Raw genomic sequence first — 40841 nt, forward strand, 5'->3', positions numbered from 1 at the left:
ATAAATAAAAAATCCCCCCCCCCCCAACCGTTTTTATATTGCATTTAAAGCTGGCAAAGGGAAAAAATACATGTAAAAAAAATGCCTGTTCATGAAATATTTTTTTGCCGAGAAAGCAAATCGTGATATTTCATGAACAGGCAAGAGGTATTTTGTTGGTTACATCCCATTAGATTTTCCGATGTTCGCATTGGCGATGTACACGCCGGCCAAAATGACGGCGACGCCGATGGTCTGCATCAGGGAAAAGGTCTCGCCCAACAGGGTCACGCCGGCGACGATGGCTACGACGGTGGAAATGCCGATAAACGACGCCGTGCGGTTTACGCCGATGCTGGCGAGGGCTATGTTGGACAAGAAAAAAGCCAGGACGGAGCAGCCCACGCCCTGATACAGAATAGCAGCGAGGAAGGCTGAGTTGGTCAAGGGCAGGCACAGGCTATCAACCAGTGTCTCCGCATGCCATCCTTCGGCGAGAGCCAAGGGAATAAATACGGCCGCGCCGGCCGCCATCATGGCCGCCGTAAGCTCTGCCCCCGTATAAGCTGCGGCCTTTTCGACAGATACGCTGTACAGGGCATAAGACAGGACGGCAATCGTCAGGACAGCGTAGCCGGAAAGAGAAAAGCTCGCCGACGCGCCGGCTGCCAGGACTGCCGTGAGGACGCCGGCCAGGGTCACGGCAATGCCGACGACCTGATGCTTCTGCGGCGATTTATCCAGCAGCAGCGTCGAAGCCAGGAGCGATACGGCAGGGATGCAGGCTAAAAAGGCACCGCTTTCCGAAGCCGTCGTCTGGCTGATGCCTACGGTCTCGGCGACAAAATAGACGACGGGATTGCAGAGAGCCACGGCCAGCAAAGGCTTTCTTGGCTTCCCTTTCCAGCGCACCTGCACCCGTCCCAACGCAACGCACAGGGTCATGAACGCAGAGGCGACGAAAAAACGCCATCCCAGCAATGTCAGGGCGCTGGCGGCCTGCGTCGCCTCCTTGGTACAGATATAGCTCAGGCCGAACAGGGTTTCGCAGCCGACGGCGCAGAGACAGCCCCATAGGATACGGCTGCGGCTTTTCTTCATCATACGACGCACCTCGCTCTGCCGACGCGAATACGCCGGCGGATATCACTAATACAAAAAGCCTGCGCCGCCAAGCAATCGCTTTCGCTGCGCAGGCTGTTGCCATGCTTATAATCCTTTTAGTATGAGAAAGGCCATAATGGCGGCAAGCATCACAATGGATATGACGCGGATACCGGATCCGCCGCGCAATGACACATGGGGAAGCTTTCTCTTTTTTTTAGGTCGGCCGGCAGGGCGCGGCCGCTTGGACATGCCTTCTTCCATCGCTTATACGCCGGGCCAGGCCATTTCCTTGCCGCCTAAGATGTGGGCGTGCATGTGGTGTACCGTCTGGCCGGCTTTTTCGCCGGTGTTGAAAATGACGCGGTAGCCGTCTTTGTCCAGGCCCAGTTCCTGAGCGACCTTCTGTATGGCGAAGAGCATTTTTCCCGCTACGTCGGCGTCGTCTTCCGTCAGAGCCGCGATGCTGGCGACGTGTTTTTTCGGAATGACCAGGACGTGTACCGGCGCAACAGGCGCGATGTCCTTGAAGGCGAAGAAGTTGTCGTCTTCATACACCTTTGTGCTGGGGATTTCTCCCTTGATGATCTTGCAGAATAAGCAGTCTTCCATGTTAAGCATCCTCCTTTAATGTACCGTAAAGTATATGGTTGTCCGCCCGGTCCAGCACGACGGGAACGATTGCGCCTTCGCAAGGTTCCGTCAGGCCTTCCGCGCAGACCCGTTCGTAGTTTTCTGAAAAGCCTTCGCCCGTCGTGCCGTCCTGCCGCTCGATGAGGACATGGACGGTCTTGCCGACCATCTGAGCCAGGAGCTCGTCCTTCTGCCGGGCCGACAAGGCGTTGACGATTTCGACGCGCTCTTTCTTTATTTGCGGGTCGACTTGATGCGGCATGGCTGCCGCCGGCGTGCCGGGCCGCTGCGAATAGGGAAAGGCGTGGATGTGGGAAAATTTCAGTTCTTCCAGCGTTTCCATCGTCTCCTGAAACAGCTCGTCCGTTTCGCCGGGAAAGCCTAAAATCAAGTCCGTCGAGATGGTCAGGCCGTGAATGCGGCTGCGCAGCTCGGCAATCAAGCCTTTGTACTCGGCCTTTGTATACTGGCGGTTCATAGCCTTCAGGATAGCGTCAGAGCCGGACTGCAGGGGCAGGTGCAGGTGCGGGCAAATGCGGTCGGATGAATTCATGACCTCGATGAGGTCGTCGTCTACTTCCAGCGATTCGACGGAACCCATGCGGATGCGCTGCACGTCCGTCTCGTCCAGGAGACGCCGCAGGATGAGAGCCAGCGTCGGCCGTTCCGGCAGGTCCTTGCCGTATGCGCCCAAGTGAATGCCCGTCAGGACGAGCTCCTTAAAGCCGTAGGAAATGAGGCGCTGCGCCTCGGCTATGACGGCGTCGGGCTGACGCGACTTCAAGCCGCCCCGCGTGTAAGGGATGATGCAGTAGGTGCAGAAATTATTGCACCCTTCTTGAATCTTGAGGTCGGCCCGCGTATGCTCTACGGCCGACGGATAGAGGGGAATTTCCTCGAATTCGTCGCCCTTCATGACGTCGTGCACGGCCTGTATCGTCCCGTCGGCTTCACGTCCCAGCAGCTTTCGGACGATGGCTGTGATATTCTTCTTTTCATTGGTGCCTACGACGGCATCGACGCCGTCCATGGCCGCCAACAGCTCCGGATCGAGCTGGGCGTAGCAGCCCGTCACGACGACGACGGCCTTAGGATTGCGCTTTTTCGCCCGTCGGATGAGCTGCCGCGATTTCTTTTCCCCCATCTGGGTTACCGAGCAGGTGTTGATGACATACACATCGGCAGCGTCGTTAAAATCGGCATCGGCAAAGCCTTCGGCCAAAAACAGGCCGCGCATGCTGTCCGTATCGTATTGATTGACGCGGCATCCCAGCGTCGCAAAAGCAATAGTCGCCATTATTTAAATCCTCTTTCGTATTTGACAATCGCCAAGGCGGCTAGCGACGCCGTCTCGGCCCGCAGGATGCGGGGCCCTAAGGAAACGGTACGGCACCAGGCGGCGTGCGCCTCGGCGTATTGTATTTCTTTCGGTGAAAACCCGCCTTCGGGGCCGATGCAGAGCACGACGTTTCCCGTGCGGATCTGGCTGCATACGTCGGCCAGCGGGGCCGTTTCCCGTTCGTAGGGAATGACGAACCGCTCATGGCCGTACTGGTCCACCAGAGCCTGGAACTCGACGACGTCCTCTACAGGCGGCACGTCGCTGCGGCCGCACTGCTTCGCCGCTTCCAGGGCCAGGCGCTGCCACCGTTCCCGCCGGCTTTGACGGCGAGTTTCATTTAATTTTACTACACAATTTTCCATTTGTACAGGAACAATGCGGCTGACGCCCAGCTCCGTCGCCTTTTGGACGACCCAGTCGAACTTGTCGCTCTTCAAAAGCCCCGCCGCCAGGACGACCTCGCCGGCCGTCTCGTCGCCGTCGGACAGCTTTTTCGCCGGCGTCAGCATAGCCGAATGGCCCTGCACGGCGGTGATGACGCATTCGTACGTCGCGCCCGTACTGTCCGTCACGGCCAGCGTGTCCCCCACCGTATGGCGGAGGACGACGAGGACGTGGCGGGCGTCGTCAGCCGACAGCTCAAAGTTCCCGCAAATGGGAAAATCCGTAAATAGTTTCCGCATTATAGTCTCCTCATGCGCACGGCGTACCAGCCGTTCTGCAGGCATTCGTCTTCCCAGGCAAAGCCTGCTTCCCCTGCGGCGCGGCGTACCTCGCCGATGCGCTCGTCAATGATGCCGCTGGCAATCAGGACGCCGCCTGCTTCCATGTACGGCGGCAGAGTCGGCAGCAAGGCCAGGACGGCGTTGGTCACCAAATTGGCCACGACGACGTCGGCCTTTTTGCCCTCAGCCGATACAGCGGCCAAGAGATCGCTGTTGTACACGTCGACGACGTCGCTCACGTTGTTCAGGTTGGCGTTGATGACGGCCTGAGATACGGCCTTTTCGTCGAAATCGACGGCGACGACGTGCTGCGCACCGAGTTTGGCCGCCGCCACGGCTAAGATGCCCGTCCCCGTGCCGATGTCAAATACTTCGTCTCCCGGCTTGACGGCCTGTTCCAAATACTGGACGCACATGCACGTCGTGTCGTGGAAGCCGCTGCCGAAGGCCAGTCCCGGCTCGATGACTACGACATCTTCGCCCTCGCCCGGCTCAGCCGGCTCCCAGGCCGGTGCGGCCCAGAAATGCTCCGATATCTTCTTCGGGTGAAAATAGGCCTGCCAGGAATAGAGCCAGTCCGTGTCGTCGGTCAGGTTCGTCCGGATCTGCCACTTGCCTAATGCCGCGTCGCGGCGGGCCAGCTCCCTCATATGCGTTCGTACCGTTTCCACAGCGTCCTTCTGCTCCGGCGGGAAATACGCCGTTATACGGATGCGGCCCAGCTCGTCGGCTTCGTCGTCGTGGATGATCGAGCCGCTGCCACCGCATTCATATAAAAGAAGGGCCACCAAATCGGTGGCCTCTGGGGAAACAATCAAATCGATTTCATTCCATTTCATCGAATGTTCTCCCTTATCTTCAAAGTTCTTCTTTTAATTTGCTCCAAAAGCCTTTTTTGCTCTTAGATTTTTCTTTGGAACCTTCCGGCGATGCTTGGGCCGGCTTAGGCTCCCCCACCCAGGTTTCGCCGCCTGCGTAGGCAAATTCCTTCAGCAATTCCTTCTGTTTGGCGTTCAGCTTCTTCGGTACGGCTACAGTGACCTGTACGTGATGATCGCCGCGGCGGTCCTTCGCGCCCAAGACGGGCACGCCCTTGCCGCGGATGCGGAATACCGTACCGGTCTGCGTGCCGGCAGGAATTTTCAGCTCGATTTTGCCATCCAGCGTGTCGACGCGGATCGTCGAGCCCAAGGCCGCCTGAGCGAAGGAAATCGTTTCCTGCGACAGGATGTCATTTCCTTCCCGCGTGAACTGCGGGTCCCGGCGGACGAAGATGTATACGTACAAATCGCCGTGGCCGCCGCCGCGTACGCCCGGTTCGCCTTCGCCGGCTACGCGGAGACGGGCTCCGTCGTCGACGCCGGCAGGAATCTTGATTTTCAGTTTCTTGCGGACCTTGACCGTGCCGTCGCCGTGGCACTTCGTGCACTTCTTCTTGATGATCTTGCCCGTGCCGCCGCAGTGCGAGCAGGTGCGGACGTTGACCATCTGGCCGAAGGGCGTGTTCTGGACGACGCGCTGCTGGCCCGTGCCGTGGCAGACAGGACATGTTTCTACGTCGCTGCCCGGTTCGGCGCCGCTGCCGTTGCAGCGGTCACACGTTTCATCCTTCGGGACCTGGATTTCCATTTCCGTACCGAAGGCGGCCTGCTTAAAGGAAATATCCACGTCGAAGCGCAGGTCTGCGCCGCGCTGCGGGCCGTTTGCCGACTGGCGGCGTCCCTGGCCGCCGAAGAAATCGGCGAAGATGTCTTCAAAGCCGCCGAACCCGCCGCCCTGACCGAATCCGCCAAAGCCGCCGAACCCACCGAAGCCGCCTGCGCCCGGACCGCCGGCGCCGCCGTTTTCAAAGGCGGCGTGGCCGAACTGGTCGTACTGGGCGCGCTTGTTCTTATCGGACAAGACCTGGTAAGCTTCGTTGACTTCCTTAAACTTTTCTTCGGCAGTTTTGGGGTCGTCCCGGTTTTTATCCGGATGGTATTTGATGGCTAACTTGCGGAAAGCCTTTTTGATCTCTGCGTCGCTGGCGTCTTTAGGAACGCCGAGAATTTCGTAATAATCTCGTTTCGTACTCATATGGGCAACCCCTCTTATCTACCTTACTTCTGGTCGTCGTCTACGACTTTATAGTCTGCGTCGACTACCTTTTCGCCGCCCTGGGCGCTCTGTTGCGCGCCGCCCTGAGCGCTGCCTGCGCCGGCCGGGCCCTGCTGAGCCTGCTGCTGCGCGCCGGCCTGCTTGTACATTTCGCTCGTCAGGTCGTAAAGCGGTTTCGTGACGGCTTCAGATGCCGATTTGATCTTGTCGAGGTCGTCGCTCTTCATGGCTTCCTTCAAATCGGAAATCTTGCTCTTAATATCGGAAACCTTGGAAGCGTCGGCTTTGTCGCCCAGGTCTTTGATCGTCTTTTCAGCCTGATAAATCAGGGAGTCGGCGTTGTTCTTCGCTTCGATGAGTTCCTTGCGCTTCTTATCTTCTGCTTCGTGAGCCGCAGCTTCCTTGACCATGCGGTCGATTTCGCTCTTGTCGAGGCCCGACGAGGACTGAATGGTAATCTTCTGTTCCTTGCCTGTGCCGAGGTCTTTAGCGGAAACGTTTACGATGCCGTTGGCGTCGATGTTGAAGGTAACTTCGATGCGGGGTACTCCGCGCGGAGCTGCGGGGATATCGGACAGTTCGAAACGGCCCAGTGTCTTGTTGTCGGCAGCCATTTCGCGTTCGCCCTGGAGGACGTGTACATCGACGGAGGGCTGGTTATCGACAGCCGTGGAGAATACCTGGCTATTGGACGTCGGGATCGTCGTGTTCCGTTCGATGATCTTCGTAAATACGCCGCCCAGCGTTTCAATGCCCAGGGACAACGGCGTTACGTCGAGGAGCAGTACGTCTTTGACGTCGCCTACGAGAACGCCGGCCTGGATAGCTGCGCCGATAGCGACGCATTCGTCGGGGTTGACGCCCTTGCTCGGTTCCTTGCCGAGGATGGATTTAATAGCGTCCTGTACAGCGGGAATACGGCTGGAGCCGCCGACGAGGATGATCTTGTCGATTTCGTCGATAGTGAAGCCCGAATCGGCGATGGCTTTCTTCGTCGGTTCCATCGTACGGTGTACGAGGTCTTCCGTCAATTCGTTGAATTTAGCCCGTGTCAGGGTCAGGTCGAGGTGTTTCGGGCCCGTAGCGTCAGCCGTGATGAACGGCAGGTTGATGTTCGTCGAGAGAACCGTAGACAGTTCGATCTTAGCTTTTTCAGCAGCTTCCTTCAAGCGCTGTTCTGCCATCTTATCCGTCGAGAGGTCGATGCCCGTCTGGCCCTTGAATTCGCTGATCATCCAGTTCATAACGGCATTGTCGAAGTCATCGCCGCCGAGGTGGGTATCGCCGTTTGTAGCCTTAACTTCGAAGACGCCGTCGCCCAGTTCGAGGATAGATACGTCGAAGGTGCCGCCGCCGAGGTCGAATACGAGGATCTTGCCTTCGCCGCCCTTATCGAGGCCGTAGGCAAGAGCAGCTGCCGTCGGTTCGTTGACGATACGGAGTACGTCGAGGCCGGCAATCTGACCGGCGTCCTTCGTAGCCTGACGTTGGGAGTCGTTGAAGTAAGCCGGTACCGTGATGACCGCCTGGGTTACTTTTTCGCCCAAATAGCTTTCGGCGTCGGCTTTCAATTTCTGCAGAATCATAGCGGAAATCTGCTGGGGCGTGTATTTTTCGCCGTTGATGTCGACGGTGTAGCTTTCGCCCATGTGACGTTTAATAGAAGAAATCGTGTTTTCCGGGTTGGAAACGGCCTGGCGTTTTGCCAGCTGGCCTACGAGGCGTTCGCCTGTCTTGGAAAAGCCGACGACAGACGGCGTCAGACGAGAACCTTCTGTATTCGTGATGACGGTCGGTTCGCCGCCTTCCATAACAGCTACAACAGAGTTTGTCGTACCTAAGTCAATACCAATTACTTTACTCATGATAAATTCCTCCTCAATATCTTTCTACGATGATTAACCGTTAAATGCAACTTTTACCATAGCCGGACGCAAGGTCTTGTCGCCCAGCAAATAGCCTTCCTGCAGCACTTCGACGACGACGTCGTTGTCGTATTCGTCGCTGGCTACCCGCATGACCGCCTGATGGTAGTTCGGGTCGAAGGGTTTGCCGACGGCGTCGATTTTCACAACGCCTTCCTTTTCCAGGACGGTCATGAGCTGTTTGTAAATCATTTCATAGCCGTCTACGAAGGATTTCAGATCGTCCGTCAGCTTATCCTGCGGCACCTGCAGGGCCCGTTCGAAGTTGTCGACGACGGGAAGGACGTTCTGCAGGACTTCCATTTTTACGACTTCAGAAATCTGAAGCTTTTCGCCGGCCGTCCGCTTTTTGAAATTGGCGAAGTCGGCTTGCAGGCGCATGTAGCGCTGTTTCATATCCGCTACGGCTGCTTCCGCAATTTTGGCATCCGTCGAAGCGGCATCTTCCGCCGCTTTTTCCTCATCTGCCGCCGGAGCGTCTCCTGCATCCTGCGCCGGTTCCGCTTGTTCAGCCGATTCGTTTACCTTCGCGTTTTCAGCCTCTGCCGCTTCGGCAGCAGCCTGCTGTTCGTGCTTTTTTTCTTTATCCTTTTCTTTATCTTTGCTCATCTGTATGAAAGCCTCCTATGTATCGTCGTGATAATGCTCTAAAATATTCGTCACATGCTGCTTCATAAAATCGAGGAGACCGATGATCTTGGCATATTCCATGCGCGTCGGCCCCAGCACGGCAATCTTGCCGAGGACGACGTCGTTTGCCTTGAAAGTCGCCTCAATGATGCTGCAATCATTGATAGGAGATAGGTTTGCTTCTTCCCCAATGCGCACGGTCACGGTCTTCTGCGGCTCCTGGCCGTCGTCGTTGAACAGATTGGCCATGACGTCCTGTTCCTCCAGCATGGTGAACAAGTTTTTTGCCTTCGCTACGTCTTTGAACTCCGGCTTGTTTAAGAGCTCCATGGCCCCGCCCTTGTACAGCTGCTGCTCCCGGCGGAAGGCCTGATGGATAGACCGGAAGGCCAGCCGGTACAGCTCCAGGTCGCCGACGATGGATTCGTGAAACTGCTCCAGCATTTCCATGGTGATGCGGCTCACGGGAAGGCCGGCCAGGTAATGCGTCAGCTTTTCGGCGATGACGTTCAGCTCGTCCACGTCCGTATCTTCGGGCTTCGGGAAAATGCAGTTCTCGATCTGGCCCGAATCGGTGACGACGATCATGATGGCCCGCCGGAAATCCAAGGGCAGGAAGCGGATGTACTTCAGCTTCGAGCTTACCTGCTGCGCTGCCATGACCAAGGTCACGTTGTGGGTAATCTTGGACAAGACCTTGGCTGTCGACTGGAAAATCTGATCGACGTTGTTCATCTTATCGTGAAACCAGGACTGGACAAAGCGCTTTTCTTCCTCGGAAATCTGCGTCGGCTCCAGCAGGCAGTCGACATAAAACCGATAGCCCTTGATGGACGGAATCCGTCCGGCCGACGTATGAGGCTGTTCCAAATAGCCCAGCATTTCCAAATCAAACATTTCATTGCGGATCGTCGCGGCGCTGACGCCTAAATTGTACTTTCGGGCGATAGTCCGCGAGCCGACCGGTTCGGCAGAAGTGATATAGTCCTGAATGATGGCCTGCAATATTCTTTGTTTTCTCTCATCCAAATCCATATGCATCACCTCTGCTTCTGCTCATTTGACTTATTAATTAGCACTCATGCAATTTGAGTGCTAACGACTATATAAAAGATAGCATGATTGCAAGTATTTGTCAATGATTTTAGGCCAAAAAACAGCCAATTAGTCAAAAAGTCAAACAACTTTTTTCAAGCACAGTCGAACAGCCCGGCCGCTGCCAGCCGGACTGCTCCCTAGGCATCATTACGTCGTCGTCTGCTCTTTCTTCTTCCGGGGCGGCGTCATCGCTTTCCGGGCCCACTGGAAAAATTCCTGCCGCGAATCCCACAGGAACAAGTTTTCCTGATAGCAGCTGACTAATTCGCTTTCCGTATACAGCTGATATTCATCTATATATTCGGATTCATCGAGCAGCCGTAGTTCCGCCGCATCCTTGAGGAACGACCGGAACCCGCGGTACGTCGTGCTCAATCGTTTCAATACGCCTTTGGCTTCCTCTGATTTTCCCTCTTGGAAATACAGCAGCGCCAGAGGCAGCTGAAATCCGGCCGAATCGTCGACTTCCTTGAATTGACGCATCAGCTTCAGGGCGTTGTATTCGTCTTCCATATAGACATACAAGTGCATCAGCGTATATCGGACGCCCAGATTATCGCTGCAGTTTAATTTTAAAATTTCCTTGCCTACGGCGATGGCCTTCCGCAGCATCATGCACTGCTGCAGCAGAAACATATACATATGCATAAGCCGGATATAGGGGCGCGTCTCCAAAACCTGATAAAAGTCGCCTACGGACTGCTGGTAAATCTTCCGCTCCCGCAGATCTTCCTTGCCCAGAGCCAGCAGCCGTTCAACGTCGGGCAGATACTCATGATAGGCCCGCTTGTCCAAAAACAGCAGGGCAGACAATACATCCAGATTTTTCGGCTCCAGTTCCTTCGCCTTTTCCAGATACCGTCTCTGCACCTTTTTGCTCCTGGCTCGTCCGGCCAGCTCTAACCAGTCGAATACGTCTTCCGCCGTTTCCTCCGTCAGCGGCTCCTGTGCTTCCAGCATAGTATTCGTCTGATCCATATATTCCTGAATCAGCTGGTTCAGTTCTTCGTCGGACGCCGGTTTCCGACCGCCCAATCGCCGCTCAATGAACTCGTGAATATTTTTAAATTCTTTTTCCGTAGCCAAACTCATAGATATCGCCTCGCAAATGTAGTATATATTGCTTATTATTTACTATTGTATCAATCGTCAAATCCTTTGACTAGTAAAAAGAGAAAAAGAATAGTTTTTTTTGCAAATAGTTTTGACAAGAGCGATTGTGACAGCCGCCTTATTCTGTTAGTATTTCCTTCAGAATATACGAGTACGCTGTGTTACTAGGTTTAGGGGTCTTTTCCATCGCCTGCCGTATCTGCCCCTATGGGCTGCGGCATAGAAGCCATAGGGCGGCATGACGGCGCCGCATATGTTCTTTTATTTTTGCATGATGAAATCTTCTTGCCATGTTTTTATACTTTTTGACCCGTATCCCAAGGCTGCCAGGGCCTGCATATTCTATGATTTTCAAATATTTTGCTAACCCGAATTTACGGCCCGTTCTTTAGCCGTTATGCCTATGGCAGCGCTTCGTATACGGGACAAATGCCTTCACCTAAGCTGACGTCCGGGCTGCCCCAGCTCATGTCGCTGATATGGCGGAGTCCGCCCCGGCCGGAAGGCATAGACCTTTTGGTCTCATATGGACTGGGCGCCGTATCATGGCGGGGACTCCCCTTGCTGTGAACCAATACGGCACGGATATACGGGACGCTGGACTCGCCCTTCTTCAAGGCAATGCAAATGGCCCGGCAAACGGCCTCGTCACCCCAGCGCCGCGCCAACCCCTGCAGGGCTTCTACGGTCTGCCCGTCGGTCTTGCCGAACAAGGCTTCGTAATACAGGAGGGCCTTGCTACCTGGCGGAGACGACGGCTCCTCCCTATCGCCGCAGGTATCCTGCCCCACGTCGAGATAATCTGCGGCAGAGCCTGCACATGGCGCATATGCCATGTCTTCGGCTACATACGATATTCCTTCGTCCGTTTCCTCCCCCTGTATACCGTCTATGTCGTCCTTATCATACGCCGCAATTTCCTGCCTTTCGGAAAGCTGTGGGCAAGTCAGAACAGCTCCGCCAGATGACGCAATATATCCCGTTCGATGCGTCTGTCCATTGACGCGCTGTACTTTCTCATCGTGCCCAGCAGGGTCCTTCTCGCTATTCCAAAGCCATTCCATAGCAGCTCCGCCGCACGATGCAGCAGATTCCGTTTCAAGTATTGGTTTGTTGATGTTCTGTTTTTTCTCGTCAAGCATAGTTCCGGTCTTTCCATTATTTTGGGCATAGCTTATAGCAGTCTCGCCACACGGCGCGGCATATTCTGTTTGCTGGGTCTGTCCATGAACATGCAGTCTTTTCTTATTGGTCACAGTGACGGTCTTCATGCCGTTTCGGGGATAATCCACAGCAGCCCCGCCGTATGACGCAGCACGTTCCGTTTCAGGTACTAGTTCGTTGTCATTCTGTATGCTCTCGTCAAGCACGCGGCCAATCTGTTCACCATGCTGAAGGCAATCCAATTCAGACCTGCCATACGGCGCAACATATCCCGTTTCACAGGCCTGCCCATTGACGCTCTCCAGCCTTTCGGCAGGCATACGACCAGGCATTTCATTATGGGAAGCGCAAGCTGCTGTATTCGCCTGTTCCTCGCGCTGCCGCTGGCGATACCGTCTCATGCGGTTCCGGGCGTCGCTGCGCTTCTTCTCGTCGCGGGAAAAGCTCTGAATTTCATCCCAGGGCACGATGCGGATCAGTCCCGTTTCATCGCGGCTGATGAGGTCGATCTGCTCAAACACGTCCAGCACCCGTTCCACAAAAGCCTTGCGGCGGCGCAGCTGACGAGCCAGCAGCTCCGTCGGCATAGCCTGTCCCTCCGATACGTATATGTAGCCGTCATCGTTGAGCATACCAGCCAAATCCTTGAGATAAAACCAGATGACAAAATACGAATCGCCATGAGGCTGACTCAGCAAATACATCATCCGCGGGTCCTGAAATAACCCCACCTTCGTCTGAAACCATCGCAGCCCTTTCATGTCCGCACCTCTCCCTTCGCAGCTTTCTATAGTAGTAAGGGACACGAAGGACCAATTTTATTTCCCCTCTTGCCAAACTTGCATAAAAGGCAAAGCAAAAACGATTTATCAAAAAGGAGAAAATACACTAAATAAAAAATAAGACAGGGAAACATATAAAAGAAAGAGAAAAAGAAAAGAAGACGTTACGCGTAACGCCGTAAAGCGTAAGAAACCAAAGAAAAGCAAAAAACGGCTTAACAAAGCCATTTGCAGTCATAGGCCCTTGTCAGCTATACGCCGTAATTCATTTTATAATACATGTAAATAGAAAGATATACCCGATATTATACTGCGTTAAACTATTTATAACGCCAAACATTTGCCAATTCATTAGTTATTTCGACAACTAAATTACGATGCATCTCTTCCATTCCATGACTTCTACGCATACTCTATCCAAGACCGCAAACGCCTCCTGCCTATAAAGTTCAATCATATTTTTGTCGGCAACGGCACGTATTCCCGATACTATCAAATGGTTGAAAAAACAATGATATGCCCTTAACCATCCATCAACTAATCATACGCTCCAATACGACAAAAGCAGCCCGGCCCCATCAGCCGAACTGCTTCAAAACGAATCCATATTATATTAACAGCTGCAGCCAAGGCCTCCGCTCACTTCGGGTCACGACGCAGACGCCCTCGTTTCTTCGTCCCCTTCTCAATCAAATCATAACTCATACCGAGCAGCGAAACAATCGTCTCCCTGTCCACTGTACCGTCCAGCAGTACCGTCAGCCAATGACTGCGGTTCATGTGATAGGCCGGCAAAAACCCGTCGCGCTGCCGAAACGCCCCGATTAGATCAGGCTCACACTTCACGTTCAAGACATCAACGCATCCCTTCCCGGACAACCCCAACTTCTCCCGCAGCACATCCATCACAACGCCATACCACTTCCCATTTCGATGCCGCAGCACCGCATACTCAGGACAGGAAGCCCATAAACACTCCGGCTCCGTGCCGTATTGTTCTAAGGCAAAAGCTAATACGTCTTGCCGGTAGGTCAGTACCTTATCATCACTCATATCAATCCCTCCACATAGCCGCAGTCTTTCTATTCGTCGGCACCGTAGCAAACCCACAACCGATCAGCATTATAAATATAACTCCCCTATTGCCAGAGAGGATGAAACAATAGAATTTTTCTGTTTTCCGGCTCTACGGTATCATACTTCCTATATTGAGGAATCACTCGCGGCCTCTATTAACCATTCTCTTTTGTAATATATTGTACACCTTTTGGAATGAAACTTGTACATATCCGGCTGTGTCCCTATTGCATTCTTCTCCAGCGTGTTGGATACTATAGAGAGATTATACGATGAAACGGAAGGTGGTACAGATGATACGAAAGACTATCGTCCTTTGCTGTCTGCTGACATTGGGGCTGTCGGCTATGGCTTTGGCCTATGTGGGCAATTCGCACAGCATGAAGTTCCATTCTGAAGGCTGTCGGGCCGAACAGAAAATCCGGGCTGACCATCGCGTGTATTTGGAAACGCGTGAAGAAGCTATCAATGCCGGCTATACGCCCTGCGGCATCTGCAAACCGTAACATGCCGCCGAACAGAAAACAGAATTGCTCCTAACAGAAGGCACCGGCTCCTGCCTTCTCTTTACAGCTACCGGCTTTCATGCGGTGCTGCGAAACATGTATCGCAACTTCACAAACATACAAGGTTCTCGGAATCTTTGGCAAATATACACCAATTTGCAGTATACCTTGCGATTGCAGCCTATAGCCCTTGGAGAGGAGCCCTAATAATTACTACACTAATACGAGGAGATGCTATATGTTTCAACATAAAGTAGCTGTCGTCACCGGCGGCGTACAGGGCATCGGCAAATGCATTGCCGAAGAATTTCAGAAAAACGGCGCGGCCGTCTGTATTATAGATAAGCAGGACAACGAGTATTTCACCGGCGATATTGCCGACAAAGCCGTACTGCAGCGCTTTGCCGAAAAAGTCATTGCCGACTACGGCAGGGTCGATTACCTCATCAACAACGCCATGCCCCTGATGAAGGGCATTCACGAATGTTCTTATGAAGAATTTACCTATGCCCTGCAAGTCGGCGTTGCCGCGCCATTTTATTTGACGAAGCTCTTTATGCCGTACTTTGCATCGGGAGCCGCCATCGTGAATATTTCATCGTCCCGGGACCGCATGAGCCAGGCCGAAACAGAAAGCTATACAGCTGCAAAAGGAGGAATTGCCGCCCTGACCCACGCCTTAGCCGTCAGCCTAGCCGGAAAAGTACGAGTAAATTCCATCTCTCCCGGCTGGATTGACACAGTTTATACGGTCCATGATGGAGCCGATGCTGCCCAGCACCCGGCCGGCCGCGTAGGAAATCCTATGGATATCGCCAATATGGTATTGTACCTATGTTCAAACAAAGCCGGATTTATTACCGGCGAAAACATCTGCATCGACGGCGGCATGACCCGCCAAATGATTTACCATAACGACTGCGGCTGGACGCTGCAGGAACCATGAGTTATACCACGACAAACAGCCGCTTTTCTGCAAAGGGTATCCTTACAGAAAAGCGGCTGCTTTTTATTGTGATAACCGATTATAAACGCATTACACCGCAGCGCCGGTTTCTTGTCTTGTCAACAGCACGACCGTCTCATCACTACTTTCGTTAGGTAGGGAATTATCGTCATTGTCGATAATCACGTCTTGCGACGAAACACCGTCAAATTCAAGGGGAACCTTGAACCGAACACTTTTGATCCAGAGGCCGTTTGACTGCCTCTCAGGGTAAATCTGTACGCTGTCCAGCAGTGCATGCATGATTTCCTGTTCGTCACGCTCCGGCATAATGTCCATCATGTCCACGATAATCCGCATGGTGGCATACACTTCCTCAGCCGTAGCAGCCTTGCTCCCGGCGTTCTGAATGGCAATATTTACCTGATTGATCTTGCTGTCCAATTCAGCGATACGCTTCATTCGCTGGCGCAGCAGCCCTTGCAGGTCATCGTACATTTCATCGTAGAGATCATCGTCGGCGTCAAGCTCCATAATCTTCGATAGTAGCTTGGACTTCTGGCGTTCTTCCTTTTTCTTTGTGGCAACGAGAGTATCAGATTCCGCCTGCAAGGCATCCAGATTGGCGTCGGTTCCGATGGATTTCATGATATCCTGCGTGAAATCCATATTCCGCAACGCTTCCTGGACCACGCGGCGCACCTGCTCATTCACATCGTCCTGCCGGATATGCTTTGTGTATGTGCAGCGCTGGCCGCTCACGGTTTTGGTATTCTTGCAAATGTAGTACCACATGTCCGAATAGAATTCGCCGGAACCGTCTTTTTCTTTTTCCTATTCACCGCGCCATACATCGGCGCACCGCAGACAGGGCATTTGACGAGACCGGAAAGGATGTGAGCGTGTTGCGGGCTGTATCTTTTTTCCCGCTTATAGGCATTCAACTCGCGTTTTACTTGCGCGGCTTGCCAGAGATCGTACGAAATAATGGCCTCATGCTTGCCGTCAAATGTTTCATATTCCGCCTGTTTGACAATGTGGTATTCGTTTCGTGTTTCTTCGATTTTCTCGTTTTTCCGGCGTCCGTAGGCAATTTTTCCGGCATAGACTGGATTGTCCAATACACCCCTCACGAAAGTGGTTGAAATCCGACTGTATATCCCATTTTGGCGGGTCTGCTTACTATATCCGTTCTCATTCAACCATTTGGCAACGCCATTTATACCCATATCAGACTGCACATATTTTTCGAAAATTAGCCGAACAAGCGCAGCTTCGGAATCTTCGATGACCAGTACACCATCCTCGATCCGATAGCCGTATGGAGCCTGACCACCGTTCCATTTGCCTTCGCGGGCCTTCTGCCAACGCCCGGCCATCGTCTGCGCCTGGATGTTTTCGCGCTCCAACTCGGCGACACCGGCAAGAACAGGAAAGAGGATTTTTCCGGCAGCACTAGCAGAATCAATCCCATCTTCCACGCAGATGAGATTGACACCGAAATCCTGCATGATCTGCAAGTTGTTCAGCACATCAGCGGCATTCCTGCCAAACCGGGACAGCTTGAACACCAGAACATAATCAACATGATCCTCATTGTCGTTCTGTATCCGTTGCATCATGGCTTGAAACTGCGGCCTGCCGGTGGTATTCTTGCCGGATTTGCCTTCGTCCGAAAAGACGGCAACTACCTGCAAACTGCGGTGAGCAGCCTCCTTTTTCAGTCGATCTTGTTGTGCATCCAGACTGTATCCGTCCACCTGCATCTGCGTGGAAACGCGGGTATAGAGATAGCAGTGTTTCTTTGCTTGATTCATATGTTGCCTCCTTTATTTCAGGAATTCATACTCAAACAAAGTCGGCACTATAGTAGCCATTTTTTTCTGCCCCTTCCTGTATCTGATGCTCTTTCAGCCATTCACGCAGAAGGGCAGAAACCGTCATGTCTTTATCCAATGCAATCTGCTTGAGCGCCTTGCGCTCTTCCTTTGTCATCGTAATCGTCAAATTTACCATGTTTCTTTCTGCCATTTTGATTTTCCTCTCAACACAGAATTCTGTGTTCTTGTGTATTTGTGTAATAACATAACACAGAATTCCGCAAAAATCAACATATAATCATAGAAAAAGCGAATATATATCAAACTTCTTAACCTGTATGCACGCGCCCAGAGGGCGCGGCCGGGTGTAGGTATGAAGATCTCACCGGACCGGCTCGCCGACCCCGCATACAGAAAGGAGAAAGACCATGAAGATCCTGAGAGTCGAACCTGAGAAATCCCCTGAGATCGTCGATATGGACGGCACGCTCGAAGCACTGCAGGCAGCAGTCGGCGGCTATATCGAGGCCGTGTATCCGTTTGACGACCCCGTCGCAATCGTCTGCAACGATGACGGCAAATTCAACGGCATGCAGCCGAACAGGGCATTATATGACACAGACGGCGAGATCATGGATATCATCGCCGGCACGTTCCTGATCGTTGGTCTGTCTGATGACAATTTCGCCGAACTGTCCGATGAGTTGGCAGCAAAGTACGCCGCGCTATTTGGGACGCCAGAGGCCTTCTTGCGATCCGGCGACCACATCCTCGTATTTCCCATGGGCCCGGACCCGGACGCGTGTCCGTTCTGACCGTATGCCGCTAAATATAGTCTATATATAAATAAGAAAGGGTGACGCAGATGTCTGATCTGACTCGTAAATATATTGCCGATCTGGACGCCGGTGTGCGTGACTTGTTCGCGTCTGACCGGTGGCGCAGTTACCTTGAATTTCTGTCAAAGTTTCACCGCTACTCGGCTAACAACACAATCGCGATCTATCTGCAGCGTCCAACCGCATCTCTTGTCGCATCTTTCTCCGATTGGCGCCGCAAAGGGCGCCAGGTACGCAAGGGCGAGCACGGGATCAAGATCCTGGCTCCTCACACCATCAAGGACATTGACGACGAAACAGGCGAGATCAAGCAGCGTATGGGTTTTCACCTTGCATACTGTTTTGACGTATCGCAGACCGATGGAAAGGACCTTCCCGAAGGCCCGGCGCATCAACTGACCGGCACTGTCGATGGCTTTGCCCGCATCTGGGATACGCTCCTGGCTGTATCTCCTGTGCCTGTGTCGGTCGAGCCGATCACAGACTGCGAAGCCAACGGATACTACAGCCATGCTGACCAGCGCATTGTCATCCGCGACGGCCTGGCAGAGCTGCAGCGCGTCAAGACAGCAATCCATGAAATCGCTCACGCCATGCTGCATGCCAAAGGTGCGGAAGAAGCCGATGCAGACCGCAGCACGCGGGAAGTACAAGCCGAATCTGTGGCGTATGTCGTCTGCCGCGCCCTGGGCCTGGACACTTCCGATTACTCTTTCGGATACGTCGCGGGCTGGAGTGCTGACAAAGAGCTCAAAGCCCTCAAGGCGTCTCTTGACTGTATCGTGCGCACGTCCGACAAGATTCTCAAGGCGTTCGAACCTTCCGAAAACAACAGCGGCCGGGAAACCTCGGCCGCTTGATCTCACAAAAACCATCATAAAATCGACAAATATATTGACTTTTTGTGCAAAATATATTATAATATGCATAATTCGAAAAGCAATATGCTTTGTAACGACACCGTGCACACATTTCCGCATGGTGTCTTTTTTTGTCCACATGAAACGAAAGGAGATGCGTGTATGGAAATGAGCGTCCGAGACTATAAGCGGGCCATAGCCGACGGCAAGATCGACAACTGGTCGCCCAAGGATATCGAGCAATGGCTGCACTCCGACGTCGGCGGGATCGTGGGCCAAGACGCAGCCTGCCGGGCCGCGGCCATGATCGTGTACAACCATTTTGAGCGCCGCCCTTCTGTCTCCTTGTTTGCGGGACCGACCGGCTGCGGCAAGACTGAGATCTGGCGAGCGCTGCGCCGCGAATACAGCGCCGACAACGTCCACATTATCGACGCATCGACACTGACAGCAGAAGGCTGGCGCGGCAGCAACAAGATCTCGTCCATATTCAGATCGATCCGTCCGGATCGCCGTGGCCGCTGCATCCTTGTCCTTGACGAATTTGACAAAGTGCTGGAGCCTCAATACGGCGCCCAGGGCACCAATTACAGCGATCTGATACAAAATCAACTGCTTCGCCTGTGCGACCATGACACGCTCTTTTTTGGAGCTGGCGATGACAGCAACAGCGCCCTGTCGGTTGACTGTGCCGGCGTATCAGTCGTGATGCTTGGAGCGTTTGCGCGGTTGCAGGAGCGCAAGTCGCACGCTAAAAAGCACATCGGGTTCGGCAGCGCCCCCGCCGGAGACATACAGGCAGAAGAGATTACAGTTGATGATCTGATTTCCTACGGTATGCGGGCCGAGCTTGCGGGCCGCATCAACCGTATCGTCTGCATGGATTCTTTGACAATCCAGGACCTGGTACGGATCGGCAAAGATGAGGCCGACCACCTCTCACTGCTGCTTGACCGGCCTGTCGATATCGCGCCAGATGCTCTGATCATGCTGGCGCGTATTGCTCTGCACAAGGGGCTCGGCGCCCGCTGGATGAAATCCAAGATCGGCACGATGATTGACGATATGATCTATGATGACCCAGATGCGCCACGCTATGTGTTCGAGTATGAGCCACCGGACGCAGACAAACGCAGACAGGAAGAATTTAGCATTGATTGAGCTTATTGATAAAACAAGGAACAGGATAACAAAAAGGCCATCCGTTATTCGTGACGGATGGCCTTTCTTTCATGTATGATTTTTTGAATCTGCAGAATCGTATTTACTATGCAGTTCTCTGCTGTCAGCAATTAACTCGGCAAGATACAAAAGCTCATCCATATTCTCGTCACCGGATTTTCGTGTAGTGTAGGTCTTTAATGTTGATGTGACCGTCTCGATTATCCTGTCTGCAGTTTGGAATTCATATTGGCTATTGTAAAGCATTTTGCGCACAGTGTCACGCCAAAATGACAATTCTTTTTGTAAATCAGAAATACGAGCAAAATAATAAAGCCGAAGTTCATTGATTGCTTTTGTTGATTGTTCTTTTTGGTCATCCATTTTACCTGATAATTTTTCAAGTTCGGCCGAAGCCTTCTCCGATTTTTTTTCAACTTCTCGGATATTATTTTGAACTTGCAAGATTCGTCTCTTGGAAAACCACAGTGTAATACTTGATCCGATAATCATTACAATGCCAGCAACACATATTGCCCATAAAATTTGAACAATAAACGGTGTGTTGCGCTCAGCAGAGTTCATGCTTATTTTGTAATCGCTTTCCGCAATAATCTGACCTTGTAAAATCGGTTGTTCTGTCCAAATTGTAAGCGTGTAATTAGATTTAGGTGAGATACTGTCTGATTCAATATAGTGTTGATGTAAATTGAATCCGTCACTTGACTTCATATCCAAAATGTCAATTTCCGAATCGATGTATAGGGATAAACCTGGAAGTGTTTCTTCTTTTAAGTTTTGAACGCTAACAACCGTTAAATATTGTCCATCCAATTCAGCACTGGCAGAAATATTTACAATTGCACTTTCCATAGTAAACCATTGAACAGCCACAGAGAACATAAGTCCAATAATGACCGGTATGGCAGCCTCTATCACAATATGCACCAACTTCGGCTTTTCTCTATTACTCACATAACTCCTCCTTTTGGCTGGCAATCTTATTTATTTGCTCAATAAATTTATCTCTCGCCAATTCCCAAGTATTGGATATAGTGGGTGGTAAAGCAAACATCTTCTCAATCTGTTCTTTGAAAGTGTTCAATCTCATTTTATCGTTGGCTCTAAACCATACCGGCTGCTTGTCCAATAAACCTCTAATTTGGCTACTGTCAAAGTCAGGCATCAGAATTTCCTGATACTTTTTCTTCATGGCCCAAATAGCTCCGGCTTCATTTAGGCAAGCTGGACTTTCAAAATATTTGTCTGTGTACCAAAGGATATAAAGCACATGTTCATTTGTGTTGATTCTGTCACGAATTTCATCCAAATTTCGCTTACCATTCTCAATGTATCCTTCTGGATGAGAGGTGCAAAAGATCACACTTTCAGGAGCTTCTATTGTTGGGCGTGGTATGCCAATGGCATGAAGGAGATCTACAAAGGCATCGACTTGATCTTTGTCAGCTTCACGATGACTGATAAAGATTTTTTCATAGTCATCTTTGAACAGCGTATGTTTAATTTCTACCAACGCATTTTTGATTGCCAATACTTCGCTTTTATTGACCGTATATGCACCGCTGTTAAAGAAGAATGTACATAAAATTGCATAAGGGGCATAGCTTTTATCGTTAATTTTATTTTGTTTGCAAAAGGAGTCCACTTTGAACTTATATGACAAATAGAGATCATTGTTAGGGCGAATATCCCCACGCTCCTGAATGTAGAACAGCATCTGGTCGCACAGAGCAATCAACTCATTGATTTCTTTTAGCTTTGGATTCATCAGGGTATCTCTCTTTCTTTATTCCATCGGCTTAATCATAGACTCGATAAAGGCGATTTCTTCGTCTGTCAGTCCATACTTCTTATACAGTTCTGCATCCGTCCACTCTTTTGAAAAATCTTGAATCGGGACTAAGGCAAAGTTAGCTTTAGAAATATGTTGTGTAGTTGTTACCTGTGCAACTAAGAAACGCACAAATTTCGTTTTCAAATATTGCAGCAAGTTTTTAGCTTCAATCTCACTGTTAAATGTGTCAACTACAATATATGTTTCGGTGCAGACAACTTTTGGAGGAAGGACTTCCATAGTGGAAAAAATGCGGCGTTTACCGTCTTTGTCTGCTCGCCCGGCATGGTCGTATGTTAGATACGACATAATAACTTTCCATTTGTCAATCCAATCAAAAGCTCCGGTTACCAGCTCTCGTTTAAACGGACCAATACCTTTGTTGTATCGCAGTTGAATATCTCCATCTTCGGTTGGAACTACATAAGTTCTAAGTCCAAACGGCTTTTGCGAACTAACTTTTGAATCATAAAATTCCGTAGTTTGTTGCTGTACCTTATTGAGAATTGACAAGGCTTGACCATAACGGACAAAGACTTTGTTGTCATCAAGCTGCCGAAGGGTTTCGTAGCGAGCACCATTATGAAAATTCACAACCTCACAGCTTCCATTGTGATTCTCGTCCCATAAAAAATAGCAAATGCCCCCGGCGATATCAACTCCTGCAAAACAGTCATTAGAATCCGAATAATCAAACAGTTGCCTTATCCTATGGTCGTGCAACATCGATTCTCTAAAAGCATCCAACCCACGACCACCAGAGTACCAGCGTGCCGGAATAATCATTGAAACATAGGTGGGTTTCAACTCTTTTGCTTGCTCAACAAAATAGTTATACACTGGCGTTGCGCTTGCTTTACTGCCACCATCCATCACTTGATAAGGCGGATTACCTACTACGGCATCAAATTTCATGGCTTTCACCCCTTCCTGCTTCCAATAGCTGGGCTTCAAAACCCGGTCAACAAACTGCCGGGGCTTATTCTTCATCATGTTGATCAGGTCGTCAAAATAATGGGCATTCACCGGAATATCCCGATATCCGGCCAGTGTGCGCCGGGTGATCTGCTTTGCCATAGGGGTCTTGCAAATCACAAACACATTTTCCCGTACAGTCGCATCCCAAAGCTGCTGCAATTTTGCATCGTCCGGTTCTTCTTCGGAACAAGTGGCGCACCGGCTACGGAAAATGCTGTATGTTACATATAAGGGATACAGGCCCGTTTTAGAGTTGATCTCCAGCACACGGGCACCGGCGTTTGCAAAGGTGTCCGCTGTTACTTTTCCATGATCCACAAAGCGGGGGGCATCTGCCATCTGCTCATGAGCTTCGTCGTAGAAGTCATAGCCGCCCAGACAGTCGCTCATGTGCATATTCACTACCCGCCATGGGGTCAGAACAGTTTCCTTGTCCGGGTTTTTGAAGCAAGCAAACAGCTGTGCAATTTTCTTGACCCGCTCCGTGGGAGAAAGCTCATCGGCGCTGAGAACCGTGGTGCGAATCCGGCGACCAGCAGCCACAAAGATTTCCGGGTCATAGTATTTGATGAAACTTTTGAACATCTCTTTGGTGACACCGGAAGGCATAAATTCCTCCCAGGAGGAATCGTCCACGATGTCCACCAACTTTTCCATGTTGATATCCTCGTCAATGGGAATATCAGCGCCGTAAATCAGCAACGGCATACGGATAGAAATACCACGCAGGATGGAAATCGCATTATTTTTGAGCTTCTGCTTTTCCTTCATCTCCTGCAAACGCTTTTCTTCATCCGGTGTGCGCTCCCGCTTGGGCTTTTTCTCAATCCGGCCCAGTTCTTCGTATTCTTCATCCGTAAAGCCCTGGGCGTTGATGTCGATTTCTTTGGCCTTAGGTGCTGCCTTGGATGTGCCGACAATCTTCTTTAGGTTATTGAACTTCTCGATATCAAGTTCTTCCAGACGCAGCAACTCATCGTTATATAGATTGGTGTCATCAAAACCGTTCTGTACGGCCCGTTCCGCATAGGCCCGCTTCAGCTGCTGGAGCAGGCGATTGGTGTCATAGGCTTTCATCACCGTGCCATCCACCGCAATGACCGGGCAGTAGTTTAAAAACTCGCCCATGATTCGACGGTCGGATTCATTCGCCTTGCCCGCTTTGGTAGACAGGGCCGCAGATTCCGCTACCATTTTCAAGGTGCGGTCGGGGGCAAAGTCAAACACATAGCAGCAGCGTTTGATCTTGCCGTCTTTGTTGCAGGGCGACTGTACCCGGAAGATGGTTTGCAGATAGTTGGCAGCAGAAGTGGAGAACGATCCGGCCATCATAAACACAGCCGTCCACTCCGGCACCGTGACACCGGTGGTCAGCTTGCCGCAGGAAAGGGTGATGGTGTAGCCATCGTTTCCAGCGCCGTTGATAGCCTGCCGCACCTTCTGGAGCGCATCTTCAGAGCGTTCCTCCTCATCACCGTCACCCGCCACATTGACAATATCAAATGCACCGCAGCCAAAGACCGGGTGCTTCTTCATCAGCTTGCTCAGGGCCTTAGCCTCTTTGACGCCGGGAACCATCCAAAGGGCATGGCGGAACAGGTTGCGGTATTCTTCGTTGGCATAAGGATAGTGGCTGTCCGGGTCGTCTTTTGTAATCAGGTTCAAAAAGCTCCAAACATCGCTTTCGTGGACGAAATCGCCCACCTGTGCAGTAGCTGGCATGGTCTTGTGGTCGCGCTTGATATCACCAGTCCAGACACGGAAAAACTCCCGGAAATTGAACGCCTTGTCCTCCAGCTCCACATAGCTTTTATCGGTGAGAATTTTACCCAGGTCGTAGGTGTAGATTTTCAGCTCTGGCAACTCGTCATAGGGATTGGAATCTCCAAAGTGCAGCTCGTCCCACTGTGCTTTGCGCTGCTGCTCCATCACATAATCCCAGGTGTAGATGTTATCGTCAAATTCCTTGAGAATATTGAACGGCGTACCGGACAGGGCAAGAAACTTGGTATCGTAGCCGTTTCCTTCCTTGACCAGATTCTTGATGACATCATCGCCCAGGGCGGTAGTGGTTCCTTCATGGGCCTCATCCACGATGACCAGATCCCAGTCCAGAGAGAAGACAGCATCGTTTTTGTTGAACTTGCCGCCAACAGTGGAAGAACCACGCAGATCCTGAATAGATGCAAAATAGACAAACTTTTTGCCGCTGTTCAGCAGATCTTCGATGGCAGCCCCGTGGCCCTTGGAGCCGTAGGTGTAGTCATCGGTATCATAGAAAATCTTCTGAAAATCCTCATACCATCCATCGTCCACCACAGGGCGGTGAGTAACAATAATGGTCTTGGCAAAACCAGACTTCTTAACCACCTGAAGGGCAGAAAGGGTTTTGCCGAAACGCATCTTTGCGTTCCAGAGCATCCGGCTGCCGGTTTTGAACTGTTTCAGTGTTTTCTCAATGGCTTCTTCTTGTTCCGGCCGGAACACAATAGGAGTAAAACCTGTACCTGCACCCATGCCGGACAGGTTAGGCTGGCATTTCTTCACTGCTTCGATTGCTTTCAGGACGGTGGACAGATCCACCTCGAACCATTCTCTGCTGGTAGAGTTTTTCAGCTTTTTCTTGGGAATGCCGGAGTTCTCCAGCACCCGGTGTACATCATGGTCCCGGAAAGCCTTCAACACCTGCTGTCCATCCTTGCCTCTAACAAGACGGACAGCCAACTCAGTATGTAGCAGCTGGGCAGAAATACCCGCTGTGTTCGTGTACTGCTTAATCCGGCTCAGCGCAGCCTGATTCAGCGCCTTACAGTTGGGAAACAGGGCGTCAATGGAAGCGTCTGACTGAATCGTCGTATCACCAATTTTCAAAAGCCCTTTATGAGCCTCGTCATTGATGGCAAAAACATAAATCAATTTGTACTCAAAAGAAGTTCCAAATACGGTTTCCATTATCGTTCCCCCTTCACCAAAGAGTAGTATTCCACGATCACTTTGGATCGCCAATCTTTGATTTTGCACCGTGACTGTGCAGGCTTTTGCACAATCAGTGTTTCTGTTTCTATAAAGTCAAACAGAGAAAGCTGGTTCATCTCTTCCTGAATATCACAGAGCGGTGGGCCATAGGTGAGCCCATCCATCTGCCACAGATTCCAGGAAATGATGGTAGCCACTTTTTTAAGCTCATTGAGCGTAGGTGTGCGCTTCAGTGCATACCGCATATAGTCAATAAAAGTATACAGCAGGTTTTCTCGTGCAAGCAATAAGTTGTCACCTTGGAACTCAAAACCATACACACTTTCATAAGCTCGATACGCCCATTTCAGCCATTCGCTTTCGTCGGAGGCATTTTCGGTCACCACACGCAGCTTGCGATCCAGTAAACCAATTCTGGAAAAAAGTTCGATAGGCTCACCGGTTACAGTATCATAGCGGCTCACGAGATAGGGGGCCTCACCGCAGGAAACCTCAATTCTCCGTGCATCCACATAATGCTTCCAGGTGTGCTGCTTATCCTCAGAAAACACGACCCGTTCCGTTGCCGTCCAGGTGCTGTCTTGCTGGATATTAAACACATTAGACCGACCAAACCAATGCTCGTCCACCAAGTTGTTTTGCGCGTTGCAGATCCAGGAAGGGGTAAACACTTCCGCCTTATCTCTGGTGCGGCTGTTTTTTTGCTCATGTGCCTTTGCCACACGAGGCTGAATCAGCTTAGAATGAACGCCAGTGATCAGGCTTGCGTAGATTTGCTCTGTTGCTGCATAAAGCTCCCCATGGGAGATATAGTCACTGGTTGCCCAGATAATGTTCTCATTTGTCGTTCTATCTTTTAGAAGGATATCAAGCAGTTCACGGCTGTATTGAGCAATATCTTCTTCGATCACATCCAGTTTTTCTTTAAATTGCATGATACGCCTCCTCTCTCTATCATTATGGCAATTCATTGTTGAGACTCCGGGATAAACTCAAGAATATCATCTACACCGCAGTCCAGAGCAATACAGATTTTCTCAATAGTCTGCATGGCAATATATTCATCCCGCTTCAGACGGGTAATAATGTTCAAACTGATTCCTGCTTGTTTAGCCAACTGATTGTTGCTCATCTTTCGATCGATCATTATCTTAAATAGTTTATTATATTGAACTGCCATAAATATCCTCCAGTCTTCTACTGGTTTGTAGGTGTTTATTAAATTATATCACGAATTCGTGATAATTTCAATGAAAGTGGAAGAACTATCTGTGTTGAAATGCGATATTATTTATACTTCACCATCGATATTGATTTGCAAGTGTTGTTACTTGCTGCGTCACATACCCCGGCGAATGGTGACTTTCGCATCTAGCACTGGCGCGGCTTCACGGCCGCCCCGTCACCTGTTGTGCTTTCAAAGCACATGATTTCCGCTGATTTTTACGCGGGCAGTCACTGCCTTCCATCCAGTGCTGGAGCGGCATGAGCTCCGTTCGCCCTGTCCGGGCTCAGCTGCGCTGTAGAACAACAAAAAAGGGCATAAGAGGGGGTGACGCAGCTTCGCTGCGCCCGGCATAGCCGGTACCCCTCTTACTTCGCCCTTTCGGGGTGCCCATGCCGCCGAGAGGGCGGCGAAAAAATATAACAATTATATCAACTGCTGGGCAACTTTAGGCCCACAAAATGGCTCAACTTTGGGCCGATCATGGGCCACAGCGCGGCTCACTCTTGGGCTCGTTATGGCCCACAGAAAGGCTCACTCTTGGGCCTATCTTGGCTCACTGCGAGGCTCACTCCTGGCCATAGGTCGAGAGGACGGACAATACAGCCCTGCACGAGGCCGCCGGCGGACACACGGGTGAGCGGATACAGGGGGAGGAGATCGGACAACGTAGCCGGCAACAGCAGTCCAATGCCGCCATGTGTAAAATAGCTCATTGCGTTATATAGCGTTACGTGGCAATACATGGCGGAAGGATCCCTGGGTTCCCTTGGGTTCCCAACGTTTGGGAACCCATTTTTGACTTAAAAAAGCCTGATAAATGAGCATAAAACATCTAAAAATAAGCAAGGTTCCCAAGGTTCCCATTTTTCTTTGTAAGTATATACATATGTGTCTTTGTAAGTATATACATATGTGTTATGGCATATAGTATATAGGATAGTATACGGTAATGACGAAAGTTTTTGGGAACCTTGGGAACCCAGGCGTTTCTCTAGTGAAAAAGACTGATAAATGAGAAGAAAAACACGAAAAACGGGATACATTTTAGTGGGATCCCTTGGGAACCCAGGGATCCCTGAGCGAAGTTGAGTCACATGGCATACACATGCTCTTCTCCTTCCTGTATTTTTCCAGAGTGTATTTATGCCGAAGGCAAAAAAATCCCCCTGGCAATTGCCAGGGGGATTCTATGCTATTTATTCATCGTCGTCGTCTTCGGCCACATCGAACTGCTGCCAAGGTATCGTACGCATCAGACCGCCTTTACGCCAGATGCGGCCCTTGGTCTTGCCGCCAACGTCCTGGGTCATCATAGACGGCTCAAGACGGTCTGTGAGGCGTTTATTATCGATGCGCAACCATGCATCATGCAGGACAAAGGGATTCTGCCCGCAGCGCCTGGACTCGCTATAAGTAGACAGGGCCGGATGTGACTCGTTGAGATCAGGGATGCGCGTCCGGACTCGCTCATCTGTGCCAACATAGCGGATGCCATAGTTGTTGTGAGAGGCGTACTGCTGCAGGTCATCCCGCAACGCACGCTCGCTCACAGCACGCTCGCCACACATATCACACCAGATAACATACATAGCGTACAGCAGCTCCAACGGCATGAATTCCATATGCAGGCCAGGAATGACTTCATCGAGAAAGCGCAGTGACGGAATGCTCTCTGCCAGCATATCCCGCTTGTTGGGTTCGAGTACGCGCAGCTCGTCTCTGCTGTATCCATCCAGACACGCCATCTCCACGGTCAAGTGATATGCCAGCCACTCGGCAACTTCTTCGCGCTGCACATAGTCACTCTTGATGTACGGCTTTGAGTCGTCAAAGCTCTTTTCAAACCTGATCACCACTGTATGGGATACTACGCTATCGTTTTTCTCCGAAAACACAGGTGCCCGGTTCGATTGCTGGAGCAAAAATCCGTTGAAGCGGAATTTGAACGGCGCCTCACGGATGCATCGATAAGTCATCTCCTGAGCGCGTGACAGCATCTTAGCTCTCGCACACTTGTCGATGTATGTTACAGACCCGTTGGATTCCTCGCCTACGATCGCATAAGCGCTCATGATGTTCTGGTCAAGCTCGTACGGCTTGTCCAAGTCTTCGACGGCAATCGGGATTACGCGGTCACCAGTAGATATCAGATCCTCGTCGCCAGGCTCAAGCGGCTTGTCGATCAATCTCTGCATCATAGACCAGATAGCGCCCTTACCGTTATGCCCCATACCATTAGCATTGACCCAAAAATGATACAGATTCGAGGCACCGTTGACATGACGAATAAGAAACTGCATAGCTTGCCAGATGATCTTTCTGGACGCCTGACCCTCTTTGTCGTCGTCAAAGGGATCCGTCAGCATCTGACTGGGACGCCAAGAATATCCGTCACTGGGATTGACGATGACAGGCTCAGCAACATACCCGTCATCATCGCGCTTGAGAACTGCGCCAGGCCCATACGGATGATACACAGGCAACTTGCCAAGTGTAATCTGATCAGGGTACATACGGTCAAAATTCTCATCATCATACGATGTCAGCCTCTTTGTACGATAGTCCCACAAGCCGTTGCGAAACCATACCAGCTTGTCGTCACTCTGGATGCGCACGCGCGGTGCGCGTCGGATCTCGCGATCAAACGTTGATAGATCCTGCCGCGTACCGTTAGGGCAGAGGCGCTGGAAAGCCATCATCACAGGCCCTGCGCTGTCATGTGCATTTATGATATCGTACGTACCAGCCCACCGATAGACGCCGTGCTGATCATTGTAGTAATGCTTGCAGATCATCTTGTGACTGTCTTGGCCTGTCAGCATTACCTTGATGTCACCTGTAGCAAGGATCACGCGTGCTACAACGTAGCCAGGCAGATACTCTGGTGCAGATAACTTTGATCCCCTCGGACGAGCCTGATTTTCGAGTTCGAACGCGACTCGAAATGCATTAAGTATGGCACCGCGAATCTGCTCCGGCATGTTACTGGTCGGATCAATCAGATCACGCATACTTATATTGAGCGTGTCAATCACACCATTTGCAGCCATATTGATCAGGCTGTCGCGGTCTGTGGGGTGTGTCTGCTGCTTTACTTGAGGTACAGGTTGTGCTGTGGGCTGTTGCGTCTGTATTGCCGAGGTATGTGTGGTAGAGTCAATATTCTGTTGAGGTGGATCGGAGTGTATGTTTGTATTTGTCATCTTATGTTACCTCTTACTTTTTCAAGCTAACATTGGAATGCGCATTAAGTGATCGTCGTTTACCTCTCAATCGATCAAGATCCGCACGCATCTCGCGTAACTCGCGTTTTCCGGCCTGACATGTCATTTCGCCGATTGCACGAACAACAGATTCCTTCCTGTCCTGCAAAGTGGTCAATTTTAATCCACACGCCACAAGCATATCGTATACATTTCGGCGGGCTTTAGCTCCTGTTGCAGACGGGTAGATCGCCTCGTAATCATCTAGTGCTGTGATGATCAGCACTGCACCTGAAATAATATCGGCATCTCTCCTGTTGCGATGTAATTTCTGTAGTTCCGTCATTAGTGTTCCTCCTCTTTCAAGTTCAGCGGGTTGTGTATTTCACCGGTGGTCTTGTTATAGGACAAGCCATACTCACGGTACCAGTCGATTGGACCTGGAGACCAGAGCGTCGGATATGCTGTCCGAGCATCGGCGATCATCTCGTCGTAGGTCATAGGCCATCTGTCGATCTCATAGTCGCCATGTACGGCACACAGCCGACCGTAATTATAACTATATGGCTCATTGTCTCGCGGCTTACGCCTGTAGGACGCAAATCCAATCTGGCCGTTATGGATCTCGATTGCATAAACCTTGCCAGGGTAGATCATCGGCCCATATGTGCTGCCGTCTACCGCTGCAATCATTCCACGGCCGATTTTGCGCCAATCAGGATTGCCAGAAGCTTGGAGCATGTATGCGCCAAATGGCAAAGACCGGCGGGCTGCCGAATACTCTCGCGGCGTCATAGTCGTAAAGTCTTTCACTTTTTGCCTCCTTATTTTTAAATTCTATCTCATTAGCTGAACAGCGTACGCCGCGCCAGGTCAGAAGATAGCGTGGCCGTGCTTCGGCTTATTGGAATCTCTGTCCCGGCTCGACTTCACCCCTGAATACTCGCCTCGTGTGGAGCGATTGAACTTCCACCAGCGTCTTTTTCCATCGGCCATGCAGATTGACTATAATGTGTATTAAGACCATATATGGTTCCGCAGGAAGTAAGATACACCGTCAATCGTGCACTGTCTGAGTCCTTCTATCTGCAAGTGCTCAAGAGATAAGTATGCCTCTATAGGCCATACCTCTGTGCTGGCATATCCAGAGAAAGCACGATCATACTTTTGTCTTTCGAGTTCTGCCCTACACATTCTGATAGCTTCTTTTCGAGTAATACGTTCTGCGTCTTTTGGCAGCAGATGCTCGGTGTCTGCTGTGGCGGATACGAGATAGTAAGTGTTTGCAAAATCCCGATAGTAGACGACATAATATTTGCTTTTCATGATGTATTCCTCCTATTTTGTTGTATTTTTGGTAAATAAAAAAGCAGCGCAAATAGATACGTATTACGTATCTATTTGCGCTGCTGTCCGGGTCGTTATTGGATCCTTGCTTGCGGTTTTTGCTCTTGGACTTGTCCGCTCGCCCTCACTCCGGTGTCAGTACCATCACCGGCGGCAACCAGGAGAAATCCGTCGGGTCATATGGTGTTTGCCCAAATAAGTTTTATATTAGATTTTTCATTCTGTAACTATCTTCTCGATATTTCTTTATGTTTTTAGCATACTACTTTTTCTCTGTTCAGTCAAGATTCTGACTAATTTCATAAAATCCGATTTAACCTCATAAATCAGGCTTTTTCCAACTTCAATCAGATTACGTAAAATTTTTGTAGAATTGCACAAAATACACTGGATATATTGATGCATAATTGCAGGGGAATATCCCCCCTCAAAATGGAGAAGGGCTAATACATCATATGAGGCTCAAATGTCTCAGAGCGTAAATCGCCACCGCCTTTTTCTCGGGGCGTTGGCGATTTATGCTGTACAATTTTTCTTTGTCCCGCATGTGTTTATGCTCTGGAGAGTCTTATTTGCAAACCGATCACGATTTGACCGCCACACTTGACTGAACCTGTCGGCGGCCCTGCCTCCAGTTCGGAATCTAAGCGCAATCCGTTAGATCATCTTGAAATGCTTCAACGCTGCCTCAATCGCAGCTTCCTTTTCCGGCGGGCATTTCGGCTGCTTAGCATTTTCGGATTTGGGTTTGTTGTAACACTCCCGTTCAACAATACCATGCTTCTGTTTGACCTGCGCGACATACAAGCTAGATACCTTCAAATCGTATTCAGCCTGTATCCATTGTTTTATCTCGGAATAGGTCGCACCGCCGGGCAGATCAATTTCTTTAGACGGCTCATAGTCCAAGTAGACATGTTCGCGGCTTTTCTCTAATTCCCTACCTAAGAGGACAACCGTCTCCACATGATGAGTCCGCGGAAACATATCGACAGGCTGGACTTTGACGGGTTGGTAGCCGTGGTCGTTTAAGTAGGCCAGGTCGCGGGCCAAGGTTGCCGGATTACACGATACGTAGACGACGCGTTTCGGCTGGCTTTGGGCGATGGCTGCGAGGACGGGTTCGCCGCAGCCGGCTCTGGGCGGGTCCAGGACGATGACGTCGGGGCGGACGCCGCTTTCGATGAGCTCCGGCAGTTTTTCCACGGCGTCGCCGAGGATGAATTCTGCGTTTGTCACGCCGTTGTCGGCCGCGTTTTTCACGGCGTCACGGATAGCCGGCGCAACGATTTCGATGCCGTAGACCTTTTTGGCTTTCTGGGCTAAAAAGAGGGTAATCGTGCCGGTGCCGCAGTACACGTCGGCTACGGTTTCATGGCCCTGCAAGTCGGCAAATTCCAAGGCCGTTTCATACAGGCGCTGGGCCTGCTCGCTGTTGACCTGAAAGAAGGACTGGGCGGAAATGTTGAAGGTCAGGGGGCCGATGGAGTCGTGAATTGTCGGCGTGCCGTATAAGACCTTCGTTTCCGGGCCTAAGATGACGTTGGTGCGGCGCGTATTGATGTTCTGCACGACACTGGTAAGATTGGGCAGTTCTTCGCGGAGCATAGTGATTAATTCTGCTGTATGAGGCACATCAGTCTGGGCTGTGACGAGACAGACCATGAGTTCTCCTGTCCGGACGCCGACGCGGCCCATGACGTGGCGGACGACGCCCGTGTGGGTCTGCTCGTTATAGGCCGGCACGCCATAGTCGTTCATCCATTGGCGGACGATGCGCAGAATGTCGTTGTTGCCAGCCTTTTGAATGGCGCACGACGCGACCTCAATGACCCGGTGGCTGCCGGCGGCATAGCAGCCGACGACGGCTTTCCCCTTTGCAGCCGCTGTGGGGAACTGCATCTTGTTGCGGTATTCCCACGGCGTCGCTGCGCCCAAGGTTGGAAGGACGTCTATTCCCGTCAGATGGCCGATGCGTTCCAGGGCGTCCCGTACTTGCCCCTGTTTTTCCAACAGCTCGCCGTCGTAGCTCATGTGCTGGAGCTGGCAGCCGCCGCACTGGGCGTATACGGGACACTGGGGCTCCATGCGCTGCGGCGACGGCGTGACGATGTCCTGCAGTATAGCCGTGGCGTACTGCTTTTTGACGACGTCGACTTTGGCCTGCACCGTTTCACCGGGCAGCGCCCCTCTGACAAAGACCGTAAAGTTTTCATACCGCCCTACGCCTTCGCCGCTGGAGCCGAGGCGGAGTATATCAATCGTATATATATTTCCTTTTGCAACAGGAACAGACCGGTGCTGTTTCATGAATTCCTTCCTTTCGCGCTGCGCCGTGCAGCGTTGGTATTACGTAATGATTTCGCTGATAACGGGTTCTATATGGTCCGGCCGCCGGGACTGCACGATGATGTGAGACGCAATCTCCTGGGCAATGCGAGCCATGTCGGCGTCGGCCTTGCCGTATAAGGTAAACAAGGGCTCGCCGGCCTTGACGAAATCGCCCAGCTCCTTGAACAGGCGGATGCCTACCATGGGATCAATGGGATCTTCCTTGCGGGCCCGGCCGGCACCCATAGCCATGGCGATTTCGCCCAAGGCCCGGCCGTGGATTTCCGTAATATAGCCTTCGTCAGTGCAGACGGCCGTAAACATCTGGGGCGCTTTCGTGAGAGGCCGCTTTCCGATCCACGACGCGCTGCCGCCCTGGGCTTTGACGAATTCCTTGAATTTCGCCAATCCCTTGCCGCTGGCGACGAGGTCGTCAATCATCTGTTCGCCTTCACCTTCGCTGCCGGCCTTGCCGCCGACGAGAAGCATCTGCGCGCCGATGGCCCGCACGACTTCCATGAGCCGCCGCCCTCCCCGGCCGGACAAGGCGTCGACGGCTTCGTCTACTTCGAGGCTGTTGCCGATCGCCGTGCCGAGGGGCGCTTCCATCGACGTAATGACGGCTCGCGTCGGCTTATGAGCCAGGCGGCCGATGTCCACCATCATGCGGGCCAGCTTGCGGGCGTCTTCCTTCGTTTTCATGAACGCGCCGTCGCCGTATTTCACGTCCAGCACGATGGCATCGGCGCCGGAGGCGATTTTCTTGCTCATAATGGAGCTGGCAATAAGGGGAATGCTTTCGACGGTCCCCGTCGCGTCGCGCAGGGCGTAGAGCAGCTTATCTGCCGGGGCGATGTCGCCGGACTGGGTAATGAGGGCGAGGCCCATGCGGCGGACCTGCTGCAGAAACTGGTCTTCCGGCAGCTCGATGCGAAATCCCGGAATGGCTTCCAGCTTATCCGCCGTGCCGCCTGTAAATCCCAGGCCCCGGCCGCTCATTTTCGCCACAAGCACGCCGGCTGCAGCGACTAACGGAGCGACGATGAGCGTCGTCGTATCGGCAATACCGCCGGTGCTGTGCTTGTCTACCTTGACGCCGGGGATGGACGACAAATCGACGATGTCGCCGGAACGGGCCATAGCCATGGTCAGCTCCGTCGTTTCTTCTGCCGTCATGCCGCGCAGGTATACGGCCATAAGCCAGGCCGCCGCCTGATAGTCGGCGATCCTTCCGGCCGTGTAGTCGTCAATAACGCGATGGATTTCCTCCTTCGTCAGCACCTTTCCGTCCCTCTTATGTTCAATGCAGTCTATCGGCCACATACAGCTCACCTCAATTCGCTCAGGAAGCTCGTCCCAAATTCCAGTCCTGTCAGGCCAAAGTTATCCATAATCGTCATGCCCAAATCGGCGTAGGTCTGACGAATGCCCACATCTACAGCCGCCGTAAAGGCCGGGCTGTACAGGAGCAGGGGCACCCGTTCGCGCGTATGGTCCGTACCGCGCCACGTCGGGTCGTTGCCGTGGTCGGCCGTAATGACCAGCAGCTCGTCGTCCTGCAGCTGCGGCAGGAAATCGCCTAAGGCGGCGTCGAAGTCTTCAATGCATTTGGCATAGCCGGCGACGTCGCGGCGGTGGCCGTACTGGCTGTCGAAGTCGACGAAATTCGCCATGAGCAGCCCCTTATCCTGGCGGTGGGCCAGAAGCTGTTTCGTCAGCTCAGCCATGTCTTCCGTATTATTGGATGTATGGTACGACTCGGTCAGGCCGATATGGGCGTAAATATCGCCGATTTTCCCGACGCCGACGACGCAGAAGCCCGCTTCCTTCAAGTATTCAAAGACCATTTTCCGCTTCGGCAGGCGGCTGTAGTCGCGACGGTCGCCGGTGCGGACAAAATGGCCCTGCTCGCCGATGAAGGGCCGTGCAATAATGCGCCCCACTTCGTAGGGGCCGACGCAAACTTCGCGGCGCGTAATGTCGCAGATGCGGTACAGTTCTTCCAGCGGGATGACGTCGGTGTGGGCGGCAATCTGGAACACGCTGTCTGCCGACGTGTAGACGATGGGCTGCTTCGTGCGGAAATGGTCCGGCCCGAGGCGTTCGATGATTTCCGTGCCCGACGCAACTTCGTTGCCGATATAGCCGTACCCTGTCTTGGCCGTGAACAAGTCCATTAGCTCTTTGGGGAACGCGTCGGGAAAGGTCGGGAACGGGTTGTCTACAGGATTTCCCATGAATTCCCAATGGCCGCTCGTCGTGTCCTTTCCTGCGGAAATTTCCTGCATGAGGCCGTATGCGCCGACGACATCTGCCGGTACGCTGTGGATATGGGCAACTTCTCCTAAGCCGAGGCGGCGCAGGTTCGGCACGGCCAGCGGTACGGCGGCGTCAATATGGCCGTACGTATCGGCCCCGGCGTCGCCGAATTTCGCCGCGTCCGGCGCGTCGCCAGCTCCTACGCTGTCCATTACGATGACGATAATCCGATTGAATTTCATGGTGCATCCCTCCTTGCGGCATATGCCTGTGGTTATATCCCTAAATATTTGCGCGATTTTTCAAAGGCAGCAATCGTCTTGGCGTCGACGATTTTATTGTCCGCAATCAGTTCTTCTACTTCCTGCGGCGTGTAGCGCTCGATATTCATAAATTCGTCGTCGTCCAGATGCTGGGCTCCCTTGTGGAGCTTGCGGGCCAGATACAAATAAATGCGTTCGTCGCAGAAGCCCGGCGACGTGTAGACGTAGCCCAGAGGAATCAATTCTCCTGCCGTGACGGCCGCTTCTTCTTCCAGCTCCCGGGCTGCGCAGATGTCCGGCGACTCGCCGTTGTGCTCGATTTTCCCTGCCGGGACTTCCAGCATCGGTTCGCCCGCTGCATAGCGGTACTGGCGGACGAGGATGATCTTCCCGTCGTCTGTTACCGGCAGGATAGCACAGGCGCCGAAGTGCCATACGGCTTCGCGGACGGCGGTCTTCTTTTCGCCGCCCTGGCCGTCGTCGATTTCAACCGTATCTACCGTGACGTGGAGAACCTTCCCCTTCATGATTTCCTGACGAGATACTAATGTTTCCGTGCTGATGCTCATAACGCGTTCCTCCTCAACGCAAAAAGGACGCCAGGGCAGGATATTCCCTGCCTGCAAGCGCCCTTCTGCATACCTTATTTATTTCCCGTGCTGCCAATGCCGCCGGTGCGGACAGCTTCCGCAGCGTCGTCATGGACAGTCAAATATTTCATAAAGATGCCCTGACCGATACGTTCGCCTTTTTCAATTGTATAGGGCGCATCATTTGTATTATAGTAGGCTATCATGATGTGGCCTTCGTTGTCCTGGTTATTGTAGTAATCGCTGTCTACAATACCCGTGCTGTTAGCCAGCATCAGGCCCTTTTTGAAGGCCAGGCTGGAGCGGATAAAAATGGACAAGTACTCGTCCTTTTCCATGTACGCCTTCAGCCCCGTCGGCACGACAGTCACGGCGTGAGGCTGCAGTACGACAGTCTCTGCCGCCGCCAGGTCGTAGCCGGCGCTTCCAGCCGTCTTGCGGACCGGAAGCGTCAAGCCTTTATCACGATAAGCCGTTACGATTTCAAATCCTCTGCCAGTCATATACGCACCTTATTTCTTGTCGCGGGGACCACGACGGCCGCCGCCGCGATGGGACGGAGCCGGGCTGCCGCCGCCGAGCAATGCCTTGCGGGACAGGTTGACGCGGCCCTGGCTGTCGATTTCCACGCATTTGACCATGATTTCATCGCCGATGTGGACGACGTCTTCGACCTTTTCTACCCGTTCCTTAGCCAGCTGGGAAATGTGGACCAAGCCTTCCTTGCCGGGCAGCACTTCTACGAAGGCACCGAAATTCATGATGCGCGTAACCTTGCCGACGTACGTTTCGCCTACTTCGACGTCCTTCGTCAGCGTTTCAATCCATTCCTTCGCCTTTTCGCCGCCCGCAGCGTCGACGGAGGCGATGTATACGAGGCCCGAATCTTCGATGTCGATTTTGGCGCCCGTTTCTTCCGTAATCTGCTTGATTATTTTGCCGCCCGGCCCGATGACGTCGCGAATCTTATCGGGGTCGATCTGCATGGTAATGATGCGCGGCGCATAGGGAGACAGCTCCTTCCGCGGTTCGCTGATGACCTGGAGCATCTTGCCCATGATGTGGATGCGGCCTTCGTGAGCCTGTTTCAAGGCCTGCGCCAGGATTTCGCGGCTGAGGCCTTTGATCTTAATATCCATCTGGATGGCCGTAACGCCCTTCATCGTGCCGGCGACCTTGAAGTCCATATCGCCGAGAGCGTCTTCCATGCCCTGAATATCCGTCAAAATCGTGAAGTCGTCGCCCTTCGTAACCAGGCCCATAGCCACGCCGGCTACGGGAGCTTCGATGGGAACACCGGCATCCATGAGCGCCAAAGTGCTGCCGCATACGCTGCCCATGGAGCTGGAGCCGTTCGATTCGAGGACTTCCGATACGACGCGGATCGCATAGGGGAAATCTTCTTCCTTCGGCAATACCTGTACCAGCGCCCGTTCAGCCAGCTTGCCGTGGCCGATTTCGCGGCGTCCCGGTCCGCGGGACGATTTCGTTTCGCCGACGCTGAAGGACGGGAAATTATAGTGATGCATGTAGCGGCGGTCCGTTTCAAGGCCTACGCCGTCGATATGCTGGGATTCGGAGAGCGGAGCCAAGGTGGCAAAGCTCATGATCTGCGTCTGGCCGCGGGTAAAGAGGCCCGTGCCGTGGGTGCGCTTGAACAAGCCGACTTCGCAGCTGACGGGGCGTACTTCGTCGACGCGGCGGCCGTCGGGACGAATCTTGTCGACGGCGATCATATGACGGACGATTTCCTTGATCATCTTCTGGGTGATTTCCGCGACGACGTCGCCGTCTTCCGGATAGATGTCCGCGAAGTGTTCGTAAATATCGCTTTCGACGGCATTCATCTTTTCTTCCCGTTCCATCTTGTCAGCCGTGAAAATAGCGGCTTTCATGGCTTCTTCGCCATAGGCGTGGACGGCTTCGACGATGTCGGCCGGCGGTTCTTTTTCTACGAATTCCTGCTTGGGAACGCTGATTTCGTCGAGGAAGCTGAGCTGGAATTCGACGACCTTCTTGATTTCTTCATGAGCAAACATGATGGCGTCGAGGATGTTTTCTTCCGGAACCTGCTTAGCGCCGCCTTCAACCATGAGGATGGCGTCCTTCGTGCCGGCGACGACGATATCCATATCGCTCTGTTCGCTCTGGGCTACGGTCGGGTTGATGATATACTGCCCGTCTACGCGGCCTACGCGGACGCCGGCAATCGGGCCGGCAAAGGGAATATGGGACATGCACAACGATACGGATGCGCCGATCATCGCGGCGATTTCCGGGGCGTTGTCGTGGTCTACGCAGAAATCGTAGGCGACGACGTGCACGTCATGACGATAGGTCTTCGGGAACAACGGCCGAATGGGACGGTCGATGAGGCGGGCAAAGAGCGTCGCCGATTCAGGCGGCTTGCCTTCCCGTTTAATAAAGCCGCCGGGAATCTTCCCGACAGAATACATTTTTTCTTCATAATCGACAGTGAGCGGGAAAAAGTCTGCGTCTTCGCGAGCTTCCTTCGAACCCGTCGCCGTAACGAATACAGCCGTGTCGCCGTAGCGTACCAATGCGGCGCCGCTGGCCTGCTTCGCCAATTTGCCGACTTCGATAATCAGCGGGCGGCCGGCAAAATCCATTTGGAATTTCTTTTCTTCCATTCGTGTACCTCCTTCATCATACCCGCAGGTGATAGGCACTAGCGTACGGACAGCCCCTGTCCGCGCGCTACAACCTACCACCCTGCGCTTCCTTAAAAAAGAGGCTGATGCATGTACATCAGCCTCAACTATGCAATTATTTACGCAAACCTAATTTTTCGAGAATAGCACGATACCGTTCGAGGTCGTGTTTCTGCAAGTATGCCAGCAAGTTGCGGCGCTGGCCGACCAATTTCAGCAAGCCGCGGCGGGACGCATGGTCCTTTTTGTGGCTGCGGAGATGTTCCGTCAAATACACGATGCGGCTCGTGAGCAGCGCGATCTGTACTTCCGGCGAACCCGTATCGTTTTCGTTAGCGCCAAATTTAGCAATGATTTCTTTTTTCTGATCAACTGTTAACATCTGTCTTCCTCCATTTGTGACTATAATCTATTCGCAAACCGCTAAGTGAACGTCGGAGTCTTCGATTCACTGAGCGCCCGTACGACAATGACTATTATACTATATGGCAGAAGAAGTGTAAAGATTTTTGGCGGAAAATTATGAGCCAGACCTGTAATTACCATAGGATTCAAAAGTATATAGGAGCACACAAAAGCACAACAGCCCAGCTCACCAGTACGACAGACGGCAGACGACAACTTTACATCAGCATTTCCTTGGCCGCAATATTCTGAAACTGCCTATGCGGCAGACACCAACTTAAACGTCCGATACGTGGTATTTCCAGATTTTTAAACTGCCTACTCGGCAGACAACTTCCCCACTGTATAATTAGCCCGCCATAGTTTTTTCTAAACTGCCTACTCGGCAGATAACCCGGAAAAAATGCCGCTGCGAAACCCCGTGCATTTCTAAACTGCCTATTCGGCAGATAACGAGGATATGGAGTACAAGAAGGTACTGTTGCATTTCTAAACTGCCTATTCGGCAGATAACAACCAATGTATCATACTTTTCTCTAGTCGGCTTTTCTAAACTGCCTATTCGGCAGATAACGAAATGCTGCGCGACATCGACCCGGCTATCTTTTTCTAAACTGCCTATTCGGCAGATAACTTTGTACACTTTCCCCGTCCTGACGTTCTTCATTTCTAAACTGCCTATTCGGCAGATAACTGTAAGAAAACATACTGCCATACAGCATACTTACTAGCGTATCAGTGGTTTTACCCTATTTTACCCCAAATTTTTCCGTTTGGCAAAAACCGCATATTTCCAATGGGTTTTCCTTTGCCTATTTTATTTGGGTTAATTGTAAAATGAATTTGAACAGGTAATCAAAAAACAAAAATCCATAGTGAAGCTTCATGTTAAAATGGTTTTGCGAGAAATCATCAACAAAGGAGCAATCACTA

The 40841-nt window shown here is 51.9% G+C and carries 36 protein-coding genes and 1 CRISPR repeat array; of the genes, 5 read left to right on the forward strand and 31 right to left on the reverse strand.

Going from position 1 to position 40841, the window contains the following annotated elements; genetic code table 11:
• Nucleotides 1-159: 159 nt before the first annotated feature.
• From B5F80_RS09510 to B5F80_RS09565, 12 genes are all read right to left on the reverse strand, one after another.
• The gene (locus B5F80_RS09510) at nt 160-1083 is read right to left on the reverse strand and encodes a DMT family transporter (protein ID WP_087478595.1); all 924 of its coding nucleotides are present in this window, start codon (nt 1081-1083) and stop codon (nt 160-162) included.
• A gap of 267 nt (nt 1084-1350) precedes the next feature.
• Nucleotides 1351-1695, reverse strand: coding sequence for a histidine triad nucleotide-binding protein (locus B5F80_RS09515; protein WP_087478596.1), 345 nt, complete (start codon nt 1693-1695; stop codon nt 1351-1353).
• A gap of 1 nt (nt 1696) precedes the next feature.
• Nucleotides 1697-3013: a tRNA (N(6)-L-threonylcarbamoyladenosine(37)-C(2))-methylthiotransferase MtaB gene (gene mtaB, locus B5F80_RS09520; protein ID WP_087478597.1), complete on the reverse strand. Its 1317-nt coding sequence runs from the start codon at nt 3011-3013 to the stop codon at nt 1697-1699.
• Entirely contained in the window at nt 3013-3741 is a 729-nt protein-coding gene (locus B5F80_RS09525) for a 16S rRNA (uracil(1498)-N(3))-methyltransferase (protein WP_087478598.1), read from the reverse strand. The genes mtaB and B5F80_RS09525 overlap by 1 nt, the downstream gene beginning before the upstream one ends.
• Complete coding sequence (prmA, locus tag B5F80_RS09530; RefSeq protein WP_087478599.1) at nt 3741-4622, reverse strand: 50S ribosomal protein L11 methyltransferase; 882 nt, start codon at nt 4620-4622, stop codon at nt 3741-3743. Before prmA ends, B5F80_RS09525 begins: the two co-directional genes overlap by 1 nt.
• A gap of 19 nt (nt 4623-4641) precedes the next feature.
• Nucleotides 4642-5859, reverse strand: coding sequence for a molecular chaperone DnaJ (dnaJ, locus tag B5F80_RS09535; RefSeq protein ID WP_087478600.1), 1218 nt, complete (start codon nt 5857-5859; stop codon nt 4642-4644).
• Between the two features lie 23 nt (nt 5860-5882).
• Nucleotides 5883-7745 (reverse strand): molecular chaperone DnaK, encoded by a 1863-nt coding sequence (gene dnaK, locus B5F80_RS09540; RefSeq protein ID WP_087478601.1) that lies wholly within the window; start codon nt 7743-7745, stop codon nt 5883-5885.
• A gap of 33 nt (nt 7746-7778) precedes the next feature.
• Nucleotides 7779-8414, reverse strand: a complete 636-nt coding sequence (gene grpE / locus B5F80_RS09545; RefSeq protein ID WP_087478602.1) for a nucleotide exchange factor GrpE — start codon at nt 8412-8414, stop codon at nt 7779-7781.
• A gap of 15 nt (nt 8415-8429) precedes the next feature.
• Nucleotides 8430-9470, reverse strand: a complete 1041-nt coding sequence (gene hrcA, locus B5F80_RS09550) for a heat-inducible transcriptional repressor HrcA (protein WP_087478629.1) — start codon at nt 9468-9470, stop codon at nt 8430-8432.
• Between the two features lie 210 nt (nt 9471-9680).
• Nucleotides 9681-10625, reverse strand: a complete 945-nt coding sequence (locus B5F80_RS09555; RefSeq protein WP_087478603.1) for a hypothetical protein — start codon at nt 10623-10625, stop codon at nt 9681-9683.
• Nucleotides 10626-11047: 422 nt separating this feature from the next.
• Entirely contained in the window at nt 11048-12571 is a 1524-nt protein-coding gene (locus B5F80_RS09560; protein ID WP_087478604.1) for a phage replisome organizer N-terminal domain-containing protein, read from the reverse strand.
• Between the two features lie 660 nt (nt 12572-13231).
• Nucleotides 13232-13645 (reverse strand): MmcQ/YjbR family DNA-binding protein, encoded by a 414-nt coding sequence (locus B5F80_RS09565; protein WP_087478605.1) that lies wholly within the window; start codon nt 13643-13645, stop codon nt 13232-13234.
• Between the two features lie 296 nt (nt 13646-13941).
• Here B5F80_RS09565 and B5F80_RS09570 point away from each other — a divergent pair, with 296 nt between their 5' ends.
• Nucleotides 13942-14175: a hypothetical protein gene (locus B5F80_RS09570; RefSeq protein ID WP_143747179.1), complete on the forward strand. Its 234-nt coding sequence runs from the start codon at nt 13942-13944 to the stop codon at nt 14173-14175.
• A gap of 238 nt (nt 14176-14413) precedes the next feature.
• Complete coding sequence (locus B5F80_RS09575) at nt 14414-15121, forward strand: SDR family oxidoreductase (RefSeq protein WP_087478607.1); 708 nt, start codon at nt 14414-14416, stop codon at nt 15119-15121.
• A gap of 90 nt (nt 15122-15211) precedes the next feature.
• Here B5F80_RS09575 and B5F80_RS09580 read toward each other — a convergent pair whose 3' ends face one another.
• From B5F80_RS09580 to B5F80_RS09590, 3 genes are read right to left on the reverse strand one after another with little or no spacing between them, the layout of a single operon-like run.
• Nucleotides 15212-15835, reverse strand: a complete 624-nt coding sequence (locus B5F80_RS09580; protein ID WP_143747180.1) for a hypothetical protein — start codon at nt 15833-15835, stop codon at nt 15212-15214.
• Nucleotides 15836-15879: 44 nt separating this feature from the next.
• Complete coding sequence (locus tag B5F80_RS09585) at nt 15880-16938, reverse strand: recombinase family protein (RefSeq protein WP_087478609.1); 1059 nt, start codon at nt 16936-16938, stop codon at nt 15880-15882.
• 31 nt (nt 16939-16969) lie between these two features.
• On the reverse strand, nt 16970-17152 hold the full coding sequence (locus B5F80_RS09590; protein WP_087323813.1) for a hypothetical protein: 183 nt from the start codon (nt 17150-17152) through the stop codon (nt 16970-16972).
• Nucleotides 17153-17369: 217 nt separating this feature from the next.
• Here B5F80_RS09590 and B5F80_RS09595 point away from each other — a divergent pair, with 217 nt between their 5' ends.
• From B5F80_RS09595 to B5F80_RS09605, 3 genes are all read left to right on the forward strand, one after another.
• Nucleotides 17370-17756 carry a DUF3846 domain-containing protein gene (locus B5F80_RS09595; protein WP_087478610.1) on the forward strand — a complete coding sequence of 129 codons (387 nt, stop codon included), beginning with the start codon at nt 17370-17372 and terminating at the stop codon, nt 17754-17756.
• A 50-nt stretch (nt 17757-17806) separates the two neighbouring features.
• On the forward strand, nt 17807-18640 hold the full coding sequence (locus tag B5F80_RS09600) for an ArdC-like ssDNA-binding domain-containing protein (protein WP_087478611.1): 834 nt from the start codon (nt 17807-17809) through the stop codon (nt 18638-18640).
• A gap of 162 nt (nt 18641-18802) precedes the next feature.
• Nucleotides 18803-19801, forward strand: coding sequence for an AAA family ATPase (locus B5F80_RS09605; protein ID WP_158099978.1), 999 nt, complete (start codon nt 18803-18805; stop codon nt 19799-19801).
• 69 nt (nt 19802-19870) lie between these two features.
• Here the strand turns inward: B5F80_RS09605 and B5F80_RS09610 are convergent, their stop codons facing one another.
• From B5F80_RS09610 to rpsO, 16 genes are all read right to left on the reverse strand, one after another.
• Nucleotides 19871-20776, reverse strand: a complete 906-nt coding sequence (locus B5F80_RS09610; protein ID WP_087478613.1) for a hypothetical protein — start codon at nt 20774-20776, stop codon at nt 19871-19873.
• Nucleotides 20769-21590 (reverse strand): toll/interleukin-1 receptor domain-containing protein, encoded by an 822-nt coding sequence (locus B5F80_RS09615; RefSeq protein ID WP_087478614.1) that lies wholly within the window; start codon nt 21588-21590, stop codon nt 20769-20771. Before B5F80_RS09615 ends, B5F80_RS09610 begins: the two co-directional genes overlap by 8 nt.
• Nucleotides 21591-21608: 18 nt before the next feature.
• Nucleotides 21609-25586, reverse strand: a complete 3978-nt coding sequence (locus tag B5F80_RS09620; RefSeq protein WP_087478615.1) for an Eco57I restriction-modification methylase domain-containing protein — start codon at nt 25584-25586, stop codon at nt 21609-21611.
• Nucleotides 25586-26545 carry a hypothetical protein gene (locus tag B5F80_RS09625; RefSeq protein ID WP_204246386.1) on the reverse strand — a complete coding sequence of 320 codons (960 nt, stop codon included), beginning with the start codon at nt 26543-26545 and terminating at the stop codon, nt 25586-25588. Before B5F80_RS09625 ends, B5F80_RS09620 begins: the two co-directional genes overlap by 1 nt.
• Nucleotides 26546-26577: 32 nt before the next feature.
• Nucleotides 26578-26790, reverse strand: coding sequence for a helix-turn-helix transcriptional regulator (locus B5F80_RS09630; RefSeq protein ID WP_087478617.1), 213 nt, complete (start codon nt 26788-26790; stop codon nt 26578-26580).
• Between the two features lie 1244 nt (nt 26791-28034).
• Nucleotides 28035-30041, reverse strand: a complete 2007-nt coding sequence (locus tag B5F80_RS09635; RefSeq protein ID WP_087478618.1) for a hypothetical protein — start codon at nt 30039-30041, stop codon at nt 28035-28037.
• A 13-nt stretch (nt 30042-30054) separates the two neighbouring features.
• Nucleotides 30055-30387, reverse strand: a complete 333-nt coding sequence (locus tag B5F80_RS09640) for a hypothetical protein (RefSeq protein ID WP_087478619.1) — start codon at nt 30385-30387, stop codon at nt 30055-30057.
• Nucleotides 30387-30854 (reverse strand): hypothetical protein, encoded by a 468-nt coding sequence (locus B5F80_RS09645; protein WP_087478620.1) that lies wholly within the window; start codon nt 30852-30854, stop codon nt 30387-30389. The genes B5F80_RS09640 and B5F80_RS09645 overlap by 1 nt, the downstream gene beginning before the upstream one ends.
• Nucleotides 30855-31058: 204 nt before the next feature.
• Nucleotides 31059-31367: a hypothetical protein gene (locus B5F80_RS09650; RefSeq protein ID WP_087478621.1), complete on the reverse strand. Its 309-nt coding sequence runs from the start codon at nt 31365-31367 to the stop codon at nt 31059-31061.
• A 678-nt stretch (nt 31368-32045) separates the two neighbouring features.
• On the reverse strand, nt 32046-33698 hold the full coding sequence (rlmD, locus tag B5F80_RS09655; RefSeq protein ID WP_087478622.1) for a 23S rRNA (uracil(1939)-C(5))-methyltransferase RlmD: 1653 nt from the start codon (nt 33696-33698) through the stop codon (nt 32046-32048).
• A 39-nt stretch (nt 33699-33737) separates the two neighbouring features.
• A complete protein-coding gene (locus B5F80_RS09660; protein WP_087478623.1) occupies nt 33738-35042 on the reverse strand; it encodes a thymidine phosphorylase in 1305 nt (434 codons plus the stop codon).
• Nucleotides 35043-35047: 5 nt separating this feature from the next.
• On the reverse strand, nt 35048-36220 hold the full coding sequence (locus B5F80_RS09665; RefSeq protein ID WP_087478624.1) for a phosphopentomutase: 1173 nt from the start codon (nt 36218-36220) through the stop codon (nt 35048-35050).
• A 32-nt stretch (nt 36221-36252) separates the two neighbouring features.
• Nucleotides 36253-36810 carry an NUDIX hydrolase gene (locus B5F80_RS09670; RefSeq protein ID WP_087478625.1) on the reverse strand — a complete coding sequence of 186 codons (558 nt, stop codon included), beginning with the start codon at nt 36808-36810 and terminating at the stop codon, nt 36253-36255.
• Between the two features lie 74 nt (nt 36811-36884).
• Entirely contained in the window at nt 36885-37334 is a 450-nt protein-coding gene (dut, locus tag B5F80_RS09675; protein ID WP_087478626.1) for a dUTP diphosphatase, read from the reverse strand.
• A 9-nt stretch (nt 37335-37343) separates the two neighbouring features.
• Nucleotides 37344-39482 carry a polyribonucleotide nucleotidyltransferase gene (locus B5F80_RS09680; RefSeq protein ID WP_087478627.1) on the reverse strand — a complete coding sequence of 713 codons (2139 nt, stop codon included), beginning with the start codon at nt 39480-39482 and terminating at the stop codon, nt 37344-37346.
• Between the two features lie 136 nt (nt 39483-39618).
• The gene (gene rpsO / locus B5F80_RS09685) at nt 39619-39885 is read right to left on the reverse strand and encodes a 30S ribosomal protein S15 (RefSeq protein WP_087478628.1); all 267 of its coding nucleotides are present in this window, start codon (nt 39883-39885) and stop codon (nt 39619-39621) included.
• 269 nt (nt 39886-40154) lie between these two features.
• Nucleotides 40155-40602: direct repeats of the CRISPR family, unit length 28 nt; unit sequence TTTCTAAACTGCCTATTCGGCAGATAAC.
• The last annotated feature ends 239 nt before the right edge of the window (nt 40603-40841 follow it).

The sequence above is a fragment of the Megasphaera sp. An286 genome (assembly GCF_002163455.1).
Lineage (GTDB): Bacteria > Bacillota > Negativicutes > Veillonellales > Megasphaeraceae > Megasphaera > Megasphaera stantonii.

Bases quoted from the DNA above. Each gene is read 5' to 3' on its own strand.
- B5F80_RS09510 (WP_087478595.1), bottom strand. From the start codon at position 1,083: ATGATGAAGAAAAGCCGCAGCCGTATCCTATGGGGCTGTCTCTGCGCC.
- B5F80_RS09670 (WP_087478625.1), bottom strand. From the start codon at position 36,810: ATGAGCATCAGCACGGAAACATTAGTATCTCGTCAGGAAATCATGAAG.
- mtaB (WP_087478597.1), bottom strand. From the start codon at position 3,013: ATGGCGACTATTGCTTTTGCGACGCTGGGATGCCGCGTCAATCAATAC.
- B5F80_RS09575 (WP_087478607.1), top strand. From the start codon at position 14,414: ATGTTTCAACATAAAGTAGCTGTCGTCACCGGCGGCGTACAGGGCATC.
- dut (WP_087478626.1), bottom strand. From the start codon at position 37,334: ATGACTGGCAGAGGATTTGAAATCGTAACGGCTTATCGTGATAAAGGC.
- B5F80_RS09665 (WP_087478624.1), bottom strand. From the start codon at position 36,220: ATGAAATTCAATCGGATTATCGTCATCGTAATGGACAGCGTAGGAGCT.
- B5F80_RS09630 (WP_087478617.1), bottom strand. From the start codon at position 26,790: ATGGCAGTTCAATATAATAAACTATTTAAGATAATGATCGATCGAAAG.
- dnaJ (WP_087478600.1), bottom strand. From the start codon at position 5,859: ATGAGTACGAAACGAGATTATTACGAAATTCTCGGCGTTCCTAAAGAC.
- B5F80_RS09565 (WP_087478605.1), bottom strand. From the start codon at position 13,645: ATGAGTGATGATAAGGTACTGACCTACCGGCAAGACGTATTAGCTTTT.
- rlmD (WP_087478622.1), bottom strand. From the start codon at position 33,698: ATGAAACAGCACCGGTCTGTTCCTGTTGCAAAAGGAAATATATATACG.
- B5F80_RS09600 (WP_087478611.1), top strand. From the start codon at position 17,807: ATGTCTGATCTGACTCGTAAATATATTGCCGATCTGGACGCCGGTGTG.
- B5F80_RS09570 (WP_143747179.1), top strand. From the start codon at position 13,942: ATGAAACGGAAGGTGGTACAGATGATACGAAAGACTATCGTCCTTTGC.
- B5F80_RS09625 (WP_204246386.1), bottom strand. From the start codon at position 26,545: ATGCAATTTAAAGAAAAACTGGATGTGATCGAAGAAGATATTGCTCAA.
- B5F80_RS09620 (WP_087478615.1), bottom strand. From the start codon at position 25,586: ATGGAAACCGTATTTGGAACTTCTTTTGAGTACAAATTGATTTATGTT.
- B5F80_RS09560 (WP_087478604.1), bottom strand. From the start codon at position 12,571: ATGAAAGGGCTGCGATGGTTTCAGACGAAGGTGGGGTTATTTCAGGAC.
- B5F80_RS09650 (WP_087478621.1), bottom strand. From the start codon at position 31,367: ATGAAAAGCAAATATTATGTCGTCTACTATCGGGATTTTGCAAACACT.
- dnaK (WP_087478601.1), bottom strand. From the start codon at position 7,745: ATGAGTAAAGTAATTGGTATTGACTTAGGTACGACAAACTCTGTTGTA.
- B5F80_RS09595 (WP_087478610.1), top strand. From the start codon at position 17,370: ATGAAGATCCTGAGAGTCGAACCTGAGAAATCCCCTGAGATCGTCGAT.
- B5F80_RS09680 (WP_087478627.1), bottom strand. From the start codon at position 39,482: ATGGAAGAAAAGAAATTCCAAATGGATTTTGCCGGCCGCCCGCTGATT.
- B5F80_RS09635 (WP_087478618.1), bottom strand. From the start codon at position 30,041: ATGACAAATACAAACATACACTCCGATCCACCTCAACAGAATATTGAC.
- B5F80_RS09660 (WP_087478623.1), bottom strand. From the start codon at position 35,042: ATGTGGCCGATAGACTGCATTGAACATAAGAGGGACGGAAAGGTGCTG.
- rpsO (WP_087478628.1), bottom strand. From the start codon at position 39,885: ATGTTAACAGTTGATCAGAAAAAAGAAATCATTGCTAAATTTGGCGCT.
- B5F80_RS09585 (WP_087478609.1), bottom strand. From the start codon at position 16,938: ATGAATCAAGCAAAGAAACACTGCTATCTCTATACCCGCGTTTCCACG.
- grpE (WP_087478602.1), bottom strand. From the start codon at position 8,414: ATGAGCAAAGATAAAGAAAAGGATAAAGAAAAAAAGCACGAACAGCAG.
- prmA (WP_087478599.1), bottom strand. From the start codon at position 4,622: ATGAAATGGAATGAAATCGATTTGATTGTTTCCCCAGAGGCCACCGAT.
- B5F80_RS09590 (WP_087323813.1), bottom strand. From the start codon at position 17,152: ATGGCAGAAAGAAACATGGTAAATTTGACGATTACGATGACAAAGGAA.
- hrcA (WP_087478629.1), bottom strand. From the start codon at position 9,470: ATGGATTTGGATGAGAGAAAACAAAGAATATTGCAGGCCATCATTCAG.
- B5F80_RS09615 (WP_087478614.1), bottom strand. From the start codon at position 21,590: ATGAATCCAAAGCTAAAAGAAATCAATGAGTTGATTGCTCTGTGCGAC.
- B5F80_RS09555 (WP_087478603.1), bottom strand. From the start codon at position 10,625: ATGAGTTTGGCTACGGAAAAAGAATTTAAAAATATTCACGAGTTCATT.
- B5F80_RS09640 (WP_087478619.1), bottom strand. From the start codon at position 30,387: ATGACGGAACTACAGAAATTACATCGCAACAGGAGAGATGCCGATATT.
- B5F80_RS09525 (WP_087478598.1), bottom strand. From the start codon at position 3,741: ATGCGGAAACTATTTACGGATTTTCCCATTTGCGGGAACTTTGAGCTG.
- B5F80_RS09605 (WP_158099978.1), top strand. From the start codon at position 18,803: ATGGAAATGAGCGTCCGAGACTATAAGCGGGCCATAGCCGACGGCAAG.
- B5F80_RS09515 (WP_087478596.1), bottom strand. From the start codon at position 1,695: ATGGAAGACTGCTTATTCTGCAAGATCATCAAGGGAGAAATCCCCAGC.